General features: G+C 68.0%; 54 protein-coding genes and 1 tRNA gene. 39 read left to right on the forward strand and 16 right to left on the reverse strand.

The window, feature by feature from the left end:
• Positions 1-233: integrase core domain-containing protein (locus D000_RS0109710; protein WP_018873337.1), on the forward strand; the 233-nt coding region annotated here is incomplete at its 5' end.
• 314 nt (positions 234-547) lie between these two features.
• Here the strand turns inward: D000_RS0109710 and smpB are convergent.
• A complete protein-coding gene (gene smpB, locus D000_RS0109715) occupies positions 548-1,027 on the reverse strand; it encodes an SsrA-binding protein SmpB (protein ID WP_018873338.1) in 480 nt (159 codons plus the stop codon).
• 197 nt (positions 1,028-1,224) lie between these two features.
• Here smpB and D000_RS0109720 point away from each other — a divergent pair, with 197 nt between their 5' ends.
• Genes D000_RS0109720 through D000_RS0109730 form a run of 3 tightly spaced genes read left to right on the forward strand, consistent with a single transcriptional unit; the run spans position 1,225 to position 3,393 of the window.
• The gene (locus tag D000_RS0109720) at positions 1,225-2,583 is read left to right on the forward strand and encodes a sodium-dependent transporter (RefSeq protein ID WP_018873339.1); all 1,359 of its coding nucleotides are present in this window, start codon (positions 1,225-1,227) and stop codon (positions 2,581-2,583) included.
• Positions 2,583-3,023, forward strand: coding sequence for a type II toxin-antitoxin system RatA family toxin (locus D000_RS0109725; protein WP_018873340.1), 441 nt, complete (start codon positions 2,583-2,585; stop codon positions 3,021-3,023). Before D000_RS0109720 ends, D000_RS0109725 begins: the two co-directional genes overlap by 1 nt.
• A complete protein-coding gene (locus D000_RS0109730; protein WP_081616664.1) occupies positions 2,980-3,393 on the forward strand; it encodes an RnfH family protein in 414 nt (137 codons plus the stop codon). Before D000_RS0109725 ends, D000_RS0109730 begins: the two co-directional genes overlap by 44 nt.
• Positions 3,394-3,422: 29 nt before the next feature.
• On the opposite strand, the gene D000_RS0109735 is transcribed toward D000_RS0109730, so the two are convergent.
• A complete protein-coding gene (locus D000_RS0109735; protein ID WP_018873342.1) occupies positions 3,423-3,785 on the reverse strand; it encodes an outer membrane protein assembly factor BamE in 363 nt (120 codons plus the stop codon).
• A gap of 98 nt (positions 3,786-3,883) precedes the next feature.
• Here D000_RS0109735 and fur point away from each other — a divergent pair, with 98 nt between their 5' ends.
• Positions 3,884-4,309 (forward strand): ferric iron uptake transcriptional regulator, encoded by a 426-nt coding sequence (gene fur / locus D000_RS0109740; RefSeq protein WP_018873343.1) that lies wholly within the window; start codon positions 3,884-3,886, stop codon positions 4,307-4,309.
• A 184-nt stretch (positions 4,310-4,493) separates the two neighbouring features.
• Here the strand turns inward: fur and D000_RS0109745 are convergent, their stop codons facing one another.
• Positions 4,494-5,183, reverse strand: coding sequence for a glutathione S-transferase family protein (locus tag D000_RS0109745; protein WP_018873344.1), 690 nt, complete (start codon positions 5,181-5,183; stop codon positions 4,494-4,496).
• Positions 5,184-5,298: 115 nt separating this feature from the next.
• Here D000_RS0109745 and D000_RS0109750 point away from each other — a divergent pair, with 115 nt between their 5' ends.
• From D000_RS0109750 to D000_RS0109805, 12 genes are all read left to right on the forward strand, one after another.
• Complete coding sequence (locus D000_RS0109750) at positions 5,299-5,739, forward strand: RNA-binding S4 domain-containing protein (RefSeq protein ID WP_018873345.1); 441 nt, start codon at positions 5,299-5,301, stop codon at positions 5,737-5,739.
• Positions 5,736-6,206: an NUDIX hydrolase gene (locus tag D000_RS0109755; protein ID WP_018873346.1), complete on the forward strand. Its 471-nt coding sequence runs from the start codon at positions 5,736-5,738 to the stop codon at positions 6,204-6,206. Before D000_RS0109750 ends, D000_RS0109755 begins: the two co-directional genes overlap by 4 nt.
• Before the next feature lie 52 nt (positions 6,207-6,258).
• The gene (pcnB, locus tag D000_RS0109760) at positions 6,259-7,686 is read left to right on the forward strand and encodes a polynucleotide adenylyltransferase PcnB (RefSeq protein ID WP_018873347.1); all 1,428 of its coding nucleotides are present in this window, start codon (positions 6,259-6,261) and stop codon (positions 7,684-7,686) included.
• Entirely contained in the window at positions 7,683-8,225 is a 543-nt protein-coding gene (gene folK, locus D000_RS0109765; protein ID WP_018873348.1) for a 2-amino-4-hydroxy-6-hydroxymethyldihydropteridine diphosphokinase, read from the forward strand. Before pcnB ends, folK begins: the two co-directional genes overlap by 4 nt.
• Positions 8,222-8,872, forward strand: a complete 651-nt coding sequence (locus D000_RS0109770; protein WP_018873349.1) for a deoxynucleoside kinase — start codon at positions 8,222-8,224, stop codon at positions 8,870-8,872. Before folK ends, D000_RS0109770 begins: the two co-directional genes overlap by 4 nt.
• A 29-nt stretch (positions 8,873-8,901) precedes the next feature.
• A complete protein-coding gene (gene panB, locus D000_RS0109775; protein WP_018873350.1) occupies positions 8,902-9,696 on the forward strand; it encodes a 3-methyl-2-oxobutanoate hydroxymethyltransferase in 795 nt (264 codons plus the stop codon).
• A 79-nt stretch (positions 9,697-9,775) separates the two neighbouring features.
• On the forward strand, positions 9,776-10,654 hold the full coding sequence (panC, locus tag D000_RS0109780; RefSeq protein ID WP_026279896.1) for a pantoate--beta-alanine ligase: 879 nt from the start codon (positions 9,776-9,778) through the stop codon (positions 10,652-10,654).
• Between the two features lie 276 nt (positions 10,655-10,930).
• The gene (gene panD, locus D000_RS0109785) at positions 10,931-11,311 is read left to right on the forward strand and encodes an aspartate 1-decarboxylase (RefSeq protein ID WP_012983407.1); all 381 of its coding nucleotides are present in this window, start codon (positions 10,931-10,933) and stop codon (positions 11,309-11,311) included.
• Between the two features lie 83 nt (positions 11,312-11,394).
• A complete protein-coding gene (gene sucC / locus D000_RS0109790; RefSeq protein WP_018873352.1) occupies positions 11,395-12,555 on the forward strand; it encodes an ADP-forming succinate--CoA ligase subunit beta in 1,161 nt (386 codons plus the stop codon).
• Positions 12,552-13,427, forward strand: a complete 876-nt coding sequence (sucD, locus tag D000_RS0109795; protein WP_018873353.1) for a succinate--CoA ligase subunit alpha — start codon at positions 12,552-12,554, stop codon at positions 13,425-13,427. The genes sucC and sucD overlap by 4 nt, the downstream gene beginning before the upstream one ends.
• A 9-nt stretch (positions 13,428-13,436) precedes the next feature.
• The gene (locus D000_RS0109800) at positions 13,437-15,131 is read left to right on the forward strand and encodes an NAD+ synthase (RefSeq protein ID WP_018873354.1); all 1,695 of its coding nucleotides are present in this window, start codon (positions 13,437-13,439) and stop codon (positions 15,129-15,131) included.
• 367 nt (positions 15,132-15,498) lie between these two features.
• Positions 15,499-15,837 (forward strand): P-II family nitrogen regulator, encoded by a 339-nt coding sequence (locus D000_RS0109805; protein WP_017940393.1) that lies wholly within the window; start codon positions 15,499-15,501, stop codon positions 15,835-15,837.
• A 243-nt stretch (positions 15,838-16,080) separates the two neighbouring features.
• Here D000_RS0109805 and D000_RS0109810 read toward each other — a convergent pair whose 3' ends face one another.
• A complete protein-coding gene (locus tag D000_RS0109810; RefSeq protein WP_026279897.1) occupies positions 16,081-16,923 on the reverse strand; it encodes an outer membrane protein assembly factor BamD in 843 nt (280 codons plus the stop codon).
• Between the two features lie 77 nt (positions 16,924-17,000).
• On the opposite strand from D000_RS0109810, the gene rluD reads away from it, so the two are divergent.
• The 9 genes from rluD to D000_RS0109855 all read left to right on the forward strand — a co-directional run bounded on the left by rluD (position 17,001) and on the right by D000_RS0109855 (position 29,197).
• Positions 17,001-17,960 carry a 23S rRNA pseudouridine(1911/1915/1917) synthase RluD gene (gene rluD, locus D000_RS0109815; RefSeq protein ID WP_018873356.1) on the forward strand — a complete coding sequence of 320 codons (960 nt, stop codon included), beginning with the start codon at positions 17,001-17,003 and terminating at the stop codon, positions 17,958-17,960.
• Positions 17,953-18,726, forward strand: coding sequence for a peptidoglycan editing factor PgeF (pgeF, locus tag D000_RS0109820; protein WP_018873357.1), 774 nt, complete (start codon positions 17,953-17,955; stop codon positions 18,724-18,726). Before rluD ends, pgeF begins: the two co-directional genes overlap by 8 nt.
• A 264-nt stretch (positions 18,727-18,990) precedes the next feature.
• Entirely contained in the window at positions 18,991-21,573 is a 2,583-nt protein-coding gene (gene clpB, locus D000_RS0109825) for an ATP-dependent chaperone ClpB (RefSeq protein WP_018873358.1), read from the forward strand.
• A gap of 199 nt (positions 21,574-21,772) precedes the next feature.
• Positions 21,773-22,537, forward strand: a complete 765-nt coding sequence (locus tag D000_RS0109830) for an SDR family NAD(P)-dependent oxidoreductase (protein WP_018873359.1) — start codon at positions 21,773-21,775, stop codon at positions 22,535-22,537.
• 240 nt (positions 22,538-22,777) lie between these two features.
• Positions 22,778-24,208, forward strand: a complete 1,431-nt coding sequence (locus D000_RS0109835) for a methyl-accepting chemotaxis protein (protein WP_018873360.1) — start codon at positions 22,778-22,780, stop codon at positions 24,206-24,208.
• Between the two features lie 113 nt (positions 24,209-24,321).
• Positions 24,322-25,596, forward strand: coding sequence for a triacylglycerol lipase (locus D000_RS0109840; RefSeq protein WP_018873361.1), 1,275 nt, complete (start codon positions 24,322-24,324; stop codon positions 25,594-25,596).
• Between the two features lie 132 nt (positions 25,597-25,728).
• A complete protein-coding gene (locus D000_RS0109845) occupies positions 25,729-26,895 on the forward strand; it encodes a putative zinc-binding metallopeptidase (protein WP_018873362.1) in 1,167 nt (388 codons plus the stop codon).
• A gap of 57 nt (positions 26,896-26,952) precedes the next feature.
• Positions 26,953-28,608 (forward strand): BCCT family transporter, encoded by a 1,656-nt coding sequence (locus D000_RS0109850; protein WP_018873363.1) that lies wholly within the window; start codon positions 26,953-26,955, stop codon positions 28,606-28,608.
• A gap of 304 nt (positions 28,609-28,912) precedes the next feature.
• Entirely contained in the window at positions 28,913-29,197 is a 285-nt protein-coding gene (locus D000_RS0109855; protein ID WP_018873364.1) for a hypothetical protein, read from the forward strand.
• A 24-nt stretch (positions 29,198-29,221) separates the two neighbouring features.
• Here D000_RS0109855 and D000_RS0109860 read toward each other — a convergent pair whose 3' ends face one another.
• From D000_RS0109860 to D000_RS0109885, 6 genes are all read right to left on the reverse strand, one after another.
• The gene (locus D000_RS0109860) at positions 29,222-29,800 is read right to left on the reverse strand and encodes a hypothetical protein (RefSeq protein WP_018873365.1); all 579 of its coding nucleotides are present in this window, start codon (positions 29,798-29,800) and stop codon (positions 29,222-29,224) included.
• Between the two features lie 129 nt (positions 29,801-29,929).
• The gene (locus tag D000_RS0109865) at positions 29,930-30,922 is read right to left on the reverse strand and encodes an NAD(P)H-dependent glycerol-3-phosphate dehydrogenase (protein ID WP_018873366.1); all 993 of its coding nucleotides are present in this window, start codon (positions 30,920-30,922) and stop codon (positions 29,930-29,932) included.
• Between the two features lie 15 nt (positions 30,923-30,937).
• Positions 30,938-31,462, reverse strand: a complete 525-nt coding sequence (secB, locus tag D000_RS0109870) for a protein-export chaperone SecB (RefSeq protein WP_018873367.1) — start codon at positions 31,460-31,462, stop codon at positions 30,938-30,940.
• A gap of 98 nt (positions 31,463-31,560) precedes the next feature.
• Positions 31,561-31,851 (reverse strand): glutaredoxin 3, encoded by a 291-nt coding sequence (gene grxC, locus D000_RS0109875; protein ID WP_018873368.1) that lies wholly within the window; start codon positions 31,849-31,851, stop codon positions 31,561-31,563.
• Positions 31,851-32,279 (reverse strand): rhodanese-like domain-containing protein, encoded by a 429-nt coding sequence (locus D000_RS0109880; protein ID WP_018873369.1) that lies wholly within the window; start codon positions 32,277-32,279, stop codon positions 31,851-31,853. Before D000_RS0109880 ends, grxC begins: the two co-directional genes overlap by 1 nt.
• Positions 32,280-32,307: 28 nt before the next feature.
• Entirely contained in the window at positions 32,308-32,643 is a 336-nt protein-coding gene (locus tag D000_RS0109885; RefSeq protein ID WP_018873370.1) for a helix-turn-helix transcriptional regulator, read from the reverse strand.
• Between the two features lie 71 nt (positions 32,644-32,714).
• Here D000_RS0109885 and D000_RS0109890 point away from each other — a divergent pair, with 71 nt between their 5' ends.
• The 3 genes from D000_RS0109890 to D000_RS0109900 all read left to right on the forward strand — a co-directional run bounded on the left by D000_RS0109890 (position 32,715) and on the right by D000_RS0109900 (position 35,858).
• Complete coding sequence (locus tag D000_RS0109890) at positions 32,715-33,890, forward strand: murein hydrolase activator EnvC (protein ID WP_038047773.1); 1,176 nt, start codon at positions 32,715-32,717, stop codon at positions 33,888-33,890.
• A gap of 117 nt (positions 33,891-34,007) precedes the next feature.
• Entirely contained in the window at positions 34,008-35,285 is a 1,278-nt protein-coding gene (locus D000_RS0109895; RefSeq protein ID WP_026279899.1) for a S41 family peptidase, read from the forward strand.
• A 30-nt stretch (positions 35,286-35,315) separates the two neighbouring features.
• Entirely contained in the window at positions 35,316-35,858 is a 543-nt protein-coding gene (locus D000_RS0109900) for a DJ-1 family glyoxalase III (protein WP_018873373.1), read from the forward strand.
• Between the two features lie 179 nt (positions 35,859-36,037).
• On the opposite strand, the gene recG is transcribed toward D000_RS0109900, so the two are convergent.
• Both recG and D000_RS0109910 read right to left on the reverse strand, forming a co-directional pair.
• Positions 36,038-38,224 carry an ATP-dependent DNA helicase RecG gene (gene recG, locus D000_RS0109905; protein WP_255349465.1) on the reverse strand — a complete coding sequence of 729 codons (2,187 nt, stop codon included), beginning with the start codon at positions 38,222-38,224 and terminating at the stop codon, positions 36,038-36,040.
• Positions 38,124-38,513, reverse strand: coding sequence for a RidA family protein (locus D000_RS0109910; protein ID WP_018873375.1), 390 nt, complete (start codon positions 38,511-38,513; stop codon positions 38,124-38,126). The genes recG and D000_RS0109910 overlap by 101 nt, the downstream gene beginning before the upstream one ends.
• A 153-nt stretch (positions 38,514-38,666) precedes the next feature.
• Between D000_RS0109910 and D000_RS0109915 the strand changes: the two genes are divergently transcribed.
• On the forward strand, positions 38,667-39,134 hold the full coding sequence (locus D000_RS0109915; protein WP_018873376.1) for a CopD family protein: 468 nt from the start codon (positions 38,667-38,669) through the stop codon (positions 39,132-39,134).
• A 45-nt stretch (positions 39,135-39,179) separates the two neighbouring features.
• Here the strand turns inward: D000_RS0109915 and D000_RS0109920 are convergent, their stop codons facing one another.
• The gene (locus tag D000_RS0109920; RefSeq protein WP_038047778.1) at positions 39,180-39,650 is read right to left on the reverse strand and encodes a DUF3293 domain-containing protein; all 471 of its coding nucleotides are present in this window, start codon (positions 39,648-39,650) and stop codon (positions 39,180-39,182) included.
• A 58-nt stretch (positions 39,651-39,708) separates the two neighbouring features.
• Between D000_RS0109920 and D000_RS0109925 the strand changes: the two genes are divergently transcribed.
• Positions 39,709-41,499 (forward strand): diguanylate cyclase domain-containing protein, encoded by a 1,791-nt coding sequence (locus D000_RS0109925; protein WP_018873378.1) that lies wholly within the window; start codon positions 39,709-39,711, stop codon positions 41,497-41,499.
• A gap of 27 nt (positions 41,500-41,526) precedes the next feature.
• Here D000_RS0109925 and D000_RS0109930 read toward each other — a convergent pair whose 3' ends face one another.
• Positions 41,527-44,412 carry an EAL domain-containing protein gene (locus tag D000_RS0109930; RefSeq protein WP_018873379.1) on the reverse strand — a complete coding sequence of 962 codons (2,886 nt, stop codon included), beginning with the start codon at positions 44,410-44,412 and terminating at the stop codon, positions 41,527-41,529.
• Between the two features lie 295 nt (positions 44,413-44,707).
• On the reverse strand, positions 44,708-46,129 hold the full coding sequence (gene cls / locus D000_RS0109935; RefSeq protein WP_018873380.1) for a cardiolipin synthase: 1,422 nt from the start codon (positions 46,127-46,129) through the stop codon (positions 44,708-44,710).
• Between the two features lie 135 nt (positions 46,130-46,264).
• Between cls and parC the strand changes: the two genes are divergently transcribed.
• Entirely contained in the window at positions 46,265-48,526 is a 2,262-nt protein-coding gene (gene parC / locus D000_RS0109940) for a DNA topoisomerase IV subunit A (RefSeq protein ID WP_018873381.1), read from the forward strand.
• A 123-nt stretch (positions 48,527-48,649) separates the two neighbouring features.
• Complete coding sequence (gene htpX, locus D000_RS0109945) at positions 48,650-49,537, forward strand: protease HtpX (protein WP_018873382.1); 888 nt, start codon at positions 48,650-48,652, stop codon at positions 49,535-49,537.
• Between the two features lie 129 nt (positions 49,538-49,666).
• On the opposite strand, the gene D000_RS0109950 is transcribed toward htpX, so the two are convergent.
• The gene (locus tag D000_RS0109950) at positions 49,667-50,347 is read right to left on the reverse strand and encodes an MBL fold metallo-hydrolase (protein WP_018873383.1); all 681 of its coding nucleotides are present in this window, start codon (positions 50,345-50,347) and stop codon (positions 49,667-49,669) included.
• A gap of 407 nt (positions 50,348-50,754) precedes the next feature.
• Between D000_RS0109950 and D000_RS0109955 the strand changes: the two genes are divergently transcribed.
• The 6 genes from D000_RS0109955 (at position 50,755) to D000_RS0109980 (ending at position 55,767) form a co-directional block, all read left to right on the forward strand.
• The gene (locus D000_RS0109955; protein WP_018873384.1) at positions 50,755-52,251 is read left to right on the forward strand and encodes an ATP-binding protein; all 1,497 of its coding nucleotides are present in this window, start codon (positions 50,755-50,757) and stop codon (positions 52,249-52,251) included.
• Positions 52,248-53,660 (forward strand): sigma-54 dependent transcriptional regulator, encoded by a 1,413-nt coding sequence (locus D000_RS0109960; RefSeq protein ID WP_018873385.1) that lies wholly within the window; start codon positions 52,248-52,250, stop codon positions 53,658-53,660. The genes D000_RS0109955 and D000_RS0109960 overlap by 4 nt, the downstream gene beginning before the upstream one ends.
• A 299-nt stretch (positions 53,661-53,959) precedes the next feature.
• Positions 53,960-54,472 (forward strand): DUF4168 domain-containing protein, encoded by a 513-nt coding sequence (locus tag D000_RS0109965; RefSeq protein ID WP_018873386.1) that lies wholly within the window; start codon positions 53,960-53,962, stop codon positions 54,470-54,472.
• Between the two features lie 325 nt (positions 54,473-54,797).
• Positions 54,798-55,226, forward strand: a complete 429-nt coding sequence (gene rplM / locus D000_RS0109970; protein ID WP_017940583.1) for a 50S ribosomal protein L13 — start codon at positions 54,798-54,800, stop codon at positions 55,224-55,226.
• A 31-nt stretch (positions 55,227-55,257) separates the two neighbouring features.
• Positions 55,258-55,650, forward strand: coding sequence for a 30S ribosomal protein S9 (gene rpsI, locus D000_RS0109975; protein ID WP_018873387.1), 393 nt, complete (start codon positions 55,258-55,260; stop codon positions 55,648-55,650).
• Between the two features lie 43 nt (positions 55,651-55,693).
• Positions 55,694-55,767, forward strand: a tRNA-Gln gene (locus D000_RS0109980).
• Positions 55,768-55,900: the final 133 nt, after the last annotated feature.

The following is a 55,900-nucleotide window of genomic DNA, read 5'->3' on the forward strand; positions in this document are numbered from 1 at the left end:
TCGGTGACTCCTACGACAACGCCCTGGCGGAGACCATCAACGGGCTGTACAAGACCGAGGTCCGGGCCTACTGGGGGCGTCTTAACGATCTACGCGACGTCGAGTGGGCTACGCTCCAGTGGGTCGACTGGTTCAACCGGCGACGCCTGTTGGAATCCAACGGGTATCGACCGCCGGCAATGATCGAAGCGCAGTACCATCAACCACTTCAGGGGTCCGTTCGTGCAGCGTGACCCAAACCAACGGGTCTCCGGGAAACCCGGGGCGGTTCACCTTTCTTGGGCAAGCAAGAAAGGACCTCGGGGCGCGCTGGCGAGTCAGCGCACGGCAGTACGTGGACCGGAGGCACCGTAAACACCGGAGGACGAACCAGGCCTAGCCAAAAATCGGCAGGTTGCGGACCGAAGGCACCATAAACACCGGAGGTCGAACGGGGAGCAGCCGCCACCAGGCAGGCGGCTAGATGAAGACACCGTACACGGCGAGGGACGGGGTCGGGGCGACCGGCGCGAGCCGGAACGGGGACGGTGGGCGGGGTGCTGTGGCGTTAGCTGTGCTTCAGGATCCGGGCGCGCTCGCGTTCCCAGTCCTTGTCCTTCTTGGCGGCACGCTTGTCGAACTCCTTTTTGCCCTTGGCCAGGCCAATCTCGAGCTTGGCGCGGCCGCGCTTCCAGTACAGGGCCATCGGCACCAGGGTATAGCCCTTGCGCTCCACGGCCCCGACCAGACGGTTGATCTCGGCCCGATGCAGCAGCAGTTTGCGGGTGCGGCTGGGGTCCGGGTGGATATGGGTGGAGGCGGTGGGCAGCGGTGTGACGTGCGCGCCGAACAGAAAGGCCTCGCCGTTGCGCAGCAGTACGTAGGACTCACTCAGCTGCGCGCGCCCGGCGCGCATGGACTTGACCTCCCAGCCTTCCAGTTCCAGCCCGGCTTCCAGTCGGTCCTCGATAAAGAAATCGTGGCGCGCCTTGCGGTTGAGCGCGATGGTGCTGGAGTTGTCTCCGCCTTGTTTCTTCTTCTTTCCCATAACCTGTGCAGTGTACTGCAGGCGGCGCGGCGAAGCAGGCCGTATGGGCCTGCGTCCGTGGTGAAAGTTGAGCCTGAGGACCCGCTGCCCCACAATTCCGGCGGACTCGGCGGCGCGCTGTGCGCCCGGGCTTGGGCGATCGCCGGGCGCGATGGCCGCGCACACGCCTTCCGTCTCCGCTCAACAAGGAGCCATTGATGCCTGCCACGACTTCGATCCACGGGCAATGGACGACCCGCCTGGCCTTCATCCTGGCGGCCACCGGTTCGGCCGTCGGCCTGGGCAATATCTGGCGCTTTCCCTATATCGCCGGCGAGAACGGCGGTGGCGCCTTTGTGCTGGTTTATCTCGGCTGCATCCTGCTGATCGGCCTGCCGGTGATGATGGCCGAGATCATGCTGGGGCGGCGCGGGCGCCAGAGCCCGATCAACACGATGTCGGCGCTGGCGCGCGAGGAAGGGCTGTCACGCGCGTGGGGCATGATCGGGTGGATCGGTGTGCTGGCCGGCTTCCTGATCCTGTCGTTCTACAGCGTGGTTGCGGGCTGGTCGCTGTCCTATGTGTTCAAGTCGGGGACCGGCGGCTTCCTGGGGCTCGACGCGGAGGGGTCCGAATCGATGTTCGGCGGCATGCTGGCCGATCCCGAGGCGCTGCTGGCCTGGCATACGATCTTCATGGTGATGACCGCGATCGTGGTGGCGCGCGGGGTGCAGTCGGGGCTGGAGAAGGCCGTCACCATCCTGATGCCGCTGCTGTTCCTGATGCTGGTGGTGATGGTCGGTTATGCGGTGGTCCAGGGGCAGTTCTTCGCCGGTCTCCAGTTCCTGCTGTATCCGGATTTCTCCGCCCTGTCCGCGAACGCGGTGCTGCTGGCCATGGGCCAGGCGTTCTTTACCCTCAGTCTCGGCATGGGCGCGATCATGATCTACGGCAGCTACCTGCAGAGCGAGGCCTCCATCGCACGGACCTCCACCGCGGTGGTCGGGGCGGACACTCTGGTGGCGATCATGGCGGGGCTGGCGATCTTCCCCATCGTGCTCGGGGCGGGCCTGTCGGCCGAACAGGGCCCGGGCCTGATCTTCGTGACCTTGCCGCTGGCCTTTGCCGATATGCCGGGCGGGCTGTACTTCGGCACCATGTTCTTCGTGCTGCTGGTGTTCGCGGCCTGGACGTCGGCGATCTCGATCATCGAGCCGGCCGTGGCCTTCCTGGTCGAAAACCTGGGGCTGACCCGGGTGACAGCGACCACCCTGATCGCGATCGGTGCCTGGTTGCTGGGCATCGGGGCCCTGCTCTCGCTGAACGTCTGGTCCGACTACACCCTGTTCGATATGGGCATCCTGGACCTGTTCGACTATGTGACCGCCAATATCCTGCTGCCGCTGGGTGGCTTCCTGATCGCGATCTTCGTGGGCTGGCGCATGACCGAGCGCTCGGTGCAGTCCGAGCTGCGCATGCAGCACCCCGGGCTGTACCAGTTGTGGTACTTCCTGGTCCGGTTCGTGGCCCCGGTCGCGATCCTGTTCGTGTTCCTGCGCGCAGTGGAGCTGATCTGATGGCCTCGAAGATCCGGCGCTACGCGGACGTGCCCTACACCCGCGAGCAGATGTTCAACCTGGTGAACGACGTCGACGCCTATCCCGAGTTCCTGCCGGGCTGTCGCAGCGCCTCGGCGCGACCGCGCGGCGAGCACGAGGTCGAGGGGACGATCGAACTGGCCAAGGGTGCGCTGCACAAGTCGTTCACCACCCGCAACACGCTCAAGCGCCCGGAGAGTATCGACATGCGCCTGGTGTCCGGCCCGTTCCGGCGCCTGCACGGGACCTGGACCTTCTCCCAGGTCGAGGGCGGGCGCACCCGCATTGCCCTGGAGCTGGAGTTCGAGTTCGCCAACCGCATCATGGCGTTTGCGATCGGGCCGGTGTTCAACCAGATCGCCAACTCGCTGGTGGATGCCTTTGTCCAGCGCGCGCGCGAGGTGCACGGTGCCGGATAGCCCCACGGCACCGGCCGCCGAGGACGGCATGATCCGCGTGGAGGTGGCCTATGCGCGCCCGGAGCGTCAGGTGATCCTGCCGCTGGTGGTGCCCGAGGGGACGACCGTGGACACCGCGCTGCGGCAGTCGGATATCGAGCAGCAGTTCCCCGAGATTGATCTGGAGACGGTGAAGGTCGGTATCTTCGGCAAGATCACCCGCCGCGACACGGTGCTGAGGCCGCGCGACCGTATCGAGGTCTATCGGCCGCTGCTTGCGGACCCGAAGGAGGTCCGGCGTCAGCGTGCCGGCAAGGGTCGCAAGAAGCCGGGCAAGGGGGAGGCCGCCGGCGCGGCGGCGCCGGACTCCACGTCGGAACCGCAGGGGTAGACAGGCGCGCACCGGGGGCGGGCCCGGCGTCAGTTATCGTCCATGTCCACCGGGTGGTCGTCCAGTGCCACCGGCTGCGGGATGTCGGACTCCACGTGGCTCACCACACCGTTGTCGAAGTGGATCGTGACGCGCTGGCGCTCAGTGGCACCGAAGCCGGGGCGGCGGTAGTAGACGTAGTCCCAGCGGTCATCGGCACGGAAGGCGGGCTCCAGCTGCGGTGAGCCCATCAGGAAGCGCACCTGCTGCGGCGTCATGCCGGGCTGGATCTGGGCCACCTGGGCTGGATCGATCACATTGCCCTGCTGCACGTCCAGACGGAACTGGTTGAGGCCGCCGCAGGCGCTGAGCAGGCTTGCAGCCACGGCAATAGAAATGAGAATCTTAATCATCTGAGCGGGCGGTCCTCGGCGTCTGGTGGGCCGTGAACGCGCATGGTACACCAAAGCATACCGCGGCCCTCAAGCCGGCGGTCGCAGGAATTCGGGTGATGGAGACAAGCAATCTCAAGAAGGCGGGGCTCAAGGTCACGCTGCCGAGGATGAAGATCCTCGAGATCCTCGAGACCTCGGAGACGCGTCACCTGAGCGCCGAGGCGATCTATCGCGAACTGCTCGATTCCGGCGAGGAGATCGGCCTTGCCACCGTGTACCGCGTGCTGACGCAGTTCGAGGCGGCGGGGCTGGTGTGCCGGCTGCACCTGGAGGGCAATCAGGCGGTCTTCGAGCTGGAGCGTGGTGGCCACCATGACCATATCGTCTGCAACCAGTGCGGGCGCGTGGAGGAGTTTTTCGACGAGACGATCGAGCGGCGCCAGCGCGATGTGGCCCAGCATCATGGCTTTGCGATCAAGGATCACGCCCTGGTGCTGTACGGCGACTGCGTGGACAGCGCCTGCCCGCACCGCCCGGCTTGACCGCGCCCCTTTATTCGCGGCTTCCCCAGTCGCGCCAGCGTCACATTCGAGATCCTGCTCGCCGGGCAGTGGCCGCCTGCAGAACCCGGCCTGGCCACAACCAGTCAGGTGGCGGATCGAAGCCACCGCAAATGCGCTGCACCGAACCGAGGACGCTCCAGGAGGCGGGCGGGTGCAGCCCGGGTCAGGTAGACGTGGCGAGCTTCGCCGCGAAATGCGCCGGTGCGAACCCCTCCTGCTGGCGCAGGTAGTCGACCAGCTGCGCGGCGAAGTCGGCCGGCACCGAGTCGCGCACGGCCGGCATGTCACGCAGAGTCTCCCAGCGCGCCGCCAGGCGCGGGAAGCTGTCCGCCTCCCAGGGGCTGTCCGGGTCCTCCAGCAGCGCATAGCGCATCAGGATCGGTGCCAGCGTGGCGTCGATCAGCGAGAAGCCCGGCGCGCCCAGCCGGTCGTCAGTGCCGATCTGCTGCTCCAGACGTTCCAGGCCGCGGGCGGCGGTGTGCCGTGCCAGCTCGAAGGCATCTTCGGTGGTGGCGGTCATCCACTGGTACTGGGCGAAGGTCTGTTCCGACAGGTACTCGATCCAGGCGCGCGTGCGGGCCTGTTCCAGCGGTTCCGCCGGCATCAGTGGGGGTGGGGTGATGGCGTCAACGTACTCGTTGATCACGGCCGATTCGAACAGCACGGTGTCGTGATCCACGATCAGCAGCGGGACCTTGCCCAGCGGCGAGCGCTCGCGAAACCAGTCTGGCGGATCGAGCAGATCGATCAGGTCCAGCTGGAACGGGACTTTTTTGTATTTCAGCGTGATCACGCTACGCTGAACGAACGGACAGATAGCGAAACTGATCAGGTGCAGATGCGGCAGATTCATGGTGATGTTCGGCGTCCGCGGGCGGGTCGGTTGCCGCCCCGAATAGTCTCGGTCCGCCGGCTCCTCGCTTGGAAAGAGCGCATATTGTCTCCCCTCCGGCCGACCCGGGGAACCCTTGGGCAGGGGTAACGGCCAGGCCGCACCGGGCAGTGCCGGGCTGCGCATCGACAAGTGGCTGTGGGCCGCGCGCTTCTTCAAGACCCGCGCGCTGGCGACCGAGGCCGTCAGTGGCGGCAAGGTTCATGTGAACGGCGAGCGCTGCAAGCCGGCGCGTCGGCTGCACCCCGGCGATCGCCTGACGATCCATCGCGGCACCCAGGTCTGGGAGCTGGACGTGGTGGCGCTCAACGATCAGCGGCGCCCGGCGAGCGAGGCCCAGGCTTTGTACACCGAGATCCCCGAAAGCGAGGCCCGGCGCGCGGCCGAAGGCGAACGCCGCCGCGCCGAACGTGCCGGCGCCGACCGGGCCCCGGGGCGGCGGCCGGACAAGCGCGATCGGCGCAAGATTCGCCGCTTTATCCGGCAGGACGCCAGCGACAGGAGCGAACCCGAATGAGTCAGACCGATGGCGCCGCCCGCGCGCCGATCACGCCCCGGCTTGCCGTGGATCTGGTAATCCACCACCCGGCGCAGCCCGGTCGCGTGCTGGTGATCGAGCGTCGCAACCCTCCCCATGGCTGGGCCCTGCCGGGTGGTTTTGTCGATGTGGGCGAGACCACCGAGCACGCGGCGGTCCGCGAGGCGCGCGAGGAGACCGGGCTGGAGGTCACGCTGGAGACCCTGCTCGGTGTGTATTCCGACCCCGGCCGCGACCCGCGCGGACATACCGTCAGCGCGGTCTATATCGCCCGCGGTCAGGGCCAGGCGCAGGCGGCCGACGACGCCGCCGACTGCGCCTGGCTGGCGCCGGATGACCCGGGGCAGGTCCTGGTCTTCGATCACCGGCGCATCCTGGATGACTATCTGCGCTACCGCCTGACCGGCGAGACGGCGGCGCTGCGTCGGGTACAAAAAGCGGGATGAAGCGGGCCAAGCTGTTACCATACGGGGCTTCCGACCACCGATACGGTTTCGAGTGACACAGGCAGACCCCGCAACCCGATCCCGTCGCGACGGCGACCTGCCGGAGCCGCGCGTCTACGAGCGTGCGGAACACGGCATCTCGCGCGCCCTGATCGACGATAACGCCCTGAAGGTGCTCTACCGCCTGCGCGATGCCGGTTACCGCGCATGCCTGGTGGGGGGTGGCGTGCGCGACCTGCTGCTGGGGCGCGAGCCCAAGGACTTCGATGTCGCCACCGATGCGACGCCGGAACAGGTGCGCGGCCTGTTCCGCAACTGCCGCCTGATCGGGCGCCGCTTCCGCCTGGCACATGTCCTGTTCGGCCGCGAGATGATCGAGGTCGCCACCTTCCGCGCCCCGCATGACGACGCCGAGGGCGACGAGCAGGTGGCCCTGTCCGACGAGGGCCGCATCCTGCGCGACAACCGCTACGGCACGATCGAACAGGATGCGGTGCGGCGCGACTTCAGCGTGAACGCGCTGTACTACGACATCGAGGACTTCTCGGTGCTGGATTACACCGGCGGGGTCGAGGACCTGCGCGCCGGGGTGCTGCGCCTGATCGGGGACGATGTCGAGACACGCCTGCGCGAGGACCCGGTGCGCATGCTGCGCGCGGTGCGCTTCTCCGCCAAGCTGGGGCTGCGTATCGCCCCCGAGGTCGAGGCGGGCATTCGGGAGCTGGCCACGCTGATGCAGACCGTGGCGCCGGCGCGCCTGTTCGACGAGGTGATCAAGCTGTTTCACAGCGGTGCGGCGGTCACCTGTCTGGACGAGCTGGAACGTTTCGGGCTGTTCGCGCCGATGTTCCCGGAGGCGGCCGAGTGCTTTGCCGACCCGGAGACGGGGGCCGAGCGCCGTCAGTTCCTGGTCGAGTCGCTGCTGAACACCGACAAACGCATCAACGAGGAGCTGGGCGTCAATCCGGCCTTTCTCTACGCCGCGATCCTGTGGGCCCCGGTTCAGGTCGAGGCGGCGGCACGCATCGAAGCCGGGGAGCAGGAGATCCCGGCCTGGCAACAGGCCATGGCCGAGGTGCTGGATCGCCAGGTCAGGACGGTCTCGATCCCCAAGCGTTTCAGCCTGATCGTGCGCGAGATCTGGGAGCTGCAGGCACGGCTGGAGCGCTACCGCGGCGGCCGCGCGCTGCGTCTGCTGACGCACCCGCGCTTTCGCGCCGGCTATGACTTCCTGTGCCTGCGCGCCCGCGCAGGGGATGCCGATCCGGAGCTGTGCCGCTGGTGGACCGAAATCCAGGAGCAGGACGAGGCTGGACAGAAGGCCCTGGCGGGCGCGGCTTCGGGCAAGGGGCCCAAGGGGCGCTCGCGCCGCGGCGGTCGCCGACGCCGGCGAGGCCGCAAGGGCGGCTCCGGGGGCGGCGGCCAGGACGGCAGCAGCGGCAACACCCCGTCCGGGGGTGATCAGGGGGGCGGCGAATGACGGCAACCGGGGGTGGCGTGCATGCCTATATCGGCATCGGGGCGAATCTGGGTGACCCCGAGGCCCAGGTGCGCGAGTCTTTTGTCCGCCTGGCCCGCGACCTGCCGCAGACGCGCCTGACCGGTCGTTCGCGCCTGTTCCGCAACCCGCCGATGGGGCCCCAGGATCAGCCCGACTACGTAAACGCGGTGGCCCGTCTGCAGACGCACCTGCCCCCCCTGGAGCTGCTGGACGGGTTGCAGGCGATCGAGTGTGCCTGCGGGCGCGAGCGTGACGGCACCCGCTGGGGGCCGCGGCGCCTGGATCTGGATTTGCTGCTGTTCGGTGACCAGCAGCTGGAGCTGCCGGGGCTGCAGGTACCGCACGCCGGTATCGCCGAACGGGACTTCGTGGTGCTCCCGTTGCTGGAGCTGGCGCCGGGGCTGCGGGTGCCGGGTCTGGGTTCGCTGGAGCAGCTGGCGCAGCGCTTTGACGGGGCAGGGCTGCTCCCGGTCATGGAGCCAGGGGAGGCCGTGGCGACCGCGGAGGGCCGCGGATGAGTCTCGGCGATTTCGACTTTATTGCGGTGGAGGGCCCCATCGGCGTCGGGAAGTCGAGCCTGGCGCAACGGCTGGCCGAACACCTCCAGGCCGAAGGCATCTTCGAGGCCCCGGACGAGAACCCGTTTCTTGACCGTTTCTACCAGGACCCGGACAAGCACGCCCTGGCCACACAGCTGCACTTTCTGGTGCAGCGCGTACGCCAGCTGACGCCGGTGGCGCAGAAGGGCCTGTTCGAACAGCGGCACGTGTCCGACTATCTGATGGACAAGGACCCGCTGTTCGCCGAGCTGAATCTGCACCCCGACGAGCTGGAGATCTATCGCGAGATGTTCCGCCACCTGCGCGGCGGGTTGCCGCGGCCGGACCTGGTGATCTATCTGCAGGCACCGGTGGAGGTGCTGCAGGAGCGCATCCGCCGTCGGGCACGACCGTACGAACGTCACATCGAGAGCGGTTACCTGGAACGGCTGAACGCCGCCTACGCGGAATTCTTCTATCATTTCGAGGGACCGGCGCTCGTGATCGTGAACGCCACCGAGATTGACTGGGTGAATAACCCGGCCGATTTCGATCAGCTGGTGCAGTTCCTGGAGCCGATCCAGGGCGGGCGGCACTACTTCAACCCGTTGCCGATCTCGCTTTAGGCACGCCGGACTGCCCGGGAGGCATGAGTATGCGGCCGATTACCGTGAACACCCTGGCCAGCCGCAAGCAGGCGGGTGAACCCATTGCCTGCCTGACGGCCTATGACGCGGCCTTCGCCGGTCTGCTGGACCGCTGCGGCGTGGATGTGATCCTGGTGGGCGATTCGCTGGGCATGGTGGTCCAGGGTCATGCGACCACCCTGCCGGTCACACTGGACGACATGGTCTACCACGTTGCCTGTGTGGCGCGCGGCAGCGCGAATGCCCTGATCATGGCGGACATCCCGTTTCTGGGTGACGTCGATCCGGCCACGGCACTGACCCAGGCTGGCGCACTGCTGCGCGCTGGCGCACACATGGTCAAGGTCGAGTGCGGCACGGTCGAGGTTCCGGTGGTCGAGCGGCTGGTCGCCGCCGGCATCCCGGTCTGTGCCCACCTGGGGCTGACGCCGCAGGCCGTGCACCGCTTCGGGGGGCACCGGGTCCAGGGGCGCGACCCGAAGGCGGCGGCGGAGATGGAATCACTGGCCGCCTGCCTGGAGGATGCCGGCGCACAGGCCTTGCTGCTGGAAGGCATCCCGGAAAGCCTGGCCGATGCCATTGTGCGCAGTGCCGGGGTGCCCGTGATCGGTATCGGTGCCAGCCCCCGCTGCGATGGCCAGGTGCTGGTGCTGTCCGATGTGCTTGGCCTGACGCCGGAGCCGCCGCGTTTCGCACGGGATTTTCTTGCCGACGGTGGCTCCCTCGAAGGCGCGGTACGGGCCTACTGCGAGGCTGTGCGCACGCGCGCCTTCCCACAGTCTGGTGTGCATACATTCAGCTAGTAGTGAGTCGGCAGCCGCGGTGCCCAAGCTCGCATCGTACCGGCCGGGTATTGACCGAGGATCAAGACGGACCTGACCCATGAGAATTCTGCGTGATCGGCCCCAGCTGGTAGCCATGCATCGAGAGTGGTCGCGCAAGGGGCGCGGCACCGTGGCACTGGTGCCCACCATGGGCAACCTCCACGAGGGACACCTGACCCTGATTCGCCATGCCCGGGCGCGGGCTCAGCGCGTGGTGGTGTCGATCTTCGTGAACCCGCTGCAGTTCGACCGCCCCGAGGACCTGGAGCGCTATCCGCGTACCCTCGACGAGGATGCCCGGCTTGCCACTGACGCCGGCGTGGATGCCCTGTTCTGCCCCAGCGACGAGGACATGTACGCCCCGGACGGGATGCCCCCGGTGCGCGTGGTCGTGCCGGTGCTGTCCGAGATCCTGGAGGGCAGCTACCGTCCCGGGCATTTCGACGGGGTCGCCACGGTGGTTACCAAGCTGTTCAATCTGGTGCGTCCGGACCTGGCGCTGTTCGGCGAGAAGGACTACCAGCAGTTCAAGCTGATCGAGCGCATGGTGCAGGGGCTGGATATCCCGACCCGGGTGGAGGCGATCCCGACCGTGCGCGAGCCGGACGGGCTGGCGTTCAGTTCGCGCAACAGCCAGTTGCCCGAATCGGCGCGCAGCGTGGCCCCCGAACTCAAGCGGGTGCTGGACGAGGTCGCGACGGTCTGCCGCACCGCGACCGTGTTCGACGCCGATCGCATCCCCGAGGTCGAGGGGCGTGCCTGCGAGCGCCTGCGCGAGGCCGGTTTCGATCCGGAGTACCTGTCGATCCGGCGCGCCGACGACCTGCTGGAGCCGGCATCGGGCGTGCCGCTGGCAGAGCAGGACCTGGTGGTCCTGGCGGCGGCCTGGCTGGAGGGCGTACGCCTGATCGACAATGTCCGCACCCGCCCGGACTGAGCCCATCTCTTTGTAACCACGCAGCGCACGAAGCAAAGAGCGGTCACAGGAAGACGGGAAGATTCGAAGAGGGCCGGATGGCCCTCGATCGTTTACGCACCGCCAACCAAGAATCCCTTCCTGTCTTCCAGCCTTCCTGTGAATGGCCCTTGAACTGCTTCGTTTTTTCGTGGGCTTCGTGGTGAAAAACATTGACCTGAACGGGCGGGTTTGCCGTGGTCGCCGGGATCGCGGATAATTTTTCGCCCCCAGAGGTTATCGCCGGGAAAATCGCCGATGCACGTCACCATGCTCAAGGGCAAGCTGCACAAGGCCCAGGTCACTCATTGTGAGCTGGAGTACGAGGGCTCGTGCGCCATCGATACGCGGCTGCTGGAAGCCGCCGGCATCCTGCCGTTCGAGCAGATCCAGATCTACAACGTCGACAACGGCGAGCGCTTCACCACCTACGCGATCGAGGGCGAGCCGGGCTCCGGCATCATCTCGGTCAATGGCGCGGCCGCGCACAAGGCGGCGGTGGGGCACCGCGTGATCATCTGCGCCTACGCGCAGATGGAGGCCGCCGCGGCCCGGGAATTCACCCCGAACCTCGTGTATCTCGACGCCCGCAACGCGATCGTGCGCACCGGCCACGGCATCCCGGTGCAGGCCGCCTGAAAAACCATCCCCCCTCGCGTGCTCCCCGCAGTTGTAGGGCCCGCAGTTGTAGGGCAACGGCCTCGCCGCTATCCTCCACACCCATGAATCTCCACGAATTTCAGGCCAAGGTGCGCTTTCGCGACGCCGGCATCCCCGTTCCCGACGGACAGGTGATCACCCACCCCGACCAGCTCCCCGCCGCCTGGCAGGCCCTGGGCGCCGAGCGCGTGCTGGTCAAGGCCCAGGTGCATTCCGGCGGGCGCGGCAAGGCCGGTGGCGTGGTGATGGCGGATTCCCCCGAGGCCGCGCGCGAGGCCGCGGAGAGGCTGCTGGGCTCGCGCCTGGTCACCGGGCAGAGCGGTCCCGAGGGCCTGCCGGTGGATCAGCTCCTGCTGGAGCCGGCCGCGGATATCGCCCGCGAGTTCTACTTTGCCCTGCTGGTGGACCGGGCCCGCGAGCGCCTGGCGCTGGTGGTCTCCGCCGAGGGCGGCATGGACATCGAAACCCTGGCCGCCGAACGGCCCGAGGCGGTGATCACCCTGCCGATCCACCCGGCCACGGGCGTGATGCCGTTTCACGGGCGGCGGGTTGCCTTTGCCCTCGGGCTGTCGGGCGAGCCGGCCAAGGCGATGGCCCAACTGGTGACCAATGCCCATGCCCTGTTCCAGCAGCTGGATGCGCAGTTGCTGGAGATCAACCCGCTGGTGCTGACCGCTGACGATCAGCTGCTGGCCATCGACGCCAAGCTGACCGTGGACGACTCCGCCGCCTACCGCCAGAAGTCGCTGATGGCCGAACGCGACGCACGCCAGCGCGACCCGGCCGAGGAACAGGCGCACGAGCACGACCTCAACTACATCCGCCTGGACGGCTCCATCGGCTGCATGGTGAACGGGGCGGGCCTGGCCATGGCCACGATGGACCTGATCAAGCACCACGGCGGCGAGCCGGCCAACTTCCTGGATGTCGGCGGCGGCACGACGGTGGAGCGGGTCACGGCCGCGTTCAAGTTGATCCTGTCGGACCCCTCGGTGAAGGCGGTGCTGGTGAATATCTTTGGCGGCATCGTGCGCTGCGACCTGATCGCCGAGGGCATCATCGCCGCGATCCGCGAGGTGCAGGTCCAGGTGCCGGTGGTGGTGCGGCTGGAAGGCACCAACGCGGAGCAGGGCCGCGAGGCGCTGGCCAGCTCCGGTCTGGACGTGATCCCGGCCGCGGACCTCGACCGCGCGGCGCGCACCGTGGTGGAGGCCGTGGCATGAGCATCCTCGTCGATCGCGATACGAAGGTGATCTGCCAGGGCTTTACCGGCAAGCAGGGCAGCTTCCACTCCGAGCAGGCGATCGCCTACGGCACCCGTCTGGTCGGGGGCGTGACGCCCGGCAAGGGCGGGCAGACGCATCTGGACCGTCCGGTGTTCGATACCGTCGCCGATGCGGTGGCGCAGACCGGTGCGACCGTCAGCATGATCTATGTCCCGGCCCCGTTCGCGGCCGATGCGATCTGCGAGGCGGCGGATGCCGGCATCGAACTGGCCGTGTGCATCACCGAGGGCATCCCGGTACAGGACATGATCCGGGTGAAGCAGGTCCTCGCCGGCAGCCCGACCCGCCTGATCGGGCCGAACTGCCCCGGCATCATCACGCCGGATGCCTGCAAGGTCGGCATCATGCCGGGCTATATCCACCAGCGCGGGCGCATCGGCATCGTCTCGCGCTCCGGCACCCTGACCTACGAGGCGGTCAAGCAGACCTCGGATCGGGGGCTGGGCCAGAGCACCTGCATCGGCATCGGTGGCGACCCGATCCAGGGGCTCGACTTCGTCGACTGCCTGCGGCTGTTCCGCGACGATCCGGAGACCGACGGTGTGCTGCTGGTCGGCGAGATCGGCGGCGATGCCGAGGAGCGCGCCGCGCGCTATATCGAGAGCGAATTCGACAAGCCGGTGGCGGCCTATATCGCGGGTGCCACCGCACCGCCCGGACGTCGCATGGGCCATGCCGGGGCGATTATCGCCGGCGGCCAGGGCACGGCCGAACAGAAGATGGCGGCCCTGCGCGCGGCGGGTGCGAGCGTGGCCGAGAGCCCGGCCGAACTCGGCCAGGCCATGCAGTCCGCGCTCGATCGCGCCTGATACGCCGCGATGGCGTCCGCCGATGACCTGCCGCTGGCCCTGGCCCAGATCAACCCGATCGTGGGCGGGCTGGATACGAACCGCCACCTGATCGAGGACGCGATCGAACAGGCCCGCGCCGCCGGCGCGCGCGCGGTGGTCTTCCCCGAACTCGCCCTGACCGGCTACCCCCCGGAGGACCTGCTGCTGCGTCCGGCCTTCCTGCGCGCGGTGGAACAGTCCCTGGCCGCGATCACGCGCGCGGTGCAGGGCATCGATGTGATCCTCGGCGCGCCGGTGGCCACCGATCAGGGCCTGGTGAACGCCGCGCTGTGGCTGCGCGACGGCCGCGAGATCGCGCGCTATGCCAAGCAGGTCCTGCCCAACTATTCGGTATTCGACGAACAGCGCTATTTCGTCGCGGGCGATCAGGCCTGCGTGGTCGAGCTCGCGGGCTGGCGGATCGGCCTGACCGTCTGCGAGGACATCTGGCAGGCGGCGCCGGCCGCCGCCGCAAAGGCGGCCGGCGCCGAACTGATCCTGAACCTGAATGCCTCGCCCTATCATCGCGGCAAGGCCGAGGAACGCCTGCAGGTGGTGGGGGCGCGGGTCGCCGAGACCGGCTGCCCGGTGGTCTACGTGAACCAGGTGGGGGGGCAGGACGAGCTGGTGTTCGACGGCCGCTCCTTCGTGCACGATGCCGCGCACGGGGCGCGCGCGGTACTGCCGGCCTGGGCGACCGGATATGCCCTGGTGCAGGCCCGGCGCGGACCGTCGGGGATCGAACTGCAGCCGCGCCCCGAGACCATGCACCTGTCCGCCTGCGGCATCCGCCCGACGCTGACCGACCCCGGCCCGGAGCCGGACGAGACGGATGCCCGCGACCTCTACCAGGCCCTGATGATCGGCATCCGCGACTATGTCGCCAAGAACGGGTTTCCCGGCGTGCTGCTGGGCCTGTCCGGCGGCATCGACTCGGGGCTGACGGCCGCGCTGGCGGTGGATGCCCTGGGGCCGGCCGCGGTGACCGCGGTGATGATGCCGTATCGCTATACGGCGTCGATGAGTATCGAGGACGCCGAGGCACAGGCCCGGCTGCTGGGCATCGAGTACCACGAGATCGCGATCGAACCGATGGTGCAGGACTTCCTCGAGGGGCTGTCACCGGCGTTCGCCGCCATGCCGGCCCACGCGGGGGATGTGACCGAGGAGAATCTGCAGTCGCGCGCACGCGGGGTGCTGCTGATGGCACTGTCGAACCGCAGCGGCAAGCTGCTGCTGGCGACCGGGAACAAGTCCGAGATGGCCGTGGGCTATTCCACGCTGTACGGCGACATGAACGGCGGCTTCGCCCCGCTCAAGGATGTCTCCAAGCAGTGGGTGTACCGCCTGGCGCGCTGGCGCAATACGCGTGGCGCGGCGGTCCCCGAGCGGGTGATCGAGCGTCCGCCCAGCGCCGAACTGGCGCCTGATCAGAAGGATGCCGATTCGCTGCCCCCCTACGAGGTGCTGGATGCGGTGCTGGAGGCCTTCGTCGAACAGGAGCGCTCGGTGGAGGAGATCGTGGCCGATGGCTTTGATCGGGCCACCGTGGAACGCATCGCGCGGCTGGTGTTCCTGGCCGAGTACAAGCGCCGTCAGGCCCCGCCCGGCGTGCGCGTCAGCCGCCGCGCCTTCGGCCGCGACCGGCGCTACCCAATCACCTCCGGCTACCGCCCGGACTGATCTGCCCTGCCGCGCTCTGGATGCACCACAAAGCACGAAGGCACGAAGAAGGGCAAAAATCTTGTCACCACAGAGGGCACGGAGAACACAGAGAAAATCAGGATTGAAGTGCTAGGCGCATCGATTTCCGCCCTCGCCCTACATACATCACAAATGTGCCCTTTCTTTTCTCTGTGTCCTCTGTGATCTCTGTGGTGCAAACGCCCTTGACCTTGCCTTTCTCCGTGCCTTCGTGGGCTTCGTGGTGATCCATCAGCAGGGTCAGACGTTGTGAGGAGGTGAGGAGCGCGGCGCAAGGCTGGGGGTTTGATACACTTCCAAAGGTGAGACAAGCGCCCGCGCGGCGGGCACAACTAAAGGGATTCGCATGAAGAAGATCGAGGCGATCATCAAGCCGTTCAAGCTGGAAGATGTCCGCGAGGCCCTGACCGAGATGGGCATTGCCGGCATGACCGCGACCGAGGTCCAGGGCTTTGGTCGGCAAAAGGGCCATACCGAGCTCTACCGGGGTGCGGAATACGTGGTCGACTTTCTGCCCAAGGTAAAGCTGGAGCTGGTGGTGGACGACGACCGCGTGGACCCCTGCATTGACGCGATCGTGAAGGCCTCGCGCACCGGCAAGATCGGGGACGGCAAGATCTTCGTCTCCGACATGTCGCGGGTGGTCCGCATCCGTACCGGAGAAGAGGGCAGCGAGGCCCTCTGAGCGACGGATCCTCCGGCGCTTGATCGATCTGCCACGAAGCGCACGAAGAAGGTCAGGGGCGGTTAACGGGAAGGCTGGAAGAGGGGAAGGGTGATTGGGGTGTGGGGTTGGCTGGTGTCCGTCGCAGCCCCGAACGTACGCAATATCCGTGGCGGCCAAACCCGATCAACCTTCCAGTCTTCCCATCTTCCTGTAGACGCTTTTCCCTCTGTGCCGTAGCGGACTGAACGAGTGCCCGGGGGCTCAGTTGGTGAGGAACGGGATGCGGTCCATTACGCGCCACAGGCCACGGCGTTCGTCGCCTTCCAGTTCCACTGGTTCGCCCGCGCGCACGGCCACGGCGGCGTCCGGGTAGTTCAGCTCCAGCACGGTCATGGTGTTCTCGGCGTGATCGTCCAGGCCAAGCTCGGTGTAGGCGCGATGCAGCACGGCCAGGGCCTTCGGCATGACCTCGGAGCCGGGGTACACGGCCACCACGTTGCGGGCGCGCTGCGCGGCGGCGACCCAGGCGGTGCGCTCGATGTAGAACTCGGCCACCCGCAGTTCGTAGGCGGCCAGCGCATTGCGGATGTAGATCATGCGCTGGTAGGCGTCCGGGGCATAGCGACTGTCGGGAAACTCGCGGATCAGGCGGTCGAAGTCCTGGAACGCCTGGTCGAACGGCTCCGGGTCCATCTCGGCCGGGTCGCGCGGGAACAGGTTGGCGAGGAAGCCCTGCTGACGGTTGAAGTTGATCAGCCCGCGCAGGTAGTACGCATAATCCAGGTTCGGATGGCGCGGGTTCAGCTGCACGAAGCGGTCCACCGCGGCCAGGGCGGGTTCCGGCTCGCCGGCCTTGTAGTAGGCGTAGGGGATCTCGATCTGCGCCTGCTGCGCGTAGCGCCCGAAGGGATAGCGCGCCTCGAGTTTTTCGTAGTAGTCGACGGCCTGGTCGTAGTTGCCCGCGTTGAGGGCGCTCTTGGCCTCGCCGTAGAGCTGACTGGCGGACCAGCCCAGTGTGGGGTCTTCGCGCCCGGCACAGCCGGCGACCACGAGCGCCACGAGCAGAACGACGAGCAGGCGCGGCAGTTGCGGGACAAACATCACGGCGAGGCCTCACAGATGAATCAAAGTCCACGGATTCTACAACATCACGCCCCGGTGGCGACGAGCAGGGGTACGCGATGAGCACGAGCCGCGAGGCCTTCTTGCCGGAGGAGGCTGCCGGCCAGCGTCTGGACGCGGCGCTGGCGCGCCTGTTCCCGGAGTATTCCCGCAGCCAGCTGACGCAGTGGCTGAAGGAAGGCGCCCTGCGGGTGGATGGCGCGCAGCCGCGTCCACGCACCCCGGTTCGGGGCGGGGAACGGGTGGAACTGAGCCCCCCGGATGCGCCGGTGCTGGCGGCGGAACCCGAGCCGATCGCGCTGGACATTGTGTACGCGGATGCCGCGGTGCTGGTGATCAACAAGCCGGCCGGGCTGGTGGTGCACCCGGCGGCCGGGCATCGTGACGGCACCCTGGTGAATGCGCTGCTGCACCATGCCCCGGAGCTGGCGCAGCTGCCGCGGGCCGGGGTTGTGCACCGCCTGGACAAGGACACCACCGGCCTGATGGTGGTCGCGCGTACCCCGGAGGCCCAGACCGCCCTGGTGCGGCAGCTGCAGGCGCGCACGGTGCACCGCGAATACCGGGCGCTGGTGCAGGGTCGGGTCATCAGCGGGGCCACCATCGACGAACCGATCGGGCGCCATCCGGTGGATCGGAAGCGCCAGGCAGTCACCGGCGGCGGCAAACCCGCCGTGACCCACTACCGCGTAGCCGAGCGCTTCCCCGCCCACACCCTCCTGAATGTGCGGCTGGAGACCGGGCGCACGCATCAGATCCGGGTTCATATGGCGCATATCCGGCATCCCATCGTGGGCGATCTGACCTATGGTGGGCGTCCGCGCCCGGTCCGGGGCATGAGCGAGGCGATCCGCGCCACCCTGGCGGCCTTCAAGCGACAGGCCCTGCACGCGGCGCGACTGGAGTTCGAGCACCCCGTCACCGGCGACCCCTGCAGCTTCGAGGCCCCGCTGCCGGCCGATTTCGAGGCCCTGCTGACCGCCCTGCGCGAGGACGCCGGAGAGCACCCGGATGGCTGAATCCTTGCCCCTGCTTGTGCCGCCGCGGACGGCATTGCCGGCGGCGGTGCGCGCGCTGCAGACCACGCGCCGGGGCGGGGTCAGCCCCGCCCCCTGGGATACGCTGAATCTGGCCCTGCACACTGGCGATGACCACGAGCGGGTCGGCATGAACCGGGAGCGTCTGCAGCGTCACCTCGGGCTTGCGCAGGTGGTTGCCTGGCCGCGCCAGGTGCACGGGACGCAGGTGGTCCGGGCCGAGGATCTGCAGGCGGCGCAGGCGCGGGGCGTGACGCTCGAGGCCGATGCCGTCGTCACCGCCCGCCCCGGCGTGGTTTGCGCGGTGCAGACCGCCGACTGTCTGCCTGTGGTGTTCGCCGCCGTCGATGGCCGGGCCGTGGGCGTGGCCCATGCCGGCTGGCGCGGGCTGGTCGATGGCGTACTTGAGGCGACCGTGGAGGCCCTGCGTGCGGAGTATCCGGACACGTCGATTCAGGCCTGGATGGGGGCGTCCATAGGGCCTGAGGCCTTCGAGGTCGGCCCCGAGGTGCGCGCGGCCTTCCTGGCGCAGGACCCAGGGGCCGGGGCCGCGTTTGTTCCGACAGGCGCCGGCCGCCTGCTGGCGGACCTGTACCACCTGGCCCGGAGACGGCTCGAACGCGCCGGCGTGAGCCGTGTGGCCGGCGGTGGCCGCTGCACCTTCCGCGAGGCGGAGCACTTCTTTTCCTACCGTCGCGAAGGCGAGACCGGGCGCATGGGCACGCTGGTGTGGATCGAGCCACTCTAGGGAGACGCTGATTTGATCGCACGTCCGCGCTGGTGCCCCCCTGTGTTCCAGGACAAGGCGCGTCGTGCAGCGGGTAGTGGTTCTACCCGCCCGTTTTTGATCAAGAACGGGTGCGCGTACGTGCGATTCAATCAGCGTCTCCCGAGCCCTGGCCACCCCACCCCGGCGGCGGTCGTTTGTTGCGATCCTCCTTGAAGCCGCCCGGGCTGCCCCCATGATTCGTGTCAGTTCATCAAGATTTGACCGAGGGGTTTCCCAATGCGAATGGATCGCCTGACCACCAAGTTCCAGTCCGCGATCGCCGATGCGCAGTCTCTTGCCGTTGGCCGTGACCATCAGTTCATCGAACCGTCCCATCTGCTGCTGGCCTTGCTGGACCAGGATGGCGGCACCGTGCGCCACGTGCTCGACCGCGCGGGCGTCAACGTGCGCCAGCTGCGCTCGGCGCTGGGCGAGGCGCTGGACCGCATGCCCCGCGTCGAGGGTGCGGCCGGCGAGGTCCATGTCTCCAATGACCTCGGCCGGCTGCTGAATGTCTGCGACAAGCTGGCCCAGCAGAACAAGGATCAGTACATCTCCAGCGAGCTGTTCCTGCTCGCCGCCGTCGACGAGAAGGGCGGCGTGGGCGAGATGCTGCGCCATGCCGGTGCCAACAAGGACGCGCTGGACAAGGCCATCCATGACATCCGCGGCGGCAACCAGGTGGACAACCCGGATGCCGAGGAGAGCCGCCAGGCGCTGGAGAAATACACCACCGACCTGACCGAGCGCGCCGAGCAGGGCAAGCTGGACCCGGTGATCGGTCGGGACGAGGAGATCCGTCGCTCGATCCAGGTGCTGCAGCGCCGCACCAAGAACAACCCGGTGCTGATCGGCGAGCCGGGCGTCGGCAAGACTGCGATCGTCGAGGGCCTGGCGCAGCGCATCATCAACGGCGAGGTGCCCGAGGGGCTCAAGGACAAGCGCGTGCTTGCGCTGGACCTGGGCGCGCTGCTGGCCGGGGCCAAGTACCGCGGCGATTTCGAGGAACGGCTGAAGTCCGTGCTCAAGGAGCTGTCGCAGGAAGAGGGCCGGGTGATCCTGTTCATCGACGAGATCCATACCCTGGTGGGCGCCGGCAAGGCCGAGGGCGCGATGGACGCGGGCAACATGCTCAAGCCGGCGCTGGCGCGCGGCGAGCTGCACTGCATCGGCGCGACCACGCTCAATGAGTACCGCGAGAACATCGAGAAGGACGCCGCGCTGGAGCGCCGCTTCCAGAAGGTGCTGGTGGACGAGCCCAGTCAGGAGGACACCATCGCCATCCTGCGCGGGCTGAAGGAACGCTACGAGGTCCACCACGGCATCGAGATCACCGACCCGGCGATCGTCGCGGCCGCGCAGCTCTCGCAGCGCTACATCACCGACCGCCAGCTGCCGGACAAGGCGATCGACCTGATCGACGAGGCGGCCAGCCGCATCAAGATGGAGATCGACTCCAAGCCGGAATCCATGGATCGCCTGGAGCGCCGCCTGATCCAGCTGAAGATCGAGCGCGAGGCGCTGAAGAAGGAATCCGACGACGCCTCGAAGAAGCGCCTCGACACGCTGGAGGGCGAGATCGAGCGCCTGGAGCGCGAGTACTCCGATCTGGAAGAGGTGTGGAAGTCCGAGAAGGCCTCGGTCTCCGGCGCCGCACAGCTGAAGGAAGAACTGGAACGCGCCCGCCTGGAGCTGGAGACGGCCCGCCGCGCCGGGGATCTCTCGCGCATGTCGGAACTGCAGTACGGGCGCATTCCGGACCTGGAGAAGTCCCTGGCCATGGCCCACGAGATGGAGAGCCAGGAGACCCAGCTGCTGCGCACCAAGGTGACGGACGAAGAGGTCGCCGAGGTGGTCTCGCGCTGGACCGGCATCCCGGTCGCCAAGATGCTGGAGGGCGAGAAGGACAAGCTGCTGCGCATGGAAGAGGCCATCGGTGACCGCGTGGTTGGCCAGAACGAGGCGGTGCGGGCGGTGGCCAATGCCATTCGTCGCTCGCGGGCGGGCCTGTCCGACCCGAATCGCCCGAACGGCTCGTTCCTGTTCCTCGGCCCGACCGGCGTGGGCAAGACCGAGCTGACCAAGGCGCTGGCCGGGTTCCTGTTCGATACGCAGGAGGCGATGGTGCGCATCGACATGTCCGAGTTCATGGAAAAACACTCCGTGGCGCGGTTGATCGGGGCGCCCCCGGGTTATGTCGGCTACGAGGAGGGTGGCTATCTGACCGAGGCCGTGCGCCGCAAGCCGTACTCGGTGATCCTGCTGGACGAGGTCGAGAAGGCGCACCCGGATGTCTTCAACGTGCTGTTGCAGGTGCTGGACGACGGGCGCTTGACGGACGGGCACGGCCGTACCGTGGACTTCCGCAACACGGTGATCGTGATGACCTCCAACCTGGGCTCGCAGCAGATCCAGGAGATGGCCGGCGAGGAGAACTACGCGGCGATGAAGGACGCGGTGATGGAGATCGTCGGGCAGCACTTCCGCCCCGAGTTCATCAACCGGGTGGACGACGTGGTGGTATTCCATCCGCTGGAGCGCGAACAGATCCGCGCGATCGCCGATATCCAGCTGCAGTATCTGCGCAAGCGGCTGGAGGAGCGCGATCTGGGCCTGACCATCACCGATGCCGCGCTGGACCACCTGGGCGCTGCGGGCTTCGACCCGGTCTACGGGGCGCGTCCGCTCAAGCGGGCGATCCAGACCCAGCTGGAGAACCCGCTGGCGCAGTCGCTGCTGGCCGGCGAGTTCGGCCCCGGCGATACCATCGCAGTGGATATGGAGGGCGACCATCTGATCTTCAGCAAGGCCGGCGCCGCCGCCTGACGCGGCGCATCGGCAGACCCTGGCTCATTCTCCTGGCCCAGCCCCCGAAAGGCCCGCTTGCGCGGGCCTTTTTCTTTCTGTCCGGGGCGTGGGGCGCGCCCGGGGTGCCGGGATATTGCCCGGCACTTGCGGGTCTACGGAGAATGCGCCCCAGCCCCCGCGTCGGGGCAGGCGTCCACATCATTGCAAGGAGACCGGCATGGGTGACCTGAACGGAAAGGTGTTTGTGATGACCGGCGGTGCCGGTGGCATTGGCGAGGCAACCGCAAGGCGGGCACACGCCGAGGGTGCGTGCGTGGTCATTACCGACCGCGAGGCCGCGCCGGTGGAGGCCATCGCCGCAGAACTGGGTGACCGCGCACTCGGATTGGCCGTGGATGTGACCCGGCGTACAGACAACGAGCGCATGGTCGCGGCCGCGCTGGAGCGCTTCGGGCACCTCGACGGGGCGTTCCTGAATGCCGGCATCGAGGGTGAGGTAGGCCCGTTCGACAGCCGTTCCGAGGCCGCCTGGGAGAAGGTCTTCGCGGTCAACGTGCATGGCGTGCGTCTTGGCGTGGAGGCCGTCCTTCCTGCCCTGCGCCGCGGGCTGGGCGGCAGCATCGTGATGACCTCCAGCGTGGCCGGCTTGCGCGGGGCCGCCGGCCTGGCACCCTACGTGTCCAGCAAGCACGCGGTGGTCGGCATGATGAAATGCCTGGCCGCGGAGCTGGGGCCGGAGCACATTCGGGTCAATACGTTGAACCCGGGGCCGGTGGCCAATCGCATGATGCAGTCGATCGAGGAACAGGCGAACCCGGGGCACGGCGAAGAGGTGCACCAGTCCTTCGAGTCGCGCATCCCGCTGGGTCGTTACGTCAGCAACGAGGAGTGCGCCGGACTGGCCGTATTCCTATTATCCGATGCGGCGTCCGGCTGTACCGGCAACACCTACGTTGTCGACGGCGGCCTTTGTGCCCAGTAGCAGCGGCTTTGGGGTTGCGGTTGTACGTCCCGGGCACACAGGCACACAGGCACACAGGCACACAGGCGGGCAGGGCCGGACGGATGCACCGTTCCCGGACGTTGGCGGCACCGGAGGGGAGCGCGTGCCCCGCGACGGTGCGTGGATGTGGCGTGAGCTGTGATAAGTCAGGCCCCTTGAAACTGGCACGTGGATTGCTGAAACGGGAGGTTTATCCGTAACCAAAGGTCACCAAGAACCATGCCCCTGTTTCCGGCCCTCAGCCCCCGCAGCAACACCCGCAGCCAGCTCGCCCGTTTATTGGAGCGTCAGACCGAACGCGACTGGGACCTGACCCTGTCCTTTCGCGTGCAGCGGGTCGAGGCGATGATCGCCGAGCCCCTGGATCGCTTTGTCGGCAAACTGCACGAGGCGATCGGCCGCGCCTCGCGGGCGACCGTGGCGGTCGCCGACCGGGTGCCGGCCCTGGCCGATGCGGCCCGCGAGACCCGGGATCACAGCGGCCTGCTGAACGGGTCGGCCAACAGCATCGCCGCGGCCGCGGAGGAGATGGCCGCCACGCTGGAACAGGATCTGGCCCCGAACACCCAGCATGTGGCGCGGCTTGCGCGCCAGGTGGCGCAATCGACCTCGGAATGCGACCACTTCGGCGAGCATGCCTGGCAACGCGTGAACTCGATCGGGCAGGGGGTCGATACCCTGGCCGACCGGGTGGCCGCACTCAGCGAACAGGCGGATCAGATCGGGCAGATCATCGGCCTGATTGACGGCATTGCGAAGCAGACCAACCTGCTGGCGCTGAATGCCGCGATCGAGGCGGTCCGCGCCGGGCAGCATGGCGCCGGGTTCTCGGTGGTGGCCGACGAGGTCCGCCAGCTGGCGGATCAGACCGGCGCGGCGACGCGGCAGGTCCAGGCCTTGCTGGACCAGGTGCAAACCGGTGTGGGCGATACGGTGGCCGGGGTCGATGCCGTACGTGAGGACATGCAGCAGGGCCTGGAGGCGGTGCGTTCCACGCGCGATGGTCTGCGTGCCGCGCGTGAGGCCACCGATGAACTGGGCGACAGCATTCACCAGATCGCCAGTGCCACCGAGCAGATGAGTTCCACGGCGAAGTCGGTGTCCGCGGATATCCAGCAGGTGGCCGGGGTAGCCGCGCGCATGGAGGGCAAGGCCCGCGAGGCCGGAGCCTTCAGCGACGAACTGGAGGCCCTGGCCAGCAGTGCGCTGGATGCGATCGGCGTGTTTCGCCTGGATATCCATCGGCGTGCCCGTGAATGCGTGGAGTCGCTGGCCGCGCCGTTCCAGCGTGGCGAGCTGGATACGGCCACGCTCGAGGGCGCGATGCACCGTGCCCTGGCCGAACACCAGTTCCTGGAGCTGTTGTATGTGACCGACGCCAGTGGCCGGCAGGTCACGGCCAATATCGCACCGGACGGATTTGCCGCGCAGTACACCGGGACCGGGGCCGGCCAGGACTGGTCCGGCCGCGAGTGGTTCCGCTGTGTGGCGGAGGATGGTGATACCTATGCCACGCCGCTGTACCGGTCGGCCGCGACCGGGACCTACTGCTTCACCGTGGCGGTGCCGCTGCGTGCCAGCAACGGCACCCTGGGCGGTGTGCTGGCCGCAGATATCTCCCTGAGCGCGATCTACCGTATGCCAGAGTGACCGGGCGCCCCGGTACGGGCGGCTCCGTGGCACCCGCTCGGACCGCTCCCGAAGACCTGATCGGTTCCCGGCTGGCTACACTATGGCTACGTGCCGGTTGAAGGGATGCAGGGATGGGCGCAGCCAGGCTGTTGTGGATTGTGGGGCTGGGGGTGCTGCTGTCGGGGTGTGCACTGATCGATGCGCGCGAGCAGTTCGCGCGCATGGGCGGCGCCTGTGTGATCAGCGGGACGGTGGGCCCCGCAGTCGTGGAGCCCGCGGGCTCCGGGCCCTACGTGGTCGTGGTCTTTCGCGAGCCCGACGGGGCGGGGCGGGTGCCCGAGGCGGTGGACCACGTGCTCAGCGCGCATGGTGGCCGCTGGTTCTTCGCGCTGGAACCGGGCATCTACACCGTGGTGGCCTTTCGCGATGACGCCGGTGACGGGCTCCACCCGGCCGGTGCACCGGTGCAACGGCTGTCCGGGGGCGAGCCGCTGGAATGCGGTCCCGGGGTGCGCCTGAGCGGTCTCGACATCCCGGTGGCGGGGGAGGATCGCCTGGCCCACGCCATCGACCTCGCGCCGCTACGCGGGCGCCAGGATACGGATGCCGCGGGCCCGGCGGCTCTGGGGCGGGTGACCGCCTACGGCGAGATCGTGCACCTGTCCGATCCGCGGTTTGACCGCGCGGTGGCGCGTGGCAGTCAGTGGCGGCCGCTGGACTTCGTGCTGGCGGGACATGCCGGCGTGTATTTCCTGGAACCCTACGACCCCGAGCGGACCCCGGTGCTGTTCATCCACGGGATGAACGGCTCGCCGCGCGACTTCACGACCCTGCTCGAGCAGCTGGACCGGGATCGCTATCAGCCGTGGTTCTTCTACTACGCCTCCGGCCTGCCGCTACGTTCCTCGGCGGCCTACCTCGCCCAGATCGTGGAGGAGCTGGAGGTGCGCCATAACGTGGAGCAATTGCCGGTGGTGGCTCACAGCATGGGCGGGCTGATTGCGCTTGGTTTTCTGCAGGAACGGGCACAGCGGGCCGCCACGGTGCCGCAGCTGATCACCCTTGCAACCCCCTGGGGCGGCCACGAACGCGCCCAGCAGGGGGTCGAGCGTTCCCCGGTGGTGATCCCGGTGTGGCGCGACATGGCCGTGGGCAGTGGCTACCTCGAGACGTTGTTCGCGGAACCGGCGCTGGATGCCACGCAGCTGCATCTGCTGTTCGGCTACCAGCGCGGCGAAGGCGCGGCCCGCGCCACGGCGGATGGCGTGGTTTCGCTGGTCAGTGTGCTGCATCCGCCAGCGCAGCAGGCGGCCACGTCCGTCTTTGGCGTACCGGCTACGCATGAAGGTATCCTGTCGCACCCGATGACGCTGGAGCGCGTTACCCAGCTGCTGGAGGCACCCTGATCCAGCGGATCGACCGGCGCGCTCCGGGAGAGGCCGGATACCGGGTTGCAACGTCGGTCGGGGGATTTGAGTAAGCTGGGGGCCATACCGGCTTCGGGCTCGAACCGGGTGGGGCAGACAGCAGGGGACGCCATGCAGTTATTCGAATGCGAGGTTTGCCACCAGGCCGTGTATTTCGACAACACGGTCTGTACCAGCTGCGGGCACCGGCTGGGCTTTCGCCCGGATGCCCTGGAACTCTCGGCACTGGTGATGGCGGGGGATGCGAACGATGCCCGCGGGCGTCCGATTCCGGGCGGGCTGTGGCGGGTCGCGGATGACCCGGCCGAGCGTCTGTACCGGCAGTGCCGTCACTATGCCGTTGATGCGGTCTGCAACTGGCTGGTGCCGTATGACGACCCGGAACGCTTCTGCCGCGCCTGCCGTCTGAACCGGACCATTCCGGATCTCAGTGTCCCCGGCAATGCGCGTCTGTGGGAACGCCTGGAGGTGGAGAAGCGGCGGCTGGTCTACGGCCTGCTGCGGCTGGGGCTGCCGGTACTCCCCAGAAAGAACGATCCCGCGGGCCTGGCATTCGATTTTCTCGCGGACCCGAACCCCGATTTCCACGAGGGCGGGGGCGTGATGACCGGCCATGCGAACGGGCTGATTACGCTCAACATTGCCGAGGCCGATCCCGCGGTGCGCGAGCGCATGCGCGAGGCGATGGCGGAGCCGTATCGCACGATCCTCGGGCATTTTCGGCACGAGTCCGCGCACTACTACTGGGACCGCCTGATCCGCGATACCCACTGGCATACGGCGTTTCGCGAGCGCTTCGGTGACGAGCGCGAGGACTACGACGAGGCTTTGCGGCGCCATTACGCCGGAGGGCCGCCGGCTGACTGGCAGGACGCCTTCGTCTCGGCCTATGCCAGTTCCCACCCCTGGGAGGACTGGGCGGAGACCTGGGCACACTACATGCACATCGTGGATACTCTGGATACGGCGGCGGCCTACGGCATGGACATCGTGCCCCGGGCCGGGCCCTCGGCGCGGCTGCGGGCCGCGGGCGGGCACCCGGCGTTCGATGCCTACGCCACGGTGGAATTCGACCTGCTGATCGACCACTGGCTGCCGCTGGCCGGCGCCCTGAACAGCCTCAACCGCAGCATGGGCCATCCCCATGTCTATCCGTTTGTTCTGACCGCGGTGGCCATCGAGAAGCTGGCCTTCGTGCATCGGGTTATTCAGGATTTCCGCACTGCCACACGTGCCGAGGCGTCGTGGACGCGGTCGCCGCAGGCCTCGAGCCTCTGACCGCGGAGCCGTGTCCGCGACCCCGTACCCCGCGCGGTCGCATGAAAAGGACCCAGGATGTATAACGTCGCCACCCGCGGCCCGTTCAAGGGCCTGAATCCTCGAGTCGCCCCGCTGGCCCTGGTGCTGGTGGTGATTATCGCTCTGCTGGGGGTGTACCGCACCGAGGAGCTGGGCACGGTCGTGGGCGATGCGCGCAGCTTCGTCACGCCGTTTCTGGAGTGGTACTACGTGGTCGTCATGGCCTTTTTTCTGGTCATGGTGGTGTGGCTCGGTATCGGGCGCTACAAGAACGTCCGCCTGGGTCGGGACGACGAAGTGCCGGAGTTCACCACGTTGTCCTGGCTGTCGATGCTGTTTGCCGCCGGCATGGGGGTGGGGCTTCTGTTCTGGGCCGTGGCGGAGCCGCTGTCGCACTATGGCGGGAATCCCTTTCTCTCCGGCAACGACGACCGCGCTGCCGCAGCCGACATGTCCATGGTGCTGACCTATTTCCACTGGGGGCTGAACGCCTGGGGCGTGTTCGCGCTGCTGGCGCTGATCCTCGCCTATTTCGGGTTTCGCAAGGGTCAGCCACTGGCGTTGCGTTCCGCGCTGCATCCCTTGATCGGAAAGTACAGCCACACCTGGCCGGGAGATCTGGTCGACCTGCTGGCGATCATCGCCACCGTGTTTGGCATTGCGACTACGCTGGGGCTGGGCATCCAGCAGCTGGAGACCGGGCTGGCGCATACTATCGGGCTCTCGCTGGAAGGCGACCGCGGGCTGCTGATGCTGACGGCACTGCTGACGGTGGTGGCCATCGTCTCGGTGGTCGCCGGCATGCAGTCCGGTGTGCAGCGGGTCAGCCAGGCCAATCTGTGGTTCAGCGTCGCCCTGCTGGGGCTGCTGCTGATCTGGGGGCCAACCCAGTACCTGCTGGCCCTGGTGGTGCAGTCCAGCGGTAGCTACCTGCAGAACCTGCTGGGCCTGTCGCTGTACACCCATGCCCACCATATGGATGAATGGCATTCCGACTGGACCGTCTTCTACTGGGGCTGGTGGCTGGCCTGGGCACCGTTCGTGGGCCTGTTCATCGCCCGCATCTCGCGGGGGCGCACGCTGCGCGAGTTCGTGATGGGGGTCCTGCTGGTGCCGACCCTGATTACGTTCTTCTGGCTGGCTCTGCTGGGGGGCACAGCCCTGCATGCCGAGGTGGAAGGGATCGGGAATATCGCCGAGCGCGTATCCGAGGACCTGACCATGGCGACCTTTGCCACCATGGAGACCCTGGAGCCATGGCTGATCGCAAAGACCGGGGCGATCCTGATTACGATCCTGATCGCCACCTACCTGCTGACCTCGGCGAACGCCGGCATCGTGGTGATCAACACCCTGTTGGCCCACGGGTCCACTGAACACCGTTCGGTGCACCTGATCCTGTGGGGGGCGATGATCGGGCTGGTGACGGGTGTGCTGCTGCTGGCCGGGGGGCTGGAGGTCCTGCAGAACGCGGTCATCCTGGCTGCGCTGCCGTTCTCGCTGGTCATGCTGATGATGGTCGTGGGGCTGGTCCGCGGTCTGGAGACGGAGCGCTTTGCCCCGCGGCCCGGCGAGCACACCATTGTGCCGAGCGAGCCATGGACCATCCCGCCTGATCGGGTCCACGAGGATTTCGATGTGGACGACGATGTCCCCGAGGCCCAAGACGAAGACGACCGCCGGGTTCCCTGACGGTCCGGCCTTCCACCACGACGAACACCGTAAAGAGCGATTAACAGGAGCTGGGAAGACGGGAAGAATGAATGGTCGGAACCCCTTGCGCTTAGCGGGGGGGGTGTTCAGGGCTATGCATCCAATGCACCGTCATCCAAATAGCTCCTTCCGACCTTCCCTTCTTCCTGTAAATGCTCTTTGGTTTTTCGGGCGCTTGGTGGTGAGCCGCTGGAAAGGCCCGCGCATCCTGCGGCCGCTTTCGGGTGGGTGGGGCTTGCCGTAGCCTGTGCGCCCATCGTCAACCGAACCGCGAGAGGAACCCATGAGCGATACCCTGCAGTTGTCCGGCGAACTGATCCAGAAGGTCCAGGATCTGCTGACCGAGGTGGACCCGAAGGCGCAGCAGCCCATCGTGGCGGTACAGTACCTGGCCGCGATCACGGGGTTCATGGTTGCGCAGATGCCGGAGTCGGTGAACGAGCGCAAGGACTACCTGAAGCAGCTGTCGCAGTTTGCCGAGTCAGTCTTTGTCGATGTGGAGAGCCGCAAGCAGGCCGCCCCGCCGCCACAGGCGGCCAGCGGCGTATGGCGCCCCGGCGACAGCTGATCGACCGACGGCCCGAACTCGCGGTCAGTCCTCGCCGGTGTCCGGCTTCCGGTCACGGCGCATCTGCCGCAGCATGGCCTCCTGTTCATTGAAGCTGGGCATGCGGCTGCGCCCGCCCACGTCGCGATCGCGGACGTTGGCACCGGCGGGGCCCGGGTGGCCCGCCTTTTCACTCTCCTTGATGCGCTGGTATTCCTCGAGTTCGCGGCGGGCATCCTCGTCGCTGGTGTAGCGGCCGCGATAGTCCTGCGGCGGCTTGTGGCCGCGGCGCAGGAACACCTGCTTGCGCAGTTCCTTGTTGTAGTCGGTCACCCGTCGGTCAATCCACCACAGGTCCACGCCTGCCCACAGCAGGGCCGCGCCGAGGGGGATTAGCCACCAGGCGGCCGGGGCCAACACGGCCAGGCCTATCGTGGTGGCGGTGAGCAGCGGGAAGCCGGCGCCGCCCAGGGGGTCGCGCAGGTAGAAGCGGTGCAGCCCCAGCGGGAACAGGACCCAGGCCGCGTAGGCCGCCGGGCGCGTGCGCATCTCGCGTGCCAGCCGTGCATTGACCGCCTGCAGGCCACCGCCTTCGAGATCGAGTTCCTTCCAGGCCTTGCTCATCCCTGCCTCCATTGCGTTCGCGTGGGGTTCCACGGTAGCTGCATCCGGGGGGCGGGGCGATTGTGCGGGTGGCGTGCGGGGATTTTGTGGCGCGGCGCTCCAAGGAAGCACGGATGTGCCCGTGGGTCCCTAGTCTTCCTCGCGTGTGGGATCGCGTTCCAGCAGGCGGCGCACGGTGTCGTGGACCGGGCGGCCCTGGTAGAGCACGGCGTGCACCTCGGCGCAGATCGGCATTTCCACGTCCAGTGCCTGGGCCCGCGTGACGGCGACTCGGGCCGTCTCCACGCCCTCCACCGACTGTCCGACCCGGGCCCGGGCCGTCGCCAGGTCCAGCCCCTCGCCCAGCATCCGGCCAAGGCGACGGTTGCGTGACTGGTCGTCGGTGCAGGTGAGGATCATGTCGCCCAGCCCGGAGAGGCCGGTGAGGGTGGTGGGGCGGGCGCCGACGGCGGCCCCGAAGCGCTGGATCTCGGCCAGCCCCCGGGTCATCAGCGCGGCCCGGGCATTGGCCCCGAACCCGGCGCCATCGGCAATGCCGGTGGCCACCGCCAGTACGTTCTTCAGGGCCCCGCCCAGCTCCACCCCGATCACGTCGGGGTTGCGGTACAGCCGCAGCGAACGCCCGTGCAGGGCCCTTACCAGGCAGTCCATGTGGCCCTCGTCGGTGGAGGCCACGGACAGCGCGGTGGGTTGTTCCTGCGCGACCTCGGCGGCGAAGGAGGGGCCGGAGATCAGGGCCGGGGGCCGTTCCGGACCCAGCTCCTGTTCCGCGATCTCGTGCAGCCAGGCGCCGGTTGCGGTCTCCAGTCCCTTGGTGGCCCAGGCCACGACCTGGTGTTGCGCCAGTCGCGGCGCCAGCCAGCGCAGGGTTGTGCGGAAGGCGCCGGAGGGTACCGCGATCAGGACCAGGTCGCGGTCGTCCACGCTCGCCGGATCGGCGCTGACACGGAGGTTGTCCGGGAAGCGGTGGCCGGGCAGGTAGCGGGCATTTTCGCGGGCATCCTGCAGCCGCGTGGCGGCGTCGATGTCGCGCACCCACAGGGTTACGTCGTCATGCAGGCGCGCCGCATGCAGTGCCAGTGCCGTGCCCCAGCAGCCGCCTCCAAGGACCGCGATGCGCATCCTGTCTGCCCGGCGTCAGGCCTGCTCGGTCGGCGCTGCCGGCTCGCCGCCCGCCTGCTGCTTCTGCTCCTGCAGATGCTGGGCGTACAGCGACTCGAAGTTGACCGGCTGCAGCAGCAGCTGCGGGAAGCCGCCCTTCAGGACCAGATCGGCGACGGTCTCGCGCGCGAACGGGAACAGCACGTTGGGGCAGTAGGCGCCCAGCAGGTGATTGCGCTGGTCCTCGGGGAAGTCGCGCACGATGAACACGCCGGCCTGCTTGATCTCCACCAGGTACGCGGTCTTGCCGTTGGACTCGGTGGTCACGGTCAGCCCCAGTTCCACTTCGAAGGCGCCTGCGGCCTCGTCGATCGGGCGGGCGTTGGTGTTCAGCTGGATGTTGGTATCGCCCTTCCACTCGCGCATGAAGACCTCGGGGGAGTCCGGCGCTTCGAAGGACAGGTCCTTGATAAAGACCTTCTGGATGGAGAAGTCCGGGCGCGCCTTCTGTTCGTCCTGGGCCGCGCCGTTGCCGCTTTTCGGGGTGTTCTCTTCAGCCATGATGGGTCTCGCAGTCTCTTGGATTCGGGAGGTTGGGAATTCGGAAGATTGTAGCGGTCGCGGCACCGGCGGGCAGGGCCCGGATGGTACCCATGCGCTCAGCCGGTCGTGTCGCCGGTCTCGGGCGTGAGCCCGGCCTGCGCGGCCAGCGGCTCCAGCTCTCCGCGGGCGTCGAGTGCCTGCAGGTCGTCGAAGCCCCCGATATGGGTGCCGCCAAGGAAGATCTGGGGGACCGAGGTGCGGCCGCCGGCACGCTGTTCCATCTCCGCGCGCAGGCCCGGTTCGCGATCGACCGCGTATTCCGTGAAGGGGTAGCCGCGCTGGTTGAGCAGGCGGCGGGCCAGCAGACAGAACGGGCAGCGGCCGCTGGAGTAGACCTCGAACTGCATTACTTCTTCTTGACGGGCATGTTGGCCGATTGCCAGGCCTGGATGCCGCCCTGCAGGTTGACCACGTCCTGGAAACCGGCTGCGGTGAGCTGCTGTGCGGCGCTCGCGGAACGGTTGCCGCTGCGGCAGTAGACCACCACCGGCTTATCTTTGTATTTCTCGATGTCGCCCATGCGCTTTTGCAGGCTGCCGAGCGGGATATGCTTGGCGCCGCCGATGCGGCCGGCCGCGACCTCGTTGTCCTCGCGCACGTCCAGCACCAGGGCTTCGTCCTGGTTGATTACTCGCACCGCCTCGGTGGGCGAGAGCGAGCGGTACTTGCGATTCAGGCGCCGGAACTCGGCGAACAGGATCATGCCGATGACGGCGAGCAGGGCGCCGGTCAGGATGGGGTGGTTGGCAAGGAATTCGGGCAGACGTTCTAGCATTCGGGAGACCGGATCGGAGGGGTGATTGTCAGGAGCTGCAGAAAACGTCCTGCATCATACCGATCAGACGAAGGGTCCGGGAGTCCCCGACACGGTAAAAGACCCGATTGGCGTCCTTGCGTGTGGCGAGAATGCCCTTGTCGCGCAGGATACCCAGGTGCTGCGAGATATTGCTCTGGGAGGTCCCGACCTGATCGACGATTTCCTGTACGCTGATTTCGCGATCGCCGAGAATGCAGAGGATCTTCAGGCGCAGCGGGTGGGACATGGCCTTGAGCGAGCGCGAGGCACGCTCGATGTCTTCGTCCTGTGACATCAGGCCGTCTTCGACGGACATTTCGAATTCAACCGTTTCGTTGCTCACGGGATGCCTCTTCATTGTGCGAGGGGGCCTCGCAACTGGGTCAGAATATAAGTACCTAAACGTACCCCGATATGCGAATTTGCGCAATCTTGACTCCCCGATGCGGTTTCCGCGCCCCATTTCGGTGCGTGGTGTCGGCCTTGCTGCTGCTGGCGGGGCCCGCCATGGCGCTGGAGCCGGAGGCCGAACTGCGCGAGACCCGCGAGGCCATTCAGGACGTCCAGCGCAGCCAGCAGGAACGTCAGGCCGCGCTGCAGGAGCTGGAAGGGATGCTGGCGGATGCCGCCCGCGGGACCGAGGCCTCGCGGCGTGATTTGCGCGAGCTGGCGCGCGCCCGTTCCAGTCAGGAGACGGTGGTGGCCGAGCAGGAGGGCCGCGTTGACGAGGCCCGTGACCACCTGGATGCCGAGCGCGCGGCCGCCGCCCGCCTGGTGCGTGACCAGTGGCAGCGCGAGCGTCACCCCGGGCGCAGCCCCGACCGGGCGGGCGACGATCGCCACCAGGCGGCCTTTGCCGCACGCATCCGCAGTGCCCGGGAGCGGGCCCTGGCGGGGTTGCGCGAACGTCTGGAGGCACTGGAAGCGGCGCGCGAGCAGCTGGCGCGCGAGCGCGAGGTGCTGGCCGAGAAGGAGGAGCAGGCGCGTGCCGCGCTGGCCGGTCTCGAACGCGAGGAGGCGCGCCAGCGTCAGGCCATGGCCGAGCTGGAGGCGGTCATCGAGGACGAGGCCCTGGAATTGGAGCGGCTGCAGCGCAACGCCGCCACCCTGGAGGCCGTGATCGAGGAGGTCGAGGCGCGCAGCGCGGCGCAGGCCCCGAGCGCGGCCCCTGCGGCGCGTCCGGAGGTGGACTTCGCCGCACTCGAGGGCGAGTTGCCGCGCCCGGCCGACGGGCGGGTGATCCGCAGTTTCAACGATTCACGGGGCAGCCGGCTGCGCTCGCGCTGGCGCGGCACGGTGCTGGAAGTTGCGAATGGCGAGGCGGTGCGGGCGGTGCATTACGGGCAGGTGGTGTATGCCGACTGGATGCAGGGCTACGGCTTCCTGGTGATCGTGGACCACGGCGAGCGCTACCTGACGCTTTATAGCAATGTTGAGGAGATCCTCGTGGCCGAGGGCGATGCGGTCGCGGCCGGAGAGCAGCTGGCGGTGGCCGGGACTGGCAGCGAGGCCATCGCGCCCGGGCTGTACTTCGAAATCCGTCACAACGGCGGTCCGTTGAACCCTGAAGGCTGGTGGCCCTCTCAGTAGGAGGGTGGATGCATGCCTTGGCCGAATAGGCCGTACAACGACGCGCATTCAGGCGCTGGTCACGTTGCCGGTGCTACCATCGTCACAATAAGTCACCTCAAGTACGAGGACAGGTTCATGAGTAAGTCTTGTCGCACCGGATACGCCCTGGTTGTCGGATTGGTGGTCGGGGTCATGCTGAGTGTCTCGGTGGCCGTCTACGCCGACCGCGGGAACGGCGCGCACTCCGCCCTGCCGGTGGAGGATCTGCAGCGCTTCACCGACGTGTACATGCGCATCAAGCGCAATTACGTTACCGAGGTCGATGACAAGGACCTCCTGGATAGCGCGATCCAGGGCATGCTGTCCGGGCTCGACGAACACTCGGCCTATCTGGACGAGCAGGACTTCGAGGATATGCAGGTCGGGACCTCCGGCGAGTTCGGCGGTCTCGGTATCGAGGTCGGCATGGAAGACGGCTTTGTGAAGGTCATCGCCCCGATCGACGGCACCCCGGCCAGCCGCGCCGGGATCGAGGCCGGTGATCTGATCATCCGCCTGGACGGCGAGTCGGTGAAGGGGATGTCCCTGTCCGATGCCGTCGCGAAGATGCGCGGCGAGAAGGGCTCGGATATCACCCTGACCGTGCTGCGCGAGGGCGAGGACCGCCCGATGGACATTACCATCACCCGCGACGTGATCCAGGTGCAGAGCGTGCGCTCCGAAATCCTGGAGGATGGCTACGGCTACGTCCGCATCAGCAACTTCCAGCAGCGCACGGCGCGTGATCTGGTGCGCGCGGTGGAGGAGATGCAGAAGGAGGGCGAACTCAAGGGCCTGATCCTGGATCTGCGCAACAACCCCGGCGGTATCCTGAACGGTGCCGTGGGCGTCTCCGACGCCTTCCTCGAGGAAGGCCTGATCGTCTACACCGAGGGCCGCCGCGAGGACTCGCAGTTCCGCTACCAGGCCTCGCCGGGCGACGTACTCAAGGGTGCCCCCATGGTGGTGCTGGTCAACCGCGGTTCGGCCTCGGCCTCGGAGATTGTCGCCGGCGCCCTGCAGGACCACAAGCGGGCCGTGGTCATGGGGCAGAACACCTTTGGCAAGGGCTCGGTCCAGACCATCCTGCCGCTGACCCAGAACACCGGGATCAAGCTGACCACCGCGCGCTACTTCACGCCCGAGGGTCGGGCGATCAACTCGGACGGCATCGAGCCGGACATCCGCCTGCAGCAGCTCGTGGTGCAGCGTTCCGACGACGACAATGGTGGCGCGCGCATGGGTCGGGACGGCCTGCCGGAAGCGGCCGACGCCGATGATGACGACAACGGCGAGACCCTGGCCGAGCGCGACTACGGCATGAACGAGGCGCTCAACCTGCTCAAGGGCCTGAACTTCTACAGCCGCCGCTAGCACGGGGCCGAGGTCAGCAAGGGCTTGCGTATGCCGACTGTGCTCGTACCCCTGGCCACCGGGGCCGAGGAGCTGGAGGCGGTCACCGTGATCGACCTGCTGCGGCGGGCGCAGTTCGAGGTCACGGTGGCCGGGCTGGAGCCTGGCCCGGTGACCTGTTCCCGCGGCACGGTGATCCAGCCGGACACCACCCTGGATCAGGTGCTGGACGCCACCTTTGACCTGATCGTGTTGCCGGGCGGCCTGCCCGGCGCCGACCACCTGCGGGACGACGCCCGGGTGCAGGGGCTCCTGCGCGCTCAGGCCGAACGCGACGGCTTTCTCGCGGCCATCTGCGCCGGGCCGAAGGCACTGGCCGCGGCCGGTTTGCTGCAGGGGCGCCGGGTGACCGCCTACACCGGGGCACTGGATGCGGCCGGGGTGCCCTCCACCGGGGCCTCGGTGGAGGTGGACGGGCGCCTGATCACCGGTCGCGGTCCGGGCGCGGCGATGGACTTTGCCCTGACCCTGATCGAACAGCTCGCCGGCCGCGCCGCCCGCGACGCGGTCGAAGGCCCGTTGCTAAGGCCCTGAATCTTCTAGCCGAGGCGGGCCTGGGCACAAAAAAGGTCAAGAGCGATTTACAGGAAGGCGGGAAGACAGGAAGAAATTCTTGTTGAGCAATCTGCTGGTCATCGCAGTGCCCCGGACCCCTTCCAGTCTTCCCGTCTTCCTGTTGATGCTTTTTCCTGCGTAGTGCGATCGCCTTTCGGTTATCCCACGGTGGCGTAGCGGGTGGCGCTGCCCAGCCAGCGCTCGATCAGCGCACCGGCGCGGGGCGCATCGCTCTCGACCCGCAGCGCGAGGCGGGTGGCCGCGTCCAGAAGGTCCTGATCGCGGCCCCAGTCCGCGACCCGGAAGCTGCGATCACCGGTCTGGCGCGTACCCAGCAGCTCTCCCGGGCCGCGCAGCTTCAGGTCTACCTCGGCAATCTCGAAGCCGTCGTCGGTACGACGCATCGCCTCCAGACGCTCGCGGGCCGTCTCGCCCAGAGGCGGGCGGTACAGCAGCACACAGGCGGAGGCGCTGGCCCCGCGGCCGACGCGGCCGCGCAGCTGGTGCAGCTGTGACAGGCCCATGCGTTCGGCATTCTCGATGATCATCAGACTCGCATTGGGCACATCCACGCCGACCTCGATGACCGTGGTGGCCACGAGCAGGTCAATGCCTCCGGCCCGGAAGCGTTCCATCACCGCATCGCGCTCGGGGCCCTTCATGCGGCCGTGCGCCAGCCCGATGGTCAGTTCCGGCAGGGCCTCGCGCAGCCGCTCGGCCGTCGCCTCGGCGGACTCCGCTTCCAGCTGTTCCGAGTCCTCGACCAGCGGGCAGACCCAGTAGGCCTGGGTGCCGCTGCCGCAGGCCGCCCGGATGCGCTCGATCACCTCGTCACGGCGTTCGTGACTGATCAGTGCCGTGCGCACGGGGGTGCGCCCGGGCGGGCGTTCGTCGATGACCGAGGAGGCCAGTTCGGCATACAGGGCCATGGCCAGTGTGCGCGGGATCGGGGTCGCGGTCATGATCAGCTGGTGCGGCATGCGGCCGTTGCCCTTGTCCCGCAGGGCCATGCGCTGGTGCACGCCGAAGCGGTGTTGTTCGTCGATGATCGCGAGCCCCAGACGCTGGAATTGCACCTCGTCCTGGAACAGGGCGTGGGTCCCGATCGCGACCTGGCGCTGTCCGGCGGCCAGCGCCGCCAGCAGCTGGCCGCGCTCCGCCGCGCCCTGGCGCCCTCCCAGCCAGGCGACCGTGACCCCGAGCGGTTCCAGCCACTGCGCCAGGTTGCGCCCGTGCTGGCGCGCGAGCAGTTCGGTCGGGGCCATGAAGGCGACCTGGTAGCCGGCCTCGGCGGCGGCCAGGGCCGCGGCCACCGCGACCAGGGTCTTGCCCGACCCGACGTCGCCCTGGACCAGCCGGTTCATCGGGGTCGTCCGCGCGAGGTCCGCGAGGATCTCGGCGATCACCCGGGACTGCGCACCAGTGGGGCTGAACGGCAGCTGTTCCAGCAGTTGCGCCCAGAGTTTCCCGGGGGGCTGGATGACCGGTGCATCGCAGTGGTTCCGGGGGGTGCGGCTTTGCTGCACGCGGGCGAGCTGATGGGCGCACAGCTCTTCCAGTGCCAGGCGGGTGCGCGCCGGCCCGCGTTCCGCCGCGGTGTCGGCGGGCTCCAGCGTGTGCGCCTGTGCGGGCGGCTGGTGCAGGCGTTCCAGTGCGGTGTGAAGATCGGGCAGGCCCTCCGCTGCCAGCTCCGGGAGCAGGTCCGGCAATCCCCGCAGCCCGGGCAGGGCCGCGGCCACCAGCTGGCGCAGCAGTCGCTGCGAGACACCCTCGGTGGCCGGATAGATCGGGGTCAGATGGGTCTCCATTGCCGGTGGTGTGGCACCCACGGCCTGGACCTCCGGGTGCACGCATTCCAGCGCGCCCGGCAGGCCGCGGGGTTCGCCGAAGGCGCGGACCCGGACCCCGGGGGCCAGGCGTCGCTGCTGGTTGGCGCCAAAGTGGAAAAAACGCAGCAGGATTTGCGCCTGGTGGTCGGCCAGGGTGACGACCAGCATGCGGCGCCGGCGATGGACGACCTCGCTGTGGGTGACACAACCTTCGAACAGCGCGGACAGGCCCGGGCGCAACGCGCGGATGGGGGTCAGTCGGGTGCGGTCCTCGAAGCGCAGCGGCAGGTGGAACAGCAGGTCCTGCACCTCGGCGAGGCCCAGCCGCTGCAGGCGTTCGGCCACGGCCGGACCGACGCCCTTCAGCGTGGTGAGCGGGGCCTTCAGCTCCATGCGGCCGGCCCGCGCGGCGGCGTCAGCCGCGCGGACACCAGGCGATGGCGTCCATCTCGACCTGGGCGCCCTTGGGCAGGGCCGCCACGCCGATCGCCGCGCGCGCGGGGTAGGGTTCGGCAAACACCTCGCTCATGATCTCGTTGACCACCGGGAAGTGGGTGAGATCGGTCAGGAAGATGTTCAGCTTGGCGATGTCGGCCGTCCCGGCCCCCGCGGCCTCCAGGACCGCGGAGAGGTTGGCGAAGACCTGACGGATCTGGTCCTCAATGCCGCCCGCGACCAGCTCCATCGTGGCCGGGTCCAGCGGGATCTGCCCGGACAGGTAGAGGGTGTCGCCCGCGCGTACCGCCTGCGAGTAGGGACCGATGGCGGCAGGGGCGTTGTCGGTATAGATGATCTCGCGCGACATGCGGGCTCCTTGTGGGAAATGACTTGTTGGGCATGGCTGGGGCGCCATTCTAACGGATCAATGTACACGCTCGCGCGGGGCGGCACTCGGCAGCGCCGCGCGAGGATGGCTACACTGCCGGCGGGATTCGCAAACCGATAAAGAGGGCAGGCAATGACGGGATACGCACTGGCGAACGTGCTGCATGTGCTGGCGGTCGTGATTTGGGTCGGCGGGATGTTCTTCGCCTATATGTTTCTGCGGCCGGTGGCCGGACAGCAACTGGAGGGGATGCCCCGGCTGCGGTTGTGGGAGGGCGTGTTCGCCCGCTTCTTCCCGTGGGTCTGGGCGTCGGTGCTGGTGATCCTGGCAACCGGCTTCTACATGATCTTCGGGGTGTTCGGTGGCATGGGGGATGTACACCCCAGCGTGCATACCATGCTGCTGCTGGGCCTGATCATGATGGCGATCTTCGCCCACGTGTTCTTCGCCCCGTTTCGCCGCATGCGCCAGGCTATTGCCGCGGATGACACCGCGGAGGGGCTGCGCCGCCTCGGCCAGATTCGCATCCTGGTCGGCATCAACACCGTGCTCGGGCTGGTGACGGTGGTGGTCGCGTCGGGGGGGCGTCTGCCCCTTTAGGTGTGCTTTTCGGTTCCGCGTCCCTTAGGGGGGGCACGAACCTGATCAGCGTCTCCGTAGTGCCGGGTGCCACACGAGTCGAGGCGGGGCCGGTGGCTCCAGCAGTAGCGCCGCGTTCTGTCCGAAACGGGCAAGCCAGGCGGCGAGCAGCGCATCGGGGAGCTCGGCGATGGCCAGGCCCGGTTCGTCGGGCCAGTGTCCCCGTGGGTCGCGGTTGCTGGCGGGCCAGGCCGCGAGCCCGTGGTCACGGACGGCGACTTCCAGCTGGCGCTGGCGGTCCGCGTTGGCCACGGCGCCACCGGGCTGACTGCCGGGGTTGCAGGCGGTGAACAGCACCAGCCGGCGCAGGTTGTGCTCGCGCATCCAGGCTGCGACCGCTGGCGCCGGTTGGTCGATGCGGAGGACGTGACGCCCGGCCGGGGTGACCAGTTCGTAGTCCGCGGCACGGTAGGCCCGTTCCAGGGCCGGGGTGCGCCTCGGCGCTACGGGGGCGTCGTAGCTTGTGTTTGCGGCCATCTCGCGGCACCCTCCCGGCTGGATCGCGCGGATGCGGTCAATCACACAGGGGGAGACCATGCGCGTCAAGGGAACCGCTGCGGAAGGCGATATCCCGAGCGCCGTCGCGGGCCGTCTCGCCCCTTCCGTGCCTGGTCTGACCAGCGCCTTCGTGGCGGTGCTGCTGCTGGTCGTGGCGGTCGCGCTGGCCAGCTGGCTGCGGGTGCAGCAGCTGCAGAAGGACGTCCAGGCCCTCACCGAGCAGTATGTGCAGAAGGTGGATCGCGTCCACCGCATGCGCAGTCTGGTCCGCGAGCGCATGCTCCGGGTTGCACTGGTCATCAGTGCCGAGGACCCGACGCTGCAGGATCGCTACCAGCGCGAGTTCCGCGAGCTGGCCGAACGCTTCATCGAGGCCCGCGAGGACGCGGAGCTGCTGGCGCAGACCCCGCGCGATGTCGCGTTGCTGGCCGAACTGCGCGAACTGACCGCGACCGGTGCCCCGATTCTGTCGGAGCTGGTGGACGTGGCGCTGGCCGGCGGGCGCAACGACGCCCTGGCCCGCCTGTACGCCGAGGCGATGCCGGTCCAGGAGGACGTGCTGGCGCAGATGGAGTCCGTCCTCGCGGCCTTCGAGCGTGACAACGCGGAGGCGGTGGAGGCCATGGCCCGGCGCCACGAGCGCGCGCAGCAGGTCATGCTCGTGGCGACCGCCCTGACCCTGATGATCATCATCTATATGGGCATGCGGGTGCGCGCGCGTATTCGCCGCGATCACACCGCACTGCGCAGGGAGCTGGCGGAACGACAGCAGGTTGAGGCGCGCCTGCGCGAGACGCAGAGTGGCCTGGAGGAGGCGGTTGCGCGCCGCACCGCGGCCCTGCAGGAGACCACCGAGCGCCTGGAGGAGGCCCAGCGCATTGCCGGCGCCGGTTACTGGGACTGGGATATTCGCGGCCAGCGGATGAACTGGTCGCGGCATGTCTTCGATCTGTTCGGACTGGATCCGCAAACCGACGCGGCCGGGTTCGAGGCCTACATGCGCGCGGTTCATCCCGACGACCGTACGCGCGTGCGCCGGGCCACCAATGCGGCCCTGGAACACGAGCATTTCTACCGGGTGGATCATCGCGTGGTGCGCCAGGACGGCGGTATGCGCCACGTCCGCGTGGAAGGCGAGATCGACCGTGACGGCGACGGGCGGCCGGTACAGGTGCTCGGCATGGTGCGCGATATCACCCGTGACAAGGCCTCGGAGGAGCGTCTCTGGCATCAGGCCCATCACGACTCCCTGACCGGCCTGCCGAACCGCAGCCTGTTGCAGGAGCACCTGCAACAGGCCCTGCGTCGTGCCCAGCGCGCCGGCACCGGGCTGGCCCTGGTCGTCTGCGACCTGGACGGATTCAAGCCGATCAATGACCGTCTCGGGCACGATGCAGGTGATCTCATGCTGGTGACCGTGGCGCGGCGGCTGCGTGAAGGGGTGCGCGACAGTGACGTGGTCGCCCGGGTCGGCGGCGACGAGTTCGTGCTGCTGCTGGAGACCGTCCGCGATCCGGATGCGGTGACCGGGGTGGGGCTCAAGCTGATCGAACGCTTTGCGGAGCCGGTGGAGGTGAACCGCGAGGCGCTGAATGTGGGGCTGAGTATGGGGGCCGCGATCTGGCCCGAGGATGGCGCCGACGCCGATACGCTCCTGCAGCATGCGGACCGCGCGATGTACGCGGCCAAGGCGGAGGGCGGTAGCCGGATCGTGCTGTTCCGGGATTGCGACGCGGACGCGGCTGCCGGCGCGGGTCCGCGTCCACGCGGGGCGCTTGGCTGCGGTCTTGCCGGCGATCCCGGTTCGGAACGCCGGCCGCCGGGCTGAGTGCCGGCGGCCGGCCCGGGCCCGGCGTCAGCCGTTGCGCCGGCGCAGGTGGTCGGCAAAGTCCACCGCCGCCACCGGTGCGCCGAACAGGAACCCCTGAAAGCGGGTGCAGCCCAGCGCCAGCAGCTGTTCGTGCTGCTCGGTGCTGGCGACGCCCTCGGCAATGACGTCCAGCTCCATGTTGCGGGCGATGTCCACGATGTTCTCGATCAGCGTGCGGTCGCCACCGGTGACCAGCTCGTCGACGAAGGACTTGTCGATCTTCAGTTCGTCCACTGGCAGGTCGCGCAGGTAGGCCAGCGAGGAATATCCGGTCCCGAAGTCGTCCAGGGCGATGCGTGCGCCGGACTGGCGCAGCGCACCCAGCTTGGCGATGGCATCCGGCAGATCCCGCAACAGCCCGGACTCGGTGACCTCCAGCGTCAGCGCCTGCGCATCCATGCCGAGCGTGCGCAGGCGGGCGCGGAACTGATCGACGAAATCGGGGCGGGACAGCTGCCAGGGGGAGAGATTCAGGGCCAGCCGTGGTGGTTGCAGGCCTTCTGCCCGCCACCGCACCACCTGTGACAGCCCCTCCTCCAGGACCCAGTTGCCGATGGCATGGATCAGTCCCGTCTCCTCCGCCACCGGGATAAACAGGTCCGGCGCGACCGCGCCCATCTCCGGGTGCTGCCAGCGCAGCAGGGCCTCGGCGCCGATCAGGCGTTGGGCGCTGTCGAACTGCGGCTGATAGTGCAGCGACAGCTCGCCCTGTTCCACCGCGCGGCGCAGGCCCTCCTCGATCTGCAGCCGGGCATGGGCCTCGTCCTGCAGCGCGTGGCGATAGAACTGGACACCCCCGCGCCCTGCGCGCTTGGCCTGATACAGGGCGATGTCGGCGTGGCGCAGGGCGTCGGCGGAGGTCTCGCCGGCATCCGGATAGCAGACACAGCCGAGGCTGGCACCGACCGCGAAGGTGCGTTCGCCGATCACGATGGGTCGCTGCAGGGCCTCCAGGATGCGCTCTGCGATCACGCGCAGCTCGGGCTCCACGGCCTCGAGTTCGTGGCTGCGCGGGGGCAGGACCACGGCAAATTCGTCGCCTCCCAGGCGCACGATCAGGGCATCTTCCGGTGACTGGCTGCGCAGGCGGTCGGCGACCGCCCCCAGCACGGTATCGCCCACGGCATGCCCGAGGGCATCGTTGATGGTCTTGAAGTGGTCGAGGTCGATCAGGATCAGGCCACCGTGCAGCCCGTCGATCATGGCCTCCTCGATGTGCCGGGTCAGGTCGTCATGCAGCCGGGTGCGATTGGCCAGCCCGGTCAGGGAGTCGTGGTAGGCGAGGGCGTGGATATGTTCCTCGGTATGCAGACGCTCCAGCTCGGCGCCGGCGCGGTCGGCCATGATGTCGAGCACCTCCATGGCCTTGTCGACATCGTCGACCGGATGGCGGTTGACCATAGCGATATGCCCGAGCAGCCTGCCCTGGCTGTCCAGCATCGGTGCGCCGAGGTAGCTCTCCGCCGCCATGTCCACCAGCATCTCGTCATGGGGAAAGCGTTTCTGCACCTCGCAGGGGTAGATGCAGGTGCCGATCTCCAGCACGCGTTCACAGGGCGTCTCGGCCAGGTTGTAGCGGACGTTCTCCACGATGCGGCCATGCGCGCACAGCGCGGCGGTGACCACCACCCCGGGCCGCTCCGGGTCCTCCAGGCCAACCAGGGCGTAATCGGCCCCGAACAGGTTGCTCAGCTTGAGCACCAGCTGCTGGAAGAACTCCTCGCGGGTGCGCGCCTGCAGGCCTTCCGCGATGAGTCGCAGGGCGGCCTCGCTGCGGTGCTGGGTGGTGATGTCCTCCTGCATCACGATCACGTCCTGGACCTCGCCCTGCGCGTCCCGCAGCGGGTACATGCAGCCGCGCAGCCAGCGTTCGGCCGCCGCATCCGGGGCGACGTCGTCGCCTGTCCCGGATGCGTCCGGCGGGGGTGTGTACGGCAGCGGGCCGAATTCCTGGTACTGCCCCCGGGTCGCGGCCTTCAGTGGGGCCTGCAGCTGGCGGTCTATGGCATCCGGGTGTTCCAGCACGTTGCCGCCCGGCAGCGAGGCGGCGTTGCCGTGCATGTGCTTCCAGGCCGGGTTGATCTGGCGAATCGCGCCGTCCGGCGTCAGCACCTGGATACCGATTGGCGACTGTTCCACCAGCGCCCGGAAGCGGCTCTCCGAATCGCGCAGACGTTCCTCGGTCTCCCGGTTCAGGACCAGGCTCATCATGATCACCATCACCACATAGCCGAAGGGCGTGAGATGGGGCATGTCGAGCACGCCCAGTCGCGCCAGGACGCCCTGCAGGGTCAGTGCGACGAACAGGGCAATCCCCGCCAGCAGGAGCAGCGTGGTCGGCTGCCGGTGACGCTGGTAGTGCCGCGCCAGGCTTGCCAGGGCAAAGCCGAGAACCATCAGTACCGCGGCCACCGCGATCCCGAACCAGGGGCTGAGGCTGCCGACCCCGAGGGCCAGGGTCTCGCCCCATGGCAGCTCCAGCAGGCGGATCTCGTCGATCGAGCGGAACTGCATGCTGTAGGGCTGCAGGTAGTTGACGACCCAGGTGATGGCGAGCAGGACCAGGAGCCCGGCGAGCAGTGGCCGTGCCGGGGTGCGGGTGTGCGCCGCCACGAAGGCGGCGAACAGCACGAAGAAGGGGCCCTGCAGGTAGAGGTTCAGCGTCAGCGCGCGGGTGTAGGACTCGACATCGCCCGCCTGATAGGTATGGGCCGCGCCGATCGCGAGCAGGGCCATCAGTGCGCTCATCGCCGCGAACAGCTGGTGCTCCCTGCGATGCGCACTGCGGCGGCTGTGCAGCAGGTGGATCAGCATGGCGTAGACCGCGAGCCCGGCCGCCAGGTACAGCGCGGGGATCAGGAGCCCGTGCATGGTCGCGCGTGCGTTGCCAACATCGGTTGTAACATCCCTATTACTCCTGCTTGCCCGGACCGCCCGGGGCCCCGTCGGGGACAGCGCCGAAGGATCGCGGCCGGTGCGCCGCGGCCGCGGATCCGTCAGCCGCCACAGTACAAAAGACCACAGCGCGTTGCCGGGGTTCTGTGCGCTGCGGCGGACGGCCACCTAACGCCGCGCCTACGCGGCCGTGTGCACGGCGTTGCGGCTCCATCGCGCGGAATGACGGCACGGCGGTCACCGTGCCTTGTGCGGCCGCGAAAGCGGCGCGCTAGAGGTAGGGCGTCAACAGGCGGGCGGCGCCGTCGCGCAGCTGGCCGAGCAGCGGCCGCGCGCGCACTTCCTCCAGCGTGAGGGGATGCGACTGCTCGCGCAGGTCGTCCGCCCAGCGGGCGAGCTCCGCGCCGAGTCCGCGATCCACGCATTCCAGGTTGAACTCGAAATTCAGGCGCAGGCTGCGCGGGTCCCAGTTGGCCGATCCGACCAGTGCCCATTCCCGGTCGACCAGCATCAGCTTGGAATGGTTGAAGGGTTCGGGCGTGAGCCACAGCCGGCAGCCACGCTCCAGCAGTTCGGCCTGCTGCGGGCGGCCGGCCCATTCCACCAGGCGCAGGTTGCTGCGCGCCGGGATCAGGATGTCCACCTGGACCCCGCGCAGCGCCGCGGCCTTGAGGGCCCCGTTCAGTGCGACGCCGGGGAGGAAGTAAGGCGTGGCGATGGTGACCTGCTCGCGGGCCTCGGCCAGGGCCGCCTGCAGCGTGAAGTGGAGGACCTCGAAGTCCTCGTCCGGTCCGTCCGGCAGTCCGCGGCAGGCCCGTGCACCGGCGGCGGCGACGGTCTCCGGGAACCATTTCGGCCCTTCCAGGCGCTCGCCGGTGGCGAACAGCCAGTCCTCCCCGAATACGCGCTGCAGCTGCGCGCAGGCGGGGCCGCGCAGCTCGAAGTGGAGGTCCTGGACGGGGTGACGGCCGGGATCGGCATGGCTGTGTCCACGGCGGATGTTCATGCCCCCGGTAAACGCCCGCCGGCCATCGACCACCAGCATCTTGCGGTGATTGCGCAGGTTGATGGCGGCGAGGCTGCGGGGCAGATGGACCGGCATGAAGGTGGTGGCCGGGATCCCCGCCCGGCGCAGGCGCCGCAGCGTGTTGCGCCGGCTGTAGCGGGCGCCGATCGCGTCGATCAGCACGCGTACCTGTACACCGCGGTCCTGCGCCCGGTGCAGGCGCGCGATGAAGCGTTCGCCCACCGGGTCACAGTCGAAGATGTAGGTGGCCAGGGAGATGCTGTCGCGCGCGCTGTCGATCGCGTCCAGCATGCGTGCATAGGCGCGGTCACCGTCGAACAGCGGTTCGATGGCGTTGCCGCCGGTCAGGCGAAACGGGCTCAGCTGGTCCCCGGCCCGCAGCAGGCGCGCCCAGCGTGCCGGGGGTTCGACCCGGGTGGCGTGATGCAGGCTGGGGTCGGTGATCAGGTAGCCCTCGCGCAGCGCGTGGGCCCGGCGTCGGATGCGGTTGACGCCAAACAGCCAGTACAGCAGGGATCCGGCCACGGGCAGCAGCACGATCAGGCCGACCCAGGCGATGATGGTGCCGGTATCGCGGCGCTGCAGCAGGGCATGCACCGCACTGACGGCCGCGAGGACGAAGATGGCGGCGGCGGCGATACTGGCAATCCAGCCTGTATCCGGCACGAGCGGGCTCCTCGGTTGCTGCGATCCGGTATCGCGGTTTGCCGTCGCACGTGGAACGACCGGCGTGTGCCCGCTACAGTACGCGGGCCAGGCCCGGCGTAAAACCCCGGCCCATCCACGTCCGCGAGATCGCCGATGACCGATATCGAGACCCCCAGCCTGTTCGCCAGCAGTGGCGAGCAGCTGCCGCTGAAGGACTTCACCGAGAAGGCGTACCTGGACTACTCCATGTACGTGATCCTGGATCGTGCGCTCCCGCACATCGGCGACGGGCTCAAGCCCGTGCAGCGCCGCATCATCTACGCGATGAGCGAGCTGGGGCTCTCGGCCACGGCCAAGTACAAGAAGTCCGCGCGCACCGTCGGCGACGTGCTCGGCAAGTTCCATCCGCATGGCGACTCGGCGTGCTACGAGGCGATGGTGCTGATGGCGCAGCCCTTCTCCTACCGCTACCCGTTCGTCGACGGGCAGGGCAACTGGGGCTCGCCGGATGATCCCAAGTCCTTCGCCGCAATGCGCTATACCGAGTCGCGCCTGTCGCGCTACGCGCAGCTGCTGCTCTCGGAGCTGGGGCAGGGCACGGTGGACTGGGTGCCGAACTTCGACGGCGCGCTGGACGAGCCGAAGGTGCTGCCGGCGCGGCTGCCGAACGTGCTGCTGAACGGCGGTTCCGGGATTGCCGTGGGCATGGCCACCGATATCCCACCGCACAACCTGCGCGAGGTGGCCGCGGCCTGCGTGCACCTGCTGGAGCACCCGAAGGCGACGGTGGCGGAGCTGTGCGAGCACCTGCCGGCGCCGGACTTTCCCACCGAGGCCGAGATCATCTCCCCGCCCGCCGAGCTGCGAAAGGTCTACGAGACCGGCCAGGGCTCGATCCGCGCGCGGGCGCGCTATGAACGCGAAGGCGACGACATCGTGGTCACCGCGCTGCCGCACCAGGTCTCCGGGGCCAAGCTGCTGGAGCAGATCGCCAGCCAGATCCGCGCGAAGAAGCTGCCGATGGTCGAGGACCTGCGCGACGAGTCCGATCACGAGCACCCGACCCGCCTGGTGATCACCCCGCGCTCCAACCGTGTGGATGTCGAGGCGCTGATGGCGCATCTGTTCGCGACCACGGATCTGGAAAAGACCTACCGCGTCAACATGAACGTGATCGGCCTCGACGGGCGCCCGCAGGTACGCGATCTGGCCGGGCTGCTGGGCGAATGGCTGACCTTCCGCATCGAGACCGTGCGCCGGCGCCTGCAGTGGCGCCTGGACAAGGTGCAGGCGCGGCTGCATGTGCTGGAAGGCCTGCTGATCGCCTATCTCAATATCGACGAGGTGATCGCGATCATCCGCGAGTACGACCAGCCGAAGCCCGAACTGATGAGCCGCTTTGGCCTGTCCGACATCCAGGCCGAGGCGATCCTGGAACTGAAGCTGCGCCACCTGGCGAAGCTCGAGGAGATGAAGATCCGCGGCGAGCAGGACGAACTGGCGCAGGAGCGCGACCAGCTGGAGCAGACCCTGGGGTCCGAACGCCGCCTGCGCACCCAGGTGCGCCGCGAGATCGTGAAGGACGCCGCGGACTACGGCGACGAACGCCGCTCGCCGCTGGTCCAGCGCGCCGCTGCGCAGGCCCTGGACGAGTCCGCGCTGGTGCCCACCGAGCCGCTGACCATCGTGCTGTCGGAAAAGGGCTGGGCGCGCGCGGCCAAGGGCCACGACGTGGATGCCCGCGGCCTGAACTACAAGGCCGGGGATGCCTTCCAGGCCGCGGTCACCGGGCGCAGCAACCAGCCGGTCGCATTCATCGACTCCACCGGCCGCACCTATACCATCCCCGCGCATACCCTGCCGTCTGCGCGCGGGCAGGGCGAGCCACTGTCCGGCCGCGTGAACCCGCCGGAGGGCGCGCGCTTTGTCGGCATGGCCACCGGGGCGGAGGAAGACCGCTGGCTGCTGGGCTCGGATCACGGTTACGGCTTCGTCGCCAAACTGGGCGATCTGCTGGGGCGGCAGAAGGCGGGCAAGAACGTGCTCACCGTGCCCGCTGGGGCGGCCGTGCTGCAGCCGGCCCCGGTGCGCAACCCGCACGAGGACCACATCGCGGTCGTCACCACGCGTGGCTACCTGCTCCTGTTCCCGGCCACCGAGCTGCCGGAGCTGGCGCGCGGCAAGGGCAACAAGCTGATCGGCATCCCGTCGGCCGCGCTCAAGGACGGCTCCGAGCGGGTGCTCGACGTGGCCGTGCTGGGGCCGCAGGACACCCTGGTCGTGCACGCCGGCAAGCGCTTCAAGGCGCTGGCCCCGGCGGAGTGGGCGGAGTACGTGGGCGAACGCGCCCGGCGCGGGCGCCAGCTGCCGCGCGGCTACCAGAACGCCGATCGCCTGGAAGTGCGCCCGGCCTGAACGCGTGCCTGAACCTGGGCCGGCAAACGTGGTCTGTTTTCGGGGCGAGACTTGAATTCGAGTGCAGTGCCCCGATGATCAGTACATCCTGAATAATCTATCGATGGAGTACAGGAAGGCTTCATGAAACGTATTGCGCTGTTTCTGGCGACCAACTTCGCCATCATTATCGTCCTCAGCATCACCCTGCGCCTGCTGGGAGTGGAGCGCATCCTTGACGAGGAGGGGGTCAACCTCAACCTGAATGCGCTGCTGATATTTGCCGCGGTATTCGGCTTTGGCGGTTCCTTCATCTCGCTGGCCATCTCCAAGTGGATGGCGAAGAAGACGATGAAGGTCCACGTGATCGACAAGCCGCGCAATGCCACCGAGCAGTGGTTGCTGGAGACTGTTCAGCGCCAGGCCCGCGAGGCCGGGATTGGCATGCCGGAGGTGGGCATCTATGACTCGCCGGACCCGAACGCCTTTGCCACTGGCATGAGCAAGAACAATGCGCTGGTCGCGGTCAGTACCGGGCTGATGCAGAACATGGGGCAGGGCGAGGTCGAGGCCGTGCTGGGCCACGAGGTCGGGCACGTGGCCAACGGCGACATGGTCACGCTGGCCCTGATCCAGGGGGTGGTGAACACCTTCGTGATCTTCCTGGCCCGCGTGGCTGGCCACTTCGTCGACCGCGTGGTGTTCAAGAACGAGTCCGGTCATGGCCCGGCGTTCTGGATCACGACCATCGTCACTGAGATCATCCTGGCGATCCTGGCCTCGATCATCGTGATGTGGTTCTCGCGCCAGCGCGAGTTCCGCGCCGACGAGGCAGGGGCGAAACTGGCCGGGCGCGAAAAGATGATCGGTGCGCTGGAGTCGCTGGCGCGCGCTTCGGGGCGCCAGGTGGACATGCCCGATCAGATGGCGGCCTTCGGCATCCGCGGGGGCATGGCCCAGGGGCTGAAGAAGCTGTTCATGAGCCACCCGCCGATCGAGCAGCGCATCGCGTCGTTGCGCGCCAATGGCTGATCGTATCGGCTGATTCGTAACGGCGAGTCAGGCAGGAGAATAAAAGGCCGCCCTCAGGGCGGCCTTTATCGTTTTGCAGCGGCGTGCATCGCAGAAAGCGGTCAGCATCGCGACACGCAACGGGACTCTCTAATAGAAGCGACCGCGTCCGGCCGGACCGCCGAGGGCGAGGGCCGCATCCCCGACAAACGGGTTGCAGCGGCGCTCCTCCCCGAAGGTCGATTCCGGCCCGTGGCCGGGGACGAAGCGCGTGTCGTCCCCCAGCGGCCAGAGTTTGCCCGTGATGGACTCGAGCAGCTCACGGCCATTGCCGCGGGGGAAATCGCTGCGGCCGATGGCGCCATGAAAGAGGACATCGCCGACCAGGGCCAGACGGCTTTCGGGGTCGTGGAATACCACATGGCCCGGGGTATGGCCCGGGCAGTGCAGCACCTGCAGGGTGACCTCGCCGAGTGCGATGCGGTCACCATCCTCCAGCCACTGGTCGGGCGTCAGGGGCGCGATCTCGGAAACCCCGAAGACCCGCGCCTGGTCCGGCAGCTGGTCCAGCCAGAAGGCGTCGTCGCGATGGGGCCCGATCACTGGCAGGCCCGCATCTCGGGCCAGTTCGGCGGAGGCGCCGACGTGGTCCAGGTGGCCGTGGGTCAGCAGGATTTTTTCCAGGCGCACGCCGTGGTCCCGGGCGATCTGTGCCAGGTCCGCGGCATCCGCACCGGGGTCGACCCACGCGCCGGTCCCGGTGACGTCGCACCAGATCAGGGTGGCGTTCTGTGCCAGGGGGGTGACGGGGTGGCTGAGGTGGCGAAGCATGGCGGCGGATCCGTGAATGAATTCGAGTTTTCGGGGCGGCCCGAACGATCGTGTCGGGACCGGGGAATAGATTGGTTGCAGGCGCGTCTATTCGGGTATGTAGGTCTTCAAGGGTACGTGATATGACGGAACGGTGAACTTGTGACCCCCTGCGCATTCACCGGTTGACAAGAACATCGTCATATTAGAAGATTTGCATACGCTAATTGCTGTCCCCCCTGTCAGTAATTAGTGGACTCCTCCATCCTCCTTTGGTGGTTTTCTTGGCGCGGGCCTCGTCCCGCGCTTTTTTTTGCCTGTAATTCGCCTCCCGGCGCCGGGCATGTCTACCATGGACCCTGCCCGGGCCGCTGTGCCCGGTGGCACGCGTATCCATTCATCCCTGTTTCCCTAGCCGATAGCCTTCCATGACCCGACGCCTGAACAGTCTGCGTACCGCGGTGTTGTCCTTCGTGCTGCTGCCACTGTTGCTGCTGATGGCCGCCGTGGTGGCACTCGGACTGCATGAATTCCAGACGCAGATGGAGAATCGCATGCAGGAAGACATCGAGCTGGTCGCACGTTCGATTCGCCTGCCGGTGGCCAGCGGGATGCTGCAGGACGATGCCGCGGCGGTGCAACAGTCTCTGGATTCGCTGTTCCAGATCGAGGAGGTATTCGGGGTCTATGTCTACGATGCCGAAGGGCGCATGGTGGCGGCCAGTGGCCCACCAAGTCCGACCCTGCAGCGACGCGGGGAGGCGCGGGTCATCAGCGAGACCGGGAGTCTCGGGGCCTTCGGCGAGCACCGGGGCCGCGAGACCTTCTCCTTTTTCCTGCCGCTGTCCGATCCCGCCGGCCGTATCGTGGGGCTGCTGCAGGTCACCCGCGACGTCACCCCGTTCCGTGCCTATGTGACCCAGTTGCAGGGCCAGGGGCTGCTGTTGCTGCTGGCGGTGGCCGGCCTGTTCCTGGTGGTGGTCCTGTTCGGCTATCACCGCGCGGTGGGCCGGCACGTCTCGCGTCTGATGGCCGCCATGGGCGCGATCGGGGATGGCCAGCGCGGCCTGCGCGCGCCCGAGGACGGGCCGGCCGAGTTGCGCGGGCTGGCGGTGTCGATGAACCGCATGATGGAGCGGCGCGAGGCCTCGGAGGCCGAGCTCGAGGTGCAGCGCCGTGAACAGGTGCGTCTGGAGGAGAAGCTGCGGCATTCGGAGAAGCTGGCGGCCATCGGCCAGCTCGCCGCCGGGGTGGCGCACGAGCTGGGGACGCCCCTGGGGATTATCGCGGGGCGTGTGCAGCGCGCGATCCGGCACCTGCCGGACGGGGACCCGGCACGCAAGGAGATGCAGGCCCTGAAGACCGAACTGGAGCGGGTGGAGGTCATCGTGCGCCAGTTGCTGGACTTCGCCCGGCGCAACCCGCTGCAGCAGCGATCACTGGAGTTGGGGACGCTGGTGGCGGATCTGATCGAACGCGTGCATTCCCGCCATTCCGAACGGGCGGTGGAGTTTTACGTGCAGGGCGAACCGCTGACCCTGGTGGCCGATCCGCTGCGTCTGGGACAAGCCCTGGAGAATCTGCTGGAGAACGCGTCCCAGGCGGCCGCGAGCATGGTGCAGGTGAGCTGGCGGGCGGTTCCGGAGGGTGTCGAACTGGTGGTGGCGGACGATGGACCCGAGGCCGGGCGCGGGATCGGAGACGAGCAGGCCGCGCGCCTGTTCGAGCCGTTCTACACCACCAAGCCGACCGGCCAGGGGACCGGGCTCGGCCTCGCGGTGGTGCAGGTGGCCCTGGAGGACCACGGGGGGCGTGTGGTGCTGGATCGTAGTGTCCCGGGTGCGACGCGGTTTGTCGTGACCCTGCCGACGGACCCCGGGGATCTCCGGGGCGCCGGCGGTGATGGCGAGGAGGTGCCCCGATGAGCGGCAACACGCAGACCCGGGAGACGGTCCTGGTCGTGGAAGACGATCGCGGCCACCGCGAGCTGCTGGCGGAGGAGCTGGGCGAGGCGGGATATGCCGTGACCGCGGTGGCCAGCGCGGAGGATGCCGAACAGGTGCTGGCGCAGCATGCCTTCAGCCTGGTCGTGAGCGATCTGCGCCTGCCGGGTGCGGACGGCTTTCAGGTGCTGGAAGCGACACGGGCGCAGGCTCCGGCACCCGGGTTCATCATGTTGACCGGTTTCGGGACCATCGATCAGGCGGTGACGGCGCTGAAGGCCGGGGCGGACGAGTTCCTGACCAAGCCCGTGGATCTGGATCACCTGCGCCTGGCGGCCGATCGCGTCACCGAGGCCCGCCAGCTGAAGGCCGAGGTCCGTCGCTACCGGGAGGTCCTCGCGCAGGGCGACGGCTTCCATGGCATGCAGGGTTCCAGTCCGGCCATGCTGCGGCTGTTCGACCTGATTCGGCGTATCGCGGTGGCCGACGGCAGCGTGCTCATTACCGGCGAATCGGGCACCGGCAAGGAACTGGTGGCCCGCGCGCTGCACGCGGAGAGTCCGCGCGCCGAGGGCCCCTTCGTGGCGATCAACTGCGCGGGCATCCCCGAGGCGCTGCTGGAGTCGGAACTCCTGGGGCATGTGGCCGGTGCGTTCAGTGGAGCTCGGGGCGCGCGCCGCGGTCTGTTTACCGAGGCGGACGGTGGCACCCTGTTCCTGGACGAGATCGCGGAGATGCCCACGGCGATGCAGAGCAAGCTGCTGCGGCTGTTGCAGGATGGCCGCGTGCGGCCGGTGGGGTCCAACGAGGAGATCGCCACCAATGTGCGCATTGTGGCGGCCACGCATCAGGACCTGCAGACGCATATCGCCGAAGGGCGTTTCCGCGAGGACCTGTATTACCGCCTGGAAACCTTCCGGATCGAGATCCCGCCGCTGCGCGAGCGTGGCGAGGATGTCGAGCGCCTGGCGCTGCAGTTCCTGCGCGAACAGAGCCTGGCCCGGGGTCTTCCGGAGCGCCGCCTGAGCCCGGAGGCGCTGCGCGCCCTGCTGCGCTACCCCTTCCCCGGCAATGTGCGCGAACTGGCAAGTCTGATGGAACGCGCGGCCACGCTGGCGGCGGGCGAGGTGATCGAGCCCCGCGACCTGCCTGAGCGGGTCTTCGAGCAGGCCGGCAACGCTCCTGCCGCCACCGGGGCGGCGGACACCGCGGATGCCCCGGTGCCGGGCGTGGCGGACGACAGCCAGTGGCCCACCCTGGAGGAGCGCGAACGCGAGTACATCCAGCGGGTTCTGGAGCACGTGGGTGGCAACAAGCAGCGGGCGGCACGGATCCTCGGGATCGGCCGCAAAACGCTGTATCGCAAGCTCGGGGAAACCGACCCGACGTGACACCCTGACCCGGGTCAGCCCGACTCATGTGTCGTTATGACCCGCTTGTGATTGCCCGGCCTGGCCCTGGCGCTGCGGGCCGTGCATTACTTAAGATCATGTCGTAAAAAGACTTTTCGTTTTTTTTCGCGTTTTTGGCACGATGCCTGCTCCTTCCCTGGGCAGCAATCGAGGTCGCCGATCCTGAACAGCGGATCGGAACCTCCACACACGGTTGCGAAGAAAACGGGCCGAACGATGGCGGGACGCGATCCCGGTCCGATTCGGAACGAACCTCAAAGGAACCAAGGAGCACAATGATGAATATGCGCAAGACGATCCTCGCGATGGCCCTGACCTCCCTGTTCGCCGTTGGTGGCGCGGCCTCGGCCCAGTACGGCGGTGCCGAAGGCGGCGCTGGCGGCGGCGACATGGGCGGTGCCCAGGGCGGTCAGCCGCCGGCTCAGGAAGGCGGTGGTGCCGGTGCCCAGGGTGGCCAGCCCCCGCAGGGTGAAGCCGGCGGTGGCGCGGCCCAGGGTGGCGCCCCGATGCAGGAAGCCCCCGAGGTTGACCTGACCGAAGAAGACATCGACACCTTCGTGTCCGCCTTCGTCGCCGTGCAGGAAGTGCGCGAAGACTTCGCCGACCGCCTGCAGAATGCCGAGGACGAGACCGAGGCCCAGTCCATGCAGCAGGAAGCGCAGGACGAAATGGTCAGCGCGGTCGAAGATGCGGGCATGAGCGTCGAGGAATACAACGAAGTCGCCATGGCCCTGCAGAACGATCCCGAGCTGATGCAGGAAGTGCAGGAGCGCGCCGAAGCCCAGCTGTAAGTGGGGCATGCCGCGACCCCGGGCCGGGTGCCCGGGGGCTGCAGGGGGCGTCCTTCGGGGCGTCCCCTTTATTATGTGTGCGGGCGCGGCCATCTCGACACCGCGCAAAGCCATCCGCGTCCCCTCGGGACGGACTGGACTGTGGAGGCTGTACCGGGCCCGTGATTGCCTCTCTGCGCGCCGGCGTGGCGCCTCGCGCCCCCGCCTGGGTCTGCGTCCGTCCCGCCTCGGGTGGAATTCCTTTCCGCCTCGCTTGAATCGGCTGTCGGGAAGCGTTATTCTTGCGCGCTTTCTGAATCGCCCCGACCTCGGAGCATCGAACATCATGAGCACCATCAGCGCCAAGCCGGCCGAAGTCGAACGCGACTGGTTTCTCGTCGACGCCGACGGCAAGACCCTCGGCCGACTCGCCACGGAGATCGCACGCCGTCTGCGCGGGAAGCACAAGCCCGTGTACACGCCGCATGTCGACACCGGCGACTACATCGTCGTGATCAACGCGGAGAAGATCCGCGTCTCCGGCAACAAGGCCATGGACAAGAAGTACTTCCACCACACCGGTTACCCGGGTGGCATCAAGGAAGCCAACTTCACCCAGATGATCGAGCGTCATCCGGAGAAGGTGCTGGAGCTTGCCGTCAAGGGCATGCTGCCGCGCAACCCGCTTGGCCGGGCCATGTTCAAGAAGCTCAAGGTCTACGCCGGCACCGAACATCGGCACACGGCCCAGCAGCCGCAGCCGCTCGAAGTCTGAGCCGCACGAAACAGCAAGGGAATCGATCCGAATGGCTAGCAATCAGTATTACGGCACCGGCCGCCGCAAGACCGCCGCTGCGCGCGTCTTCCTGCGTCCCGGTACGGGCAACATCACGGTTAACGAGAAGCCGCTGGACGAGTTCTTCGGCCGTCAGACCTCGCGCATGGTGGTACGCCAGCCGCTGGAGGCGACCGAGTCGACCGAGAACTTCGACGTGATCGCAACCGTCAAGGGTGGTGGCGGCAACGGTCAGGCCGGCGCGATTCGTCTGGGTATTGCCCGCGCCCTGGTGCAGTACAACGAAGAGCTGCGCTCGCCGCTGCGTCGTGGTGGTCACCTGACCCGTGACGCCCGCGAGGTGGAGCGGAAGAAGATCGGCCTGCGCAAGGCCCGTCGTGCAACCCAGTACTCGAAGCGTTAAAATCCGCCTCGAGTTTCTGCGGGACGCACGCGATCCGGTTTACTGGGGGATCGTCTAGCGGTAGGACTGCGGACTCTGACTCCGCCAACCCAGGTTCGAATCCTGGTCCCCCAGCCATCCATAGAGAAGGGCCCCCTCGCGGGGCCCTTTTCTATGGATATTTGAGCGAGCCCAGGGTTCGAACCTGGAAGGTTCGGCGGAGCGCAGCGGAGCACTGCACGCGCGAAGCGTGTGCAGCCCGAAGGGTGAG

The organism is Thioalkalivibrio sp. ALJ16 (assembly GCF_000377345.1).
Classification (GTDB): Bacteria; Pseudomonadota; Gammaproteobacteria; order Ectothiorhodospirales; family Ectothiorhodospiraceae; genus Thioalkalivibrio.

What these genes read in the sequence shown, in the direction of transcription:
- smpB (WP_018873338.1), bottom strand. Translation starts at nt 1,027, where the DNA reads ATGGGAAAGAAGAAGAAACAAGGCGGAGACAACTCCAGCACCATCGCG.
- D000_RS0109720 (WP_018873339.1), top strand. Translation starts at nt 1,225, where the DNA reads ATGCCTGCCACGACTTCGATCCACGGGCAATGGACGACCCGCCTGGCC.
- D000_RS0109725 (WP_018873340.1), top strand. Translation starts at nt 2,583, where the DNA reads ATGGCCTCGAAGATCCGGCGCTACGCGGACGTGCCCTACACCCGCGAG.
- D000_RS0109730 (WP_081616664.1), top strand. Translation starts at nt 2,980, where the DNA reads ATGCCTTTGTCCAGCGCGCGCGCGAGGTGCACGGTGCCGGATAGCCCC.
- D000_RS0109735 (WP_018873342.1), bottom strand. Translation starts at nt 3,785, where the DNA reads ATGATTAAGATTCTCATTTCTATTGCCGTGGCTGCAAGCCTGCTCAGC.
- fur (WP_018873343.1), top strand. Translation starts at nt 3,884, where the DNA reads ATGGAGACAAGCAATCTCAAGAAGGCGGGGCTCAAGGTCACGCTGCCG.
- D000_RS0109745 (WP_018873344.1), bottom strand. Translation starts at nt 5,183, where the DNA reads ATGAATCTGCCGCATCTGCACCTGATCAGTTTCGCTATCTGTCCGTTC.
- D000_RS0109755 (WP_018873346.1), top strand. Translation starts at nt 5,736, where the DNA reads ATGAGTCAGACCGATGGCGCCGCCCGCGCGCCGATCACGCCCCGGCTT.
- folK (WP_018873348.1), top strand. Translation starts at nt 7,683, where the DNA reads ATGACGGCAACCGGGGGTGGCGTGCATGCCTATATCGGCATCGGGGCG.
- D000_RS0109770 (WP_018873349.1), top strand. Translation starts at nt 8,222, where the DNA reads ATGAGTCTCGGCGATTTCGACTTTATTGCGGTGGAGGGCCCCATCGGC.
- panB (WP_018873350.1), top strand. Translation starts at nt 8,902, where the DNA reads ATGCGGCCGATTACCGTGAACACCCTGGCCAGCCGCAAGCAGGCGGGT.
- panC (WP_026279896.1), top strand. Translation starts at nt 9,776, where the DNA reads ATGAGAATTCTGCGTGATCGGCCCCAGCTGGTAGCCATGCATCGAGAG.
- panD (WP_012983407.1), top strand. Translation starts at nt 10,931, where the DNA reads ATGCACGTCACCATGCTCAAGGGCAAGCTGCACAAGGCCCAGGTCACT.
- sucC (WP_018873352.1), top strand. Translation starts at nt 11,395, where the DNA reads ATGAATCTCCACGAATTTCAGGCCAAGGTGCGCTTTCGCGACGCCGGC.
- sucD (WP_018873353.1), top strand. Translation starts at nt 12,552, where the DNA reads ATGAGCATCCTCGTCGATCGCGATACGAAGGTGATCTGCCAGGGCTTT.
- D000_RS0109800 (WP_018873354.1), top strand. Translation starts at nt 13,437, where the DNA reads ATGGCGTCCGCCGATGACCTGCCGCTGGCCCTGGCCCAGATCAACCCG.
- D000_RS0109805 (WP_017940393.1), top strand. Translation starts at nt 15,499, where the DNA reads ATGAAGAAGATCGAGGCGATCATCAAGCCGTTCAAGCTGGAAGATGTC.
- rluD (WP_018873356.1), top strand. Translation starts at nt 17,001, where the DNA reads ATGAGCACGAGCCGCGAGGCCTTCTTGCCGGAGGAGGCTGCCGGCCAG.
- pgeF (WP_018873357.1), top strand. Translation starts at nt 17,953, where the DNA reads ATGGCTGAATCCTTGCCCCTGCTTGTGCCGCCGCGGACGGCATTGCCG.
- clpB (WP_018873358.1), top strand. Translation starts at nt 18,991, where the DNA reads ATGGATCGCCTGACCACCAAGTTCCAGTCCGCGATCGCCGATGCGCAG.
- D000_RS0109830 (WP_018873359.1), top strand. Translation starts at nt 21,773, where the DNA reads ATGGGTGACCTGAACGGAAAGGTGTTTGTGATGACCGGCGGTGCCGGT.
- D000_RS0109835 (WP_018873360.1), top strand. Translation starts at nt 22,778, where the DNA reads ATGCCCCTGTTTCCGGCCCTCAGCCCCCGCAGCAACACCCGCAGCCAG.
- D000_RS0109840 (WP_018873361.1), top strand. Translation starts at nt 24,322, where the DNA reads ATGGGCGCAGCCAGGCTGTTGTGGATTGTGGGGCTGGGGGTGCTGCTG.
- D000_RS0109845 (WP_018873362.1), top strand. Translation starts at nt 25,729, where the DNA reads ATGCAGTTATTCGAATGCGAGGTTTGCCACCAGGCCGTGTATTTCGAC.
- D000_RS0109850 (WP_018873363.1), top strand. Translation starts at nt 26,953, where the DNA reads ATGTATAACGTCGCCACCCGCGGCCCGTTCAAGGGCCTGAATCCTCGA.
- D000_RS0109855 (WP_018873364.1), top strand. Translation starts at nt 28,913, where the DNA reads ATGAGCGATACCCTGCAGTTGTCCGGCGAACTGATCCAGAAGGTCCAG.
- D000_RS0109860 (WP_018873365.1), bottom strand. Translation starts at nt 29,800, where the DNA reads ATGAGCAAGGCCTGGAAGGAACTCGATCTCGAAGGCGGTGGCCTGCAG.
- D000_RS0109865 (WP_018873366.1), bottom strand. Translation starts at nt 30,922, where the DNA reads ATGCGCATCGCGGTCCTTGGAGGCGGCTGCTGGGGCACGGCACTGGCA.
- secB (WP_018873367.1), bottom strand. Translation starts at nt 31,462, where the DNA reads ATGGCTGAAGAGAACACCCCGAAAAGCGGCAACGGCGCGGCCCAGGAC.
- grxC (WP_018873368.1), bottom strand. Translation starts at nt 31,851, where the DNA reads ATGCAGTTCGAGGTCTACTCCAGCGGCCGCTGCCCGTTCTGTCTGCTG.
- D000_RS0109880 (WP_018873369.1), bottom strand. Translation starts at nt 32,279, where the DNA reads ATGCTAGAACGTCTGCCCGAATTCCTTGCCAACCACCCCATCCTGACC.
- D000_RS0109890 (WP_038047773.1), top strand. Translation starts at nt 32,715, where the DNA reads ATGCGAATTTGCGCAATCTTGACTCCCCGATGCGGTTTCCGCGCCCCA.
- D000_RS0109895 (WP_026279899.1), top strand. Translation starts at nt 34,008, where the DNA reads ATGAGTAAGTCTTGTCGCACCGGATACGCCCTGGTTGTCGGATTGGTG.
- D000_RS0109900 (WP_018873373.1), top strand. Translation starts at nt 35,316, where the DNA reads ATGCCGACTGTGCTCGTACCCCTGGCCACCGGGGCCGAGGAGCTGGAG.
- D000_RS0109910 (WP_018873375.1), bottom strand. Translation starts at nt 38,513, where the DNA reads ATGTCGCGCGAGATCATCTATACCGACAACGCCCCTGCCGCCATCGGT.
- D000_RS0109915 (WP_018873376.1), top strand. Translation starts at nt 38,667, where the DNA reads ATGACGGGATACGCACTGGCGAACGTGCTGCATGTGCTGGCGGTCGTG.
- D000_RS0109920 (WP_038047778.1), bottom strand. Translation starts at nt 39,650, where the DNA reads ATGGCCGCAAACACAAGCTACGACGCCCCCGTAGCGCCGAGGCGCACC.
- D000_RS0109925 (WP_018873378.1), top strand. Translation starts at nt 39,709, where the DNA reads ATGCGCGTCAAGGGAACCGCTGCGGAAGGCGATATCCCGAGCGCCGTC.
- D000_RS0109930 (WP_018873379.1), bottom strand. Translation starts at nt 44,412, where the DNA reads ATGCACGGGCTCCTGATCCCCGCGCTGTACCTGGCGGCCGGGCTCGCG.
- parC (WP_018873381.1), top strand. Translation starts at nt 46,265, where the DNA reads ATGACCGATATCGAGACCCCCAGCCTGTTCGCCAGCAGTGGCGAGCAG.
- htpX (WP_018873382.1), top strand. Translation starts at nt 48,650, where the DNA reads ATGAAACGTATTGCGCTGTTTCTGGCGACCAACTTCGCCATCATTATC.
- D000_RS0109950 (WP_018873383.1), bottom strand. Translation starts at nt 50,347, where the DNA reads ATGCTTCGCCACCTCAGCCACCCCGTCACCCCCCTGGCACAGAACGCC.
- D000_RS0109955 (WP_018873384.1), top strand. Translation starts at nt 50,755, where the DNA reads ATGACCCGACGCCTGAACAGTCTGCGTACCGCGGTGTTGTCCTTCGTG.
- D000_RS0109960 (WP_018873385.1), top strand. Translation starts at nt 52,248, where the DNA reads ATGAGCGGCAACACGCAGACCCGGGAGACGGTCCTGGTCGTGGAAGAC.
- D000_RS0109965 (WP_018873386.1), top strand. Translation starts at nt 53,960, where the DNA reads ATGAATATGCGCAAGACGATCCTCGCGATGGCCCTGACCTCCCTGTTC.
- rplM (WP_017940583.1), top strand. Translation starts at nt 54,798, where the DNA reads ATGAGCACCATCAGCGCCAAGCCGGCCGAAGTCGAACGCGACTGGTTT.
- rpsI (WP_018873387.1), top strand. Translation starts at nt 55,258, where the DNA reads ATGGCTAGCAATCAGTATTACGGCACCGGCCGCCGCAAGACCGCCGCT.